A 57052-nucleotide genomic window follows, 5' to 3' on the forward strand; every position below is an offset into this window, starting at 1 on the left:
ACCTCTGCTCGTCCGATCGGCCGCCGCCGCCGCCAGCGCCGCGGCGCTGGCGGCCACCCGGGCCGTCCGGTTGGCAGCAGCCGCCGCGGACACCGCCGTACGGGCCGCCTGCGCCGCCCGGTCCGCCGCCGCGGCGGCGCGCGAAGCCGCTGCCGCCGCCTTCCCGGCGGACGACTTGGCCTCCAGCGCCTCCTGCGCCGCGACCTGGGCCGCCGCCTTGGCGGCCGCGGTGGCCGCCGCCGCCTTGGCCGCCTCCTCCTTGGCCTTGTCGGTCAGCTCCTTGGCCTGCTTCTGCGCGTGGTCCGCCAGGTCGGCCAGCTGGGCGACGGTCAGCGTCTCCTGGTCCCGGGCGGAAGCGACCTGCCACCCGTCGTCCAGGAACGCCTGCACGTCCTCCGGCGTGCCGTCCAGTGCCTGCTGCGCGACCTGCTTGACGTTCGGACCGCCCGCGGACATCAGCCGCAGGACCTGGATCCGGTTGTCGTCCTCACGGGGCCGGAACTGGCCCTTGTCGATGAACGCCTGCCAGTCGTCGGGCGTCCCGTTCAGCGCCGTGTTCGCCGCGGCCTTCACGCCCGGACCGCCGTACGCCATGATCTGCGCGACCTGCACCCGCAGGTCCTCGTCGTACGGGGCCTCGAAACCCTCGTCGAGGAACGCCTTGAGCTGGTCGGTCCCGCCGCTCAGCGCGGTGTCGGCCGCCGCCCGCACGCCGGGACCGCCGATGGCCATGACCTGGGCGACCTGCACCCGCAGGTCCTCTTCCTCCAGTACGGGCAGGTCCTCGCCCATGAACGTCTGGATGTCCTGGTCGGAGCCCACCAGGGCGGCCTCCGCCGCCCGCTTCACGCCCGGGCCCGCGGTCCCCCACACCTCCAGGACGTCCGCTCTGCCGTACGCCGGCGCGGTGTCGGCCGCCGCGGGGCGCAGATCCAGTCCCAGGAGCAGTGCCAGGGCCACGAGCGTCACCACGACGCCACGCCAGCCCGGCACAGCCCGGAATCCGGTTGCCAATGCCTTCTCCTTCTCCCTGACCGTCCACCGCGGTGTGCGGCGGACGGGGAGCGGTTCAGGGGGCTCGTCGGCGCGACGCTTCCTGGAGGGTGCCCTCGCGGCCAGGAATCCGGTCGATCACCGGCAGTCCGTGCGGCACCGTATGTGCTCCCCCGTGTGCGAACCGCCTCGACCCGCACCCCCCTGCCCCGGCGTGCGCGAGCACGCGGAAGCAGGCACAACAAACTTGGAAATCATTACCTGCGCTTGGTCATGCGCACAGCAACTTATCAGCCAGAACCGGCCATGCCATGACTCGATACGACCGGCGACGGCGGCCTCGCGCCGCCTTACGGACGCGAGCGGACCCGGCGGACCGCCCGGCGCGACGCGTTCCAGCGGTCCGCCTTCGACTTGCAGCCCGAGCACCTCGATGCCGGGGCCGGCGTCGAGGATGTCCCGGACCCATCCCCCCAGCTCGGTCAACTCGATTCCCCGGGCGAGCTGGTGGGCGCCGTACGTGGTCCAGGCGGCCGCGTTCCGCGTGTCGGTGTCCGGCACGAAGGGCTCTCCAGCAGCAAGAAGGCGGTGGTCAGGGGCGCAGGGCGGAGGAGCGCGGGACATCGATGTCGGCGGTGCGGACGGTGGACCAGCCGGCCGTGAGCAGCTCCTCGTCGGCCGCGGTGATCCCGAGTCCCAGGAGAGCGGGATCGGCGGTCGTGCGGCGGCCGGCGGCCTCGGTGACGACCCAGAACATGCCGCCGGGCGCCAGGAGGCGGCGGACTCGGTCGACGAACGCGGCCTTGTCGTCCGTCCACCGGTGGACCAGCCGGCAGGTGATGACGCCGTAGGCCGCATCGGGCAGGTCAGCCGGGATCGCCGGTGGTGATGCCCCAGCACCGCCACGTCGGCCCCGGGGCCCCACCGGTGTCCCATGCGGCCGCCGAGGCGAGAGCGCCGGGGGAGCAGTCGATGCCGGTCGTGCGGTAGCCGAGCCCGTGATGCAGGTAGCGGGCCAGGTTGCCGTCTTCCGCTGCCGACGTCGGGAGCGGGGCGAGCACGCCCAGGACCGTCGCCCGCCGGCGTGCCCGGTGCGCGGTCTTGTGGCCGTGCGTCATCAAGCGTTCCGAGCCCGTGAACTGGAGGAACGCCTCGGCATGCCCATCGACGGGGCATCCACGACAGCACCCGCAGCCGCCTCGGACGCCTCACCCGCCAAGGCTTCCTCACCCAACCCGGACGAGGCCGCCACCAGAAGCGGACCTGACGTCCACTGAGAGCTACCGGTCGGGTCAGCACTGCCCCGGTACTGACGTAAGCGAACCGTCGGCCGGATGTCAGTCAGCTGACGGAGGCTGTAGGCACGGTGGCCGCGCCATTCTCGTGGAGACATCGAATCCGCCCGGCACCCGGGCGAGACCACGAGGAGTGGACCATGAACACCATCGCGCAGCACTGGATCAACGGACAGTGGACCGGCTCAGGCCCGGTTCTGGAATCGATCAACCCCGCCGACGGCACAGTGGTCGGCTCGTTCTACGACGGTGGCGAGGCAGAGGCTTCGGTCGCCGTGGACGCCGCCGCCGCCGCTTTCGCGACCGGCGAATGGGCGCGCAGTCCCTCGCTTCGGGCGACCGCGCTCGGTCGGCTGGCCGACGCCCTCGAGGCCCGGGTGCCCGAGGTTGCGGCCATGCTGTCCCGGGAGAACGGCAAGCTGCTGGGTGAGACCATGTGGGAGGTCAGCGGCGCGGTCGGGTGGCTGCGGTACGCGGCGGCGTCCGCCCGCACCCAGACCGCCGGGCGCGCCGCCGAGACGGCACCCGGCCAGTACACCCACTCGGTGCCGGAGCCGCTCGGTGTCGTCGGGATCATTTCTCCCTGGAACTCCCCCATCATGCTGACCGTGCGGGCACTGGGCCCGGCGCTGGCCGCCGGCTGCACCGTCGTGGTCAAACTTCCGGCTCAGACGGCGCTGACCAATGAGCTCTTCGCACAGGCCCTGGCCTCGGTTTCGGAGATTCCGGCGGGCGTGGTCAGCGTGTTCACCGAGTCCGGCAACACCGGAGCCCCGTTCCTGGTGTCCTCGGACAAGGTCGACGTGATCAACTACACCGGCAGCACGCCGGTCGGGCGTCACATCGCGGCCGCGGCCGCCCCCACGCTCAAGCGGCTCGGTCTGGAGCTGGGCGGCAAGGCGCCGATGGTGATCTTCCCCGACGCCGACCTGGACATGGTGATCCCGACGGTGGTGCAGTCGCTGGTGCTGATGAACGGGCAGTTCTGCTGCACCGGCTCCCGCGTACTCGTTCACCGGGACATCGCCGACGAGGTGCGCACTCGCCTTGTCGACGCGCTCGCGCAGGTGCGGCTCGGCTCGGGTGAAGACGAGAAGGCCCAGCTCGGCCCGGTCATCGACCGGGCGTCCGCCCAGCGGGTGGACGCGATCGTCGAGGAAGCCACCTCGTACGGCACGGTACTGCTGCGCGGCGGTGTGGTCACCGACGGCCCGCTGGCCGCTGGTGCGTTCTACCGGCCGAGCCTGATCGAGGTGGACCGCACCGACGTCCGGATCGTGCAGGAAGAAGTCTTCGGTCCGGTCCAGACGTTCGAGATCTTCGACGACGAGGACGACGCCGTGACCAAGGCGAACGCCACCATCTACGGTCTGGCCGCCTCGGTGTTCAGCTCGGACTCCATGAAGGCCCGCCGGATCGCCCGGCGCATCCGCACCGGCACCGTATGGATCAACACCTGGGGAGCCATCAGCGAGGACTTCGAGGAGGGCGGCGTCAAGGGAAGCGGTTACGGCTACCTGTGCGGCCCGCGCGCGATCGAGGAGTTCCAGGCCCTCAAGGTGTACGTGGAGCAGGACCACACCCAGTCCGCTCACTGACCAGATGATGACCTGGCCCGGCGCCCACCTGGGCGCCGGGCCGTCCCCTGCACGGGAAGCTTGCACCAGGCGTCGATTCTGATCGCCGGAGCGACGAACGGTCTTGGTCTCGCGCTGGCCGAGGAGCTTGCAGATGCCGGGCACGACTCGCTTCTGCGCGGTCGTGACCCGCAGCGCTCGGCGCCGATCGCGCAGCGTCCCGGGGCCGAGCAACACATCGCCGGCCTGTCCGCTCTGGCCGAGACCCAGCGACTCGCGGCCGAAGCGGCGGCACGGCACTGCTGCTCACCCGGCAACTGCTGCCGCTGGTGCGCGCGGGCAGCCCATCACGCAGCGTCAACATCGCCCCGGCCGCGCAGGAACCGATGGAATCAAAACGATACGCGGCATTTCGATGTGGAGTGGTCCATGAACGAGAGAGTTGTTTCCCATGCCTACGGTGCCGACGATCCTGGACGGCCCAGCCCACCGGCAGTGACAGACATCCGGCACACGCTCCGGGAGCAGAGCCGGAACGCGTTCGCGAACGCCGAACCCCGGCTCGTCCCCACCGTTCCGGCCGCCGTACGGCGTTGGAAGCTGTGGCTCCTCACCGTGTGCGGTATCTACCCCACCATCGTCCTGCTGGGCCTGGCCACGAACCCTGTTCTGGAGCATCTGTACCTGCCGGTGCGACTCGCTGTACTCGTCCCTGCGGCGGCAGCAGCGATGGTCTGGCAGATCAATCCCCGACTGCAGCGGCATTTCGGAGCTTGGCTCACCAGATGACAAGCAGCCCGGCTCCGCCGCCGGTGTGCTCCGCGGCGCCCGCACACCACAGACCACTGCGCAGGCTCACGGCGCGAGGCCGCGACGAGACCCACCGCGGCGTCTCCTCACTGGAGCTCTTCTTCGACCTGTGCTTCATCGTGGCCATAGCCCAGGCAGGCGCCCAGTTGGTGCACGCCGTAGTCGAGGGACACACGGGCGAGGGGATCCTCAACTACTTGATGATCTTCTTCGCCATCTGGTGGGCGTGGATGAACTTCACGTGGTTCGCCTCGGCTTACGACAACGACGACGTGCTGTACCGGATCGTCACGCTGATCCAGACAGCCGGCGTGCTCGTCCTGACGGCAGGCGTCTCCCAGGCGTTCGAGGAACACGCGTACCTGGCCGTCGTCCTGGGCTATGTGACCATGCGGCTCGCCATGACGGCGCAGTGGCTGCGCGTGGCGCGGTCGAGCCAGGGCCCCGAGCGGACGATGGCGCTGCGGTACGCCATCGGGCTGTGCCAGACCGGCTGGCTGGGGCTACTGGCCCTGCCGGAGGCCGGCCGCCCGTGGGTCTTCCTGGTGATGGCGCTGCTGGAGATGGCTGTACCGCTGTATGCGGAGCGGGCCCACCCCACGCCGTGGCACCCCCACCACATCGCCGAACGGTACGGGCTGCTCACGCTCATCGTGCTCGGCGAGACCATCGCGGCGGCCACCGTCGCCGTGAAGTCGGGGATCGGCGAGCACGAGGCCCTGGGTGAGTTGCTCCCCATCGCCGCCGGCGGACTGCTGATCATCTTCGCCGCCTGGTGGGTGTACTTCGCGGTCCCCATCCACGGGCACCTCCGGTCCAACCGGCAGTCCTTCCTCTGGGGCTATGGCCATTACCTGATCTTCGTCTCGGGTGCCGCGATCGGGGCCGGCCTGGAGGTGGCGGTGGAGCAGGCGGTGGGCAAGACGCACCTTTCGGCGCTGTCGGCGTCGGCGGCGGTGACGCTGCCGACAGCGCTGTTCCTGCTCACGGTGTGGGCGCTGCACTCGCGCTTCTACAAGGTGGGGATCGCCCAGCAGTCGGTGCTGCCGGCCACGGCGCTGCTGGTGGTCGTCTGCACGTTCCTGGGGCACCGGGCGGTGCTCGCGGCGGGGCTGGTGGCGGCGCTGGCGGTGGCAGCCGGGGTGACGCTGACGGCGCTCGGGGCGAGCCCGGAGCGCGGGAGGGGCGAGGAAGGCGTCGCGGTGCCAGTTCTGTGAGGGAACCCTCGCCGCCGCGGGAACCTGGCCGGCACGGCGTACGACGGCGCCCGTGCCGTGCGCCCGGTGCACCTGCTCGACGACGGCGACACGTTGTCCACGCCGACGACGGGGACGCACCCGCTCGGCACCGCGAACCCGCTGGCCCCGGACAACGTCCTCACGGCGGGGCGCGGACGCGGTGACCCACGCGACCGTACGCGCTGTGGGCACCGCCGAGTGGGTGGCGCGCTCATCGACGGAGCCGAGACCACCACGGTCGTCAACGCTGCTCAGCCCGCCAACGTCGACGCCACCCGCATCACCGTCATCAGCCAACTCGAAGGGCTTCCCGGGAAGGCTGACACCGAGGACCTGTGCTCCACCAAGGACCACCTCTGGCTCCACAACAGGGCCACGTCACCATCAACGAGCCAGCCCTGATCGCTGCCGACAAGCCCTTCCCGATCCCCAAGCGCATCGGGATCCCCCGGGAGAAGCGGAACAACCCCCGGGACTTGGACCACGTCGGCCCGAGCTGCGGGTGTCGGCGAAGCAGATGGCTTCAGGCTCCGTTCGCCGGTGGGTGCAATACTTTCCGGTCAGGTGCGTGGCTAGTGTTTCGACTGCTTCGCGAGGCAGGACGAGGGACGCGGCGGATGTGGGCGAAGTCAGGGACAGGCATGGGCGTCGGCCCGACCGGGCTGGTCGGCCGGGAGGGCGAGCTCGCCGAACTCGCGGCGTTCCTGGACATGGCCGGGAGGGACGGAGCTGTCCTGCTGCTCACCGGTGATCCGGGCGTGGGGAAGACGGCACTCCTGGACGCGACCGCCGAGCTGGCGGTGGCGAGGGGAGTGCGGGTCGTCCGCGGGAGCGGTGTCGAGTACGAGACGGACATCAGTTTCGCGGGGCTCCACCAGCTCGTCGGCTCGCTGTCGGACGAACTCGGTCGTCTGCCGCGTTCCATGCGGGAGGCCCTCGAGGTCGCCCTAGGTCTCGGCGCCGGTCCCGCGCCGAGCCGGATCGCCGTCCTGAACGCGGCACTGTCCCTGTTCGACGAGGCCGCGAAGGAGCGGCCGTTGCTCCTCGTGGTCGATGACCTTCATGTCGTCGACCAGGCGAGCCGAGCTGCGGTGGGTTTCGTCGCCAGAAGACTGGGGGGCCGCCGCATCGGGCTGCTCGCAGCGCAGCGGGCGGAGTCCGGCGAATCCTTCCGGTCCACCGGTCTGTCGGAGCTCGAGGTCGCCCCGCTGGGTGACGCGGACGCCCTGCGGCTGCTGTCCCGACGCTTTGCTCACCTTCCCCGCCGGGTTCTTTCGACCGTGGCCCACGAGGCGCAGGGAAATCCCCTGGCGCTGCTCGAGTTCGCCGGGTCCACCGGGGTGTCCGGCGACCAACACGGCCAAGGGGCGGGGTGGGCGAGCGGCCCGGGGCGGGATGTCCGCGCTCTGTACGGCGCCCGCGTCGCAGGACTGCCGCGGGGAACGCGTGAGGTACTGCTGCTCGCGGCTCTTGAGGGCTCCGGCGACATCGGCGTCCTCGAGGCGGCCGGCGGGCCGGGCAGTCTTGGGGAACTCGCTCCCGCGGAGCGTGACCACCTGGTCATGGTCACGGAGAACGGCCGCGCGGTGCGCTTCAGGCATCCGCTGGTCAGGTCCGCGGTAGTCGACGGTTCCACCGGTGAACAGCGGCGCGGCGCCCACCGCCGGCTGGCTGACGCGCTGGCCGACCAGCCCGAGCGGCGCGGTGATCACCTCGCGAGAGCCACTACGGCGCCCGACGAGGCGGTCGCCGCCGTGGTGGAGTCGGCGGCCCGGAGCAGCCTGCGGCGCGGTGACGCTGACGGCGCGATCGCGAGATTGCGGCGCGCGGCCGAGCTGAGCACCGACCGAGCGGACCGCAGGCGCCGCCTGTCGCAGGCCGCCTATGCCGCCGCCTGGGTCACAGGCCGTCTGGAGGTCAGCCACGAGATCATGCGTGAGGTCGAGGGCAATCCGGAGACCCGGTCGCTCTCGGCGGCCGCGACGGCCGGCTTCCTGGTGCTCGTCACGGAAGGCGACGCCGATACGGCCCATGCACTCCTGATGGAGGCGGTCGAGCAGGCCCCGGTGACGCCCGGACCACCGCATGAGGAGCTGGAGACCGCGCTGTTCACCCTCACCCTCGCCAGCCAGTACTCGGGCCGGCCCGAGCACTGGCAACCTCTGGTCAAGGTGCTCGCCCGGGTCCCCGAGGCGGCGCCCGCCGCCGCGGCGTCGCTGGGGCGCGTCCACCACGACCTCGGCTCCGTCACCGACGGCATGCTGCGCCGCCTGGACGAGGCGATCGCGCGGCTGAGGGACCAGAGTGACGCCGACGTGGTCATCCGCACCGCCCTGACCGCCTCGTACCTCGACCGGCTTCCGGGCTGTCGCGAGGCCGTGTCCCGGGTCATACGCGACGGCGGCGCGGTGGGATCGAGCATGCCGGCCCTGATGTTCGTCGCCCTGGACGACCTGTACGCCAGCCGGTGGCAGGCGTCGGCCGGCGCCGCGGACGAGCTCATCACACTGTCCGAGGAGACGGGGTACCACCTGTTCGCCCAGGTGGGGCACTACGTCGCTGCAATGGCCGCGGCCCAGCGCGGCGCCCTCGACACGTGCCGGGAGCACTGCGAGGACATCTGGGGGTGGGCGGGTCCCAGGGGCCTGCGGCGGCTGGAGAACTGCGCCCACCAGGCGGCGGCCCGGGCGGCCCTCGGTGCCGCCGACTTCGAGACGGCGTTCCGGCACGCCACGGCGATCTGCGCCCCGGGCGTGCTGCCGGCGTTCAACCCCGAGGCCGTGTGGTCCGCGCCGGACCTCGTCGAGGCCGCCGTGCGCTCCGGGCGGCACGCGGAGGCGCGACGGCACGCGGACGCGCTGCGCGACGCCGGTGTCGGTCACCTCTCGTCGCGGTTCGCGCTGAGCGCGGCCACGGTCACGGCGATGACATCGGCTGCCGAGGACATGGTCCGGTGCTTCGAGGAGGCGCTCGGGCTGCCGGGCGTCGAGCAGTGGCCCTTCGAGGTCGGCCGTGCTCGTCTGGCGTACGGCGAAAGGCTGCGCCGTCAGGGGCTCAACCGCGAGGCACGGGTGCAGCTCGCCGCCGCCCGCGGCCGCTTCGAGGAGCTCGGGGCCCGTTCGTGGGAGGCCCGGGCCGCGGCGGAGCTCCGCGCCACCGGGATGACGCGGACCGGCCGGGGCAAGGCTGGCGAGGCCCTCACCCCGCAGGAGCTGGAGGTCGCCAGGCTGGCGGCGACGGGGCTGTCGAACCCGCAGATCGCGTCGCGTCTGTTCCTTTCGCCGCGGACCGTGTCGTCGCATCTCTACCGTGTGTTCCCGAAGCTGGGGATCACGTCGCGGGCCGGGCTCCGCGACGCTCTGGAGGCGCTGCCTCCCGAGCCTCCGGCCACCCGGCTGTGAGAGCTACCGGTCGGGTCAGCACTGCCCCGGTACTGACGTAAGCGAGCCGTCGGCCGGATGTCAGTCAGCTGACGGAGGCTGTCGGCACGGTGGCCGAGCCATTCTCGTGGAGACATCGAATCCGCCCGGTACCCGGGCGAGACCACGAGGAGCGGACCATGCCGTTCGTCACCACCGGCGACGGAGTCGAGATCTTCTACAAGGACTGGGGCTCGGGCCGACCGGTCATGTTCCACCACGGCTGGCCGCTGAGTTCGGACGACTGGGACGCCCAGTTGCTGTTCCTCGTCCAGCGGGGCTACCGCGTCGTCGCCCACGACCGCCGCGGGCACGGGCGCTCCGCCCAGGTCGGCCACGGGCACGACATGGACCACTACGCGGCGGACGCCGCCGCCGTGGTGGCGCACCTCGGCCTGCGCGACGTCGTCCACGTCGGCCACAGCGCCGGTGGCGGAGAGGTCGCCCGGTACGTCGCCAGGCACGGTGCCGGCCGGGTTGCCAAGGCCGTCCTCGTCGCAGCGGTCCCGCCGCTCTTGGTCCAAACGACATCCAACCCCGCAGGGCTGCCGGCGGAGGTCTTCGACGGCTTCCGTGAGGGCGTGGCCACCGACCGCTCCCAGTTCTACCTCGACATCGCCTCCGGGCCGTTCTACGGGTTCAACCGTCCGGGCGCGGACGTCTCCCAGGGCATCATCCAGAACTGGTGGCGCCAGGGGATGGCCGGCAGCGCGCAGGCGCACCACGAGGGGATCAGAGCGTTCTCGGAGACGGACTTCACCGACGACCTCCGGGCGATCGACGTGCCCACGCTCCTCCTGCACGGTGACGACGACCAGATCGTCCCGATCGCCAACTCCGCCCGTTCGGCGGTCACGTTGGTCGAGGACGCGGACCTGAAAGTCTACCCGGGCCTGTCGCACGGCATGTGCACGGTCAACGCCGACACCGTCAACGCGGACCTCCTCGACTTCATCAAGAGCTGACCCGGCTCGGTACCGACACACAGCCCGTCAGCACGGAACACAACACGGAACAGAGAAGGAATCACCATGACCGCAACACCCACCGGCTACGTGACCGTCGTCTGGGACGCGAAGGCGAAGGCAGGCAGGGAGGACGACCTCAAGGCGTTCATCACCGCCGCTGTCACCCCCTCGCGCAACGACCCCGGCAACATCGACTACGAATGCCACGAAGTCGAGGGCCGACCCGGCGAGTTCGTCATCTACGAACGCTGGGAGACACGCGCCCACCTCGACGCACACCTCGCCGCGCCCCGGATGCGGGAACTCGTCCCGCAGATGCTCGAACTGATCGACGGATCCATCGAGGACGGCATCCGCCTGCTGCGTCCGTTCCGCCCCGCCCACTAGAGCAGGACGCCCGCCGACGTCGGCGCCGACGCCGACGGAGCACACCGCCGCGGAACCAATCCCTTGGGTGCTCCCGGTGACCGCTTGCCGGGAGCACCCGCTCAGACGACACGCACAGGAGAGACACGACGTGACCACCACATTGATCACCGGCGGCAACAGGGGCCTCGGGCACGAGATCGCGCGCCGACTCGTCCAGGCGGGCCAGACGGTCTGGATCGGAGCCCGGGACGCCGGGAACGGACGCAAGGCCGCCGACCGGCTCGGCGCCGGCTTCGTCCAGCTGGACGTGACCGACGACGCGTCGGTCGGTGCGGCGGTCGAGACGCTGCGCGCACGGGCGGGCCACCTGGACATTCTCGTCAACAACGCCGGAATCCTCGGCGAAGTGACCGCACCCGAGGACATGACGGCCGACCAGATCCGCCACGTCTACGAAACCAACGTCTTCGGTCTGGTGCGCGTCACGCACGCGTTCCTGCCCCTGCTGCGGAAGGCGGCCGCCCCGTCCGTCGTCAACGTCACCAGCGGTCTGGGGTCGTTCACGCTGACCCATGACCCGGAGCGGGTCGAGTCGCAGTATCCGCTCGCCGCCTACGGCTCGTCGAAGAGCGCGGTCACCATGCTGACCATGCAGTACGCCAGGACGATCCCCGACGTCCGCTTCAACGCCGTGGACCCCGGCCAGACCGCGACCGAGTTCACCGGCCACATCGGGCAGAGCGTCGAAGGGGGCGCGGAGGCGGCGGTGCGTATCGCCACCCTGGGACCCGACACGCCCACCGGCACGGTGACCGACCGCGCCGGCGCACTCCCCTGGTGACGGCAGCGGGCCCGACCCCGCGACAGCCCTGGCAACCACACCCACCCGGCGCACCGGTCAGGGCCGACGGGCGCTGACCGAGGGAATCAGGACTCAGTCACTGAGCCCCTGAGTGGACGTTGAGTCCGCTTCTGGTAGCGGCCTCGTCCGGGTTGAGTGAGGAAGCCTTGGCGAGTGGCATCGCGCACACCATTCCCGAGAAGGCCGACCAGCGGCGGCACCGGCTGCAGCGCGGGAGTCGCGGCGGCCGACCGCCAAAATTCGAACGCTGCTTCAACCGGCTCAAGGGCTTCCGCGGCGTCGCGACCAGGTACGACAAGACCGCCACCTCCTACGAAGCAGCGGTCAGCCTGGCGTCGTTCCTGCTCTGGGCAAGATCCGTTCGAAGACGGACCCTAGGTGGTGTTCATCAGACCTCCGGCGCTGTCGGGGTTGAACCCCATCGAGGTCAGCACCTTCGTACGCTGGCCCACCGGCATCAGGTCCAGTACCGGGCGGCGGCGGTCTCGCGGGAGATCACTGATGGCGCCGTCCGCACGCATCCGGGGCCAGCACGTCGGCGATCTCCTCGTCCGTCCGGGCATCCAGCAGCCGGGACGCCCGGTCCTCCTCCAGATCCTCGAAGACATCCGCCTCAAGCTCCGGGTCCTGCCGGACATCGCCGAGGATCTGGCGCTCCTCGGCCCCACCGCGCCTGGCAGGCCGTCGTGGCGCTTGGGCCGGGGCGGCCGCAGTATGGGATTCGGATCAGCGGCCGTAGACGGGCCGGCCCGGGCTCGTGCACGACCGGATCGGGAAGGTGATCGGCGGTGGCTCGCGGGCGTCTGCGTGTGTATCTGGGGGCCGCACCGGGGGTGGGAAAGTCCTACGCCATGCTCGCCGAAGGCCAACGCCGCCGGGGGCGCGGGACGGATGTGGTCATCGGGTTGGTGGAGCCGCATGGGCGGCGCCTGACGGCGCAGATGGCGGAGGGTCTGGAACTGGTGCCGCGTCGGACCATGGTCCACCGGGGGCATGAGTTCACGGAGATGGACCTGGAGGCCGTGCTCGCGCGCCGGCCGCAGGTCGCGCTCGTCGACGAACTGGCCCATACGAACGTACCCGGGTGCCGCAATGAGAAGCGCTGGCAGGACGTGGAGGAACTGCTGGATGCCGGGATCGACGTGGTGAGCACGCTCAACATCCAGCACCTGCTGTCGCTGGCGGACGTGGTGGAGGAGATCACCGGGGTCAGGCAGGAGGAGACGATCCCGGACGAGGTGGTGCGGCGCGCCGAGCAGGTGGAGCTGGTCGACATGACCCCCGAGGCGCTCCGGCGCCGTATGGTCCGCGGCAACGTCTATCCGCCGGATCGTGTCGAGGTGGCCCTCACCCATTACTTCCGGCCCGGCAACCTCACCGCGCTGAGGGAGCTGGCGTTGCTGTGGGTGGCGGACCGGGTCGAGGAGGGGTTGCAGCGTTACCGCGCGGAGCACGGCATTGTCGCGCCCTGGGAGACGAAGGAGCGGATCGTCGTCGCGCTGTCGGGCAAGCGGGACGAGGAGGCGCTGATCCGGCGTGCGGTGCGGATCGCGGGCCGGATTCCGGGCAGTGACCTGCTGGCGGTGCACGTGGCGGGCGACGACGGCCGGGTGGCGGCCGATCCGGTGGTGCTGGCCGGGCACCGGGCCTTGGTGGAGTCGCTGGGCGGCAGCTATCACCAGGTGGTGGACTTGGATGTCGCCGAGGCGTTGTTGGAGTTCGCGCGTGCGGAGAACGCCACGCAGATCGTGCTGGGCGGGTCGTACCGCCTGCTGCATGAACTGCTGGGGGACCGTGTGGTGGCCCGGGTGACCCGGCGGGCGGGTGGCCTCGACGTGCATGTCCTGACGCACGAGCGCAGGGAACGTGCCAGGGTGCCTGCCCTGTCTGCGCTGACGGGTGGTCTGGGCCGGGGCCGGTCCGGGTGGGGGCTGGTCCTGGCAGCGGTACTGCTGCCGGTCCTGACCGTAGTGCTGTCCACCGTACGGGGGTTCGGGCTGGCTGCTGAGCTGCTGCTTTATCTGATGGCTGTGGTGGGTGTGGCAGTAGTGGGCGGGCTGTACCCCGCGCTGGTCGCCGCGGTGGGGGCCGGTGTGCTGGCCGACTATTTCTTCGTACAGCCGGTCCACTCGCTCGCTGTGGCAGGCGTGGGTGACGCGGCTGTCCTGGTGGTGTTCGTCGTCGTGGCCGCCGCGGTCAGTGTTGTCGTAGAACGGTCGGCCCGGCGGGCTCGTCGGCACGCGCGGGCTTCGGCTGAGGCGGGGGTCCTCGCGGATCTGGCGACGTCGGTACTGCGCGACCGGGACGACCTGCCGGCCCTGCTGGAACGCGTCCGCACGACCTTCGGCCTTGAGGCGCTCAGCCTGCTCCAGCGAGACGGCTCGGACAGCCGCCGGTGGTTCGTCACCGCCAGTTCGGGGCCTCGTCCGCCAGAGCGACCAGAGCAGGCGGACACGGAGGTGTCGGTGACGGACGAACTGGTGCTGGCTGCGCGTGGCCGGCCGCTCGACGCGGGCGACCGGCGTGTTCTGCACGGCTGCGCGGCTCAGGCGGCGGCGTCATGGGAGAGCCGACGCAGTCGCCGGCAGGCCGAGGCCCTGAGCGAGCGTGCCGTCTCCGACCGGCGTCGCGCCGAGGCACTGCGAGCTGCCGCGAGCGACCTGGAGGCGGAGGTCGCGGCGGCGCAAGGAGCGCTGGAGCAGCTGCGGGAGCGCCGGACGCCCGCGAGCGCCGCCCAGTGGGCCGCCCTGTGCGACCGGTCCCAGCAAGCCGTTCGCCGGATCGGGGCACTCGTCGGCGACGTGCTGGACCTGAGCCGGGTGCACGCCGGAGCACTGGACGTGCATCTGCGGCCGGTCGACATGGATGAGGTCATGGCCGTCGCGCTCGGCGATCTTGGGCCGGGGGGCCACTCTCTGACGCTGGAGATGACCGAGGATCTCCCGGACGTGATCGCGGACGCCACGGTGGTCACCCGGGTGGTGACCGATCTGGCGGCACATGCGTTGCGCCGCAGCCCCGACGGCGAGCCGCCCGCGGTGGCCGTGGGTACGGCCGACGGCCGTGTCGAGATCCGGCTGGCCGATCACGGTCCCCTCGATGTCGAAGCCAGGGACGCCGTCGGTGTCCCGGTCCCGGTCACCGGTCTGGTGCCGCGCCTGTGCGCGGACCTCACGCAGCTGATCGGTGGCGAACTGCGGTGGGAAGCCACGGCCGGTGGTGGTCTGACCGCCGTGCTGAGCCTGCCTGCGGCGGCCGAGAGCGGAGGAGTGGCGCGTCGAGCGGCGGATTGAGTTCCCGTACGTCTGCACCCTCGCCGGCACCGCCGCCGCCCGTCGGCCCGGCAGACGGCGGTACGAACATCACCGTGCACGTCCCGCCGCACAGCCGCAGCCCTCGGAGCGTGTTCTCGGCGCAAGTCATCAGGATCCACGCCGCAGAGGTTGCATGTGCTCGAAGTGAACGTGCCCGCATGCGGGCTTCCTGGCGGTGACCCATGGCGGATGGGAGGCCGAAGCGGCGGCAGGCCCCTGCCCACCTGCGGCCCCCGAAAACGCTGGCTTCACGGCCGCTCTGGCCGGTGGCCGAAGCCTGGCGTGGGCATCAACGCGGCCAGATCGTGGTTGAGCCGGACGACGTTGACGCCTCCCTGACCCAGGAAGCCCAGCTGGCGCCCCCTGACCTGTGCGGCGACAAGCTTGCGAACCGCGGCCAAGTCCAACCCCCGGGCTTTCGCCACCCGGTTCACCTGCTCGTAGGCGTACGCGGGTGAGATGTCCGGGTCGAGTCCTGAGCCGGAGGCGGTGACCGCGTCAGCGGGAACACTGCCCGGCCGTACGCCGTCGAACGCGGCTACCGCAGCACGGCGCTGGGCGATCGCCCTGATCAGCGTGGTGTTGTTGGGGCCGAGGTTGGAGGCGCCGGAGCTGGTCGGGTCGTAGCCGGTGCTTCCCGCCGCGGACGGGCGGGGCTGGAACCACCGGGGGTCGGGTGCCTGCGTGGTCTGGCCTGGGCGCGGCGGGCGATCGAAGTTCTGGCCGATGAGACCGGAGGCGACCGGACGTCCGCCGTCCTTGATCATGGATCCGTTGGCCTGGTGCGGAAAGAGGCCCTGGGCAATGCCGGTGACGGCCAGCGGATAGGCGATGCCGGTGATCACGGTGAAGACCAGCAGCATGCGCAGCGCCGCCAGGTGGTGGCGGACCACGTGGGTGAGAGAGCCGAACATGAGGATCGCCCTCCTTGTCGCTCAGTGCAGTCCGGGGACGAACTGGATGATCAGGTCGATGGCCTTGATGCCGAGGAACGGCAGCACCAGGCCCCCAAGGCCGTATAGCCGGATGTTGCGGCTGAGCAGCGCGGCCGCCGATGACGGTCGGTAGCGGACGCCTCGCAGGGCCAGCGGGATCAGCACGATGATGATCAGTGCGTTGAAGGTGATCGCGGAGGAGATGGCCGAGGTCGGGCTGTGCAGAGCCATGACATTGAGATGGCGCAGGCCCGGGTAGACGCTCGCGAACATCGCGGGGATGATCGCGAAATACTTCGCGATGTCGTTGGCGATGGAGAAGGTCGTCAACGAGCCCCGGGTGATCAGCAGCTGCTTGCCGATTTCTACGATCTCGATCAGCTTGGTCGGGTTGGAGTCGAGGTCGACCATGTTGCCGGCCTCCTTGGCGGCCGACGTACCGGTGTTCATGGCCACGCCGACGTCCGCCTGGGCGAGCGCGGGCGCGTCGTTGGTGCCGTCACCGGTCATGGCGACGAGCTTGCCGCCGGCCCGTTCCCGCTTGATCAGGGCCATTTTGTCCTCAGGAGTGGCCTCGGCGAGGAAATCGTCAACGCCGGCCTCCTTCGCGATCGCCCTGGCCGTCAGCGGGTTGTCACCCGTGATCATCACCGTGCGGATGCCCATGCGACGCAGCTCTTCGAAGCGCTCGCGCATGCCACGCTTGACCACGTCCTTGAGGTGGATGACGCCGAGGATCCGGGCGCTCTCAGCTCCTGCCCGCCGTATCACCTCGCCGACGACGAGCGGCGTGCCGCCGGTGGCGGAGATGCCGTCGACCAGCGGGCCGACCTCGTCAGTGGGGTGGCCGCCGTGCTCGCGGACCCAGCGCATGACAGCGGTGGCCGCGCCCTTGCGAAGGGAGCGGTTGTCCAGCTCGTCGTCGAGGTCCACCCCCGACATCCGGGTCTGCGCGGTGAACGGGACGAATTCGGCGTGCTCCAGCTCGCCCTCGGTCCGCGCGCGCAGCGCGTGGCGTTCCTTGGCGAGGACCACGATCGAGCGCCCTTCCGGTGTCTCGTCGGCGATCGAGGACAGCTGGGCTGCGTCCGCCAGCGTCTCCAGGTCCACGCCGCTGACCGGCAGGAACTCGGCGGCCTGCCGGTTGCCCAGGGTGATGGTGCCGGTCTTGTCCAGCAGCAGGGTGTTGACATCGCCCGCGGCCTCCACGGCGCGCCCGGACATGGCCAGCACGTTGCGCTGCACCAGCCGGTCCATGCCCGCGATGCCGATCGCGGAGAGCAGCGCGCCGATCGTGGTCGGGATCAGTGCGACGACCAGCGCCACGAGGATGACGATGGGCTGTTCGGCGCCGGCGAAGATAGCGAAGGGCTGCAGGGTCACCACAGCGATCAGGAAGATGATGGTCAGCGAGGCCAGGACGATGTTGAGCGCGATCTCGTTCGGGGTCTTCTGCCGGGCCGCGCCCTCCACCAGTGCGATCATCCGGTCGATGAAGGTCTCCCCGGGTTTCGAGGTGATCCGCACCACGATGCGGTCGGAGAGCACCTTCGTCCCGCCCGTCACGGCCGAGCGGTCGCCGCCCGATTCACGGATCACCGGCGCCGACTCACCCGTGATCGCGGACTCGTCCACGCTCGCGATGCCCTCGACCACATCGCCGTCACCGGGGATGACCTCACCGGCTTCGACCACGACCAGATCGCCGAGCCGCAGTTCGGTCCCCGGCATCTCCTCAGTGACCTCCGGTGCACCGGCTTCCCGGGCACGGATGACACGGCGGGCCATGGTGTCCTTCCTCGCCCGGCGCAGGGTCTCCGCCTGCGCCTTGCCGCGTCCTTCCGCGACCGCCTCCGAGAGGTTGGCGAAGACCACGGTCAGCCAAAGCCAGACGGTGATCACCCAGGCGAAGACGCTCGGGTCCCGAATTGCCGACAGAGTGGTCAGCACGGCACCGACCTCGACCACGAACATCACGGGGTTCTTGACCATGAGGCGTGGGTCGAGCTTGCGCAGCGCGTCGGGTACGGAGCCGATGAGCAGCCTCGGGTCCAGCATTCCCGCGGAGAGTCGCTGGGGTGCAACGCCCGGCGGGTCCTTCGACGTCTTGGCTTCCAAGGTGGTGGGCATCAGTGCAGCCCCTCCGCGAGCGGCCCCAGCGCGAGCGCGGGCAGGTAGGTGAGGCCGACGACAATGAGGATCACGGCGGACAGCAGGCCGACGAACTGCGGCCGATGGGTGGGCAGCGTGCCCGCCGTGATGGGCACCGGCTGCTGCTGGGCGAGCGATCCGGCCAGCGCCAGCACGAACACCATCGGCAGGAAACGGCCCAGGAGCATAGCGAGCCCGAGCGCGGTGTTGTACCAGACGGTGTTCGCGCTCAGCCCCGCGAACGCGGACCCGTTGTTGTTGGCCGCCGAGGTGAAGGCGTACAGCACCTCGGAGAAGCCGTGCGGACCGTGGTTGAGCATCGCCGCCCGCTCGCCTGGCAGGGCCATCGTGACACCGGTGCCGGCCAGCACGATCGCCGGGGTGGTGAGGATGTACAGCGAGGCGTACTTCATCTCCCGGCCGCGCAGCTTCTTGCCCAGGTACTCCGGTGTACGGCCGACCATGAGACCCGCGATGAAGACCGCCACGACGGCAAGGATCAGGATTCCGTAGAGCCCTGACCCCGTGCCGCCCGGCGCGATCTCGCCGAGCATCATGTTGAAGATCGTCAGACCGCCGCCGCCCGGCGTGTACGAGTCATGGGAGGAGTTGACCGCCCCACAGGACGTCAGCGTTGTGGACACGGCGAACAGAGCCGAGGCCCAGATCCCGAAGCGCTGCTCCTTGCCCTCCATCATCCCGCCAGCCACATGTCCGGTCGAACTGCTCACGCTGTGCAGCTCGTTGGCGGTGACGACGGCCACCGAGGCGGCCCAGACCAGCGCCATCACGGCAACGATGGCGTAGCCCTGGCGGATGTCGCCGACCATCTTCCCGAAGGTGCGCGGCAGCGAGAAGCCGATCACCAGGAGCAGGTAGATCTCCAGCCAGTTCGTGAACGCGTTGGGGTTCTCGAAGGGGTGGGCGGAGTTGGCGTTGTAGAAACCGCCACCGTTTGTACCGAGTTCCTTGATGGCCTCCTGGGAGGCGACCGGACCGCCGGGGACGGACTGGTGCTGACCGGCGATGGTGGTGATCGACTGGAAGCCGTGGAAGTTCTCGATCGAGCCCGCGGCGACCAGCACGACCGCCATGACCAGTGAGACCGGCAGCAGTACCCGCAGCACGATCCGGGTGAGGTCCTGCCAGAAGTTGCCGACCCGGTCGGTCTTCTTGCGGGAGAACCCGCGGATCAGCGCGGCGACCACGGCGATCCCGACCGCCGCCGAGACGAAGTTCTGCACCGCCAGGCCCGCCATCTGTACCAGATGCCCCAGGGCTGACTCTCCCGAGTACGCCTGCCAGTTGGTGTTGGTGACGAAGGAAGCGGCGGTGTTGAAGGACAGGTCGGGAGCAACCGGCTTCGTGCCGAGAGAGAGGAACAGATCGCCCTGCATACGCAGGAAGCCATAGAGGAACACCACCGAGACCACCGAGAACGCCAGCACGCTGCGCAGATAGCCGGGCCACGTCTGCTCGGCGTCCGCGTGCACGCCGCCGATCCGGTAGACCAGGCGCTCCACCCGCCAGTGACGGGGGGAGGCGAGGACATGGGCCAAGTAGTCGCCGAGCGGGCGGAAGGTCAGGGCCAGCGCGCCGACCAGGGCGATGATCTGCAGCCAGCCCGCGAGATCGGCGTTCATGGAGCACCTCTCAAGCTACGGACCAAACGGGACGCAGCTAGAACTTCTCGGGGAAGATCAGGCACAGGACCAGGTAGATCACCAGACAGACGGCGACGACCAAGCCGACCACGTTGTCCACGCTCACAGCCGGCTCACTCCCTTGGCGACCAGACCGATCAGGGCGAACACGGCGATGGCGAGAACGATGAATCCAACATCCGGCATGAGAGACACCCCGTAGCGACGACGGGAAGGGAATGATCGACTGCGGCGTAACAATGTGGGAACAGGGAAAAGGTTCATGTCGGCAGAAACAGGCCTATTCAGTACAGTTTCGCACCACGTGCTCGGCGAGCCTCGTTAGCGGTGGCTTAACGCTACCGGGCATCTATTTGACGAGTTCTTGATGGCGCTGCCCAAGCGGCTGTCGCGACGTTCCCATTCCTCTGATTCCGTTGATCCTGAACGTCTGGCTTCGGCGACCTCGCCGACGAGACGCACAGCGCCGACGGGAAGAGGCAGTTTTCCTTCCAGCCGTTCGGCGCTTGTCCCGCGGGTGCGGTGGGCCACAACCAGGCGGCACACAGGCGGTCGAGCGAGGGCGCGGCCGACACCTTCAGAGCGGCGCCGACCGCGCTCGGGGAGCCGTCCAGGAAGTGAGCAGCGGACCATAACGTGTCGACCGGCTCAGCGGCCCGGACCGGTGAACGCCAGCTGAACGGCCGGACACGAGCCTGCCGGACTCCCGCCCCGACGGTCAATGCGGCAAAGGCGACAGCCAGCATGGCAGCCGCCACGTTGGCACGAGCGGCGGCGGGGAGCCTCGTCCAGACCGAGGACAGAAAAGCGACCGTAAGACCGTCGTAGTGCAGGTAGGACAGGCTCATCCGGGCCTCCGTTGCACTGCTGCGCAACTATGGCAGGCGGCGACCGCCATACCGGTGGCCTCAAGTGGAGATTCATCCCTCCAACCAGTCCCACGTCAGCGCGCTCCGCCAACGGGCTGTCGAGTACCGCAGGATGAACGTCCGTCACTGGGGGCCGGATCGTTGAGGTGTGGGCGGTCGGCGACGACCAGGAGTTGGCGAGGCGTGGGGCCACGGATCGTGGATCTGGGATCGCTCTGGGGCGAGTACGAGTACGTGACCAACGTCGGCTACGCGGCCTGGTGGGTGCGCCTGGGGGTGCCCGCTCGTGATGACGGCACGCGATGAGCGGTCCGCCGACGGGGGGACGGCGAACCGCTCATCGCTGCGATCATGCACGGTTGCGCCGCGGGGCTGCTACTTCTTGGTCTTGTGACAGGCCCACTTGCCGTTGACCTTGGTGTAGTGCTCGCCCTTGGGGCACTTCTTGTGCTGCGGGGTCTTGGTGGGGTCGGGCTTGGGCGCCGCGTGATGGCTCGCCGCGACCGTGGAGTGGGTCGGCGCCGCGACGGCGGCGCTGGTGGAGGCTACGGCCGCCCCGCCGGCGAAGACGCCCGCAGCGACGGCAGCGGCCAGAGTGCGGGTGATCGTGCTGCGCATGATCGTCGCCTCTCTGTGGTCGGCGTTTCCTTCCACCCACGAGTCTGGCCAGTCCTCCCCAAGGGTGCATCTCGATCAGCAAGCCGGTCTGCTTGGGCTGCGAAGACGGCCCCGCAGCCGCCGCGTCCTGTGCGGAGCCGACCGCATCGCCTCGCCTGAGGAGATCGGTATGAGGAGCGGACTGGTTGCGGCAGCAGGCCGGCCGCTGACAGCGCCCGGCGGTGGCGGCATCGGCTGGACACGAGGCGCACCGCCGGGCGGCCCAGTCTCCCACCGCCCCGGTCTGGGGCTCCGGGCGGCCCAAGGCGATGATCGCGCGGTGCGCGGACTCGCAGCCCGACCTCACACGCGCCCCAAACGACAGTGCGGGGACCGCCGGGGTCAACCACCGCCTCCCGTACCCTGACGCCACCTCAACCGGTCCACCTGTCAAAGACGCCAGGAGCTCGAGGAGTCGACGCTCCGCCGCCCGGGTCCCGCGGCGAAGATGAAGACGGCGAGCCCGGCAAGCAGCAGCAGGACGGCGACGATGAGTACGGGCCGACGGCCGTACCGGTCGGACAGGGCCCCGGCCCCGCTGTTGAGTTGAGGGGCACAAGGGCGTCCGTGCAGCGGCGGGCTGCGGTGCCGACGACGAGGTCGTCGAGCCGGAGTGGTGCGGCGACGGCGTGGCGGCGCAGGGGCGAGCGAGCAGGGCCGGTCAGACCGAAGGATTCGACGAGGTGATCGTCGGCTCCGGCGTCCAGGCCGGGCGATCACACCAATGCCCTCACTGAGCACTGCTGATCACTAGTGCATGTTCCTGACCGGTCTGATCGGGTGCCTCAGTGTGACACGTATGGACACGCACTGCGCCGCGGCCGTCCGCCCGACACGCAACCTGACCTGCTGAACACCCTCGTTCAGGATGCGTTCAGGCACTCTGTGCCACGGTCGGGTATCACGGCTGCGTCGCGGCCGCTCATCTCACAGGGCGCTCGTCCCGCTTCCCGTGGGCGAGCGCCCTGCCGCCTCGACTGGACAGGAGAAAGCGACGTGGGAAAACCGGAGGTCCTCACCGACCTCGACGTGGCGGGCACGTCGAGTACGACCAAGTCGGTGATGAAGAAGCTGCCCGAGGTCACGCTGGCGTTCTGGATCATGAAGATCGCGGCGACGACCCTGGGTGAGACGGCGGGCGACCTCTTCGCGCAGACACTGAAGCTGGGCTACTTCCTCACCACGGTCGTGCTGTTCCTGGTCTTCCTGGTGACGCTGGTCGTCCAGCTGCGTTCCAGCTACTACAATCCGTTTTTCTACTGGACCGTGATCCTGTCGACTTCCATGGCCGGCACCACGATGTCCGACTTCATGAATCGTGACGCCAGTGCGAAGTACCTATCCGGCGGTGCGACGAAACTGGGGTGGGGCCCGCAGGGTCTTGGTCTCGGCTATCCGGAGGGCGCGGCGATCCTGATCTCGATCCTGCTGCTGATCTTCCTCGGCTGGAAGCTGAGCGGGATGACCTTCCAGATCACCGACATCGTCACCTTCAGGGGCGAGGCTCTGTTCTGGTCGGCGATCCTCGTGTCGAACACCCTCGGCACCTCCATGGGTGACTTCCTCTCCGACAGTTCGGGCCTCGGTTATGCCGGCGGTGCGCTGCTCGTGACCGGGGTGCTCGCTGTGCTGGTGGCGCTGATGAAGGTGCCCGCGGTGCCGAACGTACTGCTGTTCTGGATCGCCTTCGTCCTCACCCGCCCGCTCGGTGCCACCGCGGGCGACTTCCTCACCAAGCCGGTCGCCAAGGGCGGCCTGGACCTGGGCACGGCCGGCTCGTCCGCCGTCCTGCTCGCCGTCCTGTTCGGCTTGATGGCCTATGCCCAGTTGCAGGAGCGCCGGACTGCCGCAGGGGAGGGGCAGGCCCCGGTCACCCGGCGCGCTGACTGACGGAGAACCGAGCCCCGAGCGCGTGCCCGGGGCCGTAGGACTACGTCAGCGCTGACGGCGCGGGTCAGGCGCCGCCCGAGTGACAGCCCAGGCCGGCGCCGTGGTGCCCGTCACCGGCGTCGGCAGCCGGCTCTCCCGTGACCGCCTGTGGCACGCCAGGACCGTCGCCGGTGACGTCGATCCGCCGGGTCCTTGGAGACGTAGCGCGACAGCCGGGCGGGTGGCCTCGGCCACCGCGGGGCGGCATCGCGGGCGTGCTGGTGTGGCGGCGGAGGTGGGCGCGGAGGCGGGCGAGCAGGACGGTGAGGCTGAAGGGTTTGACGAGGTAGTCGTCGGCTCCGCCGTCGAGGCCGGCGATGATGTCGATGTCGTCGGTGCGTGCGGTGAGGATGATGATCAGCAGGTCGGGGAGGCGGGCCCGCAGGGTGCGGGCGGTGTCGATGCCGCCCGCGTCGGACAGGCCGAGGTCAAGGACGAGGGCGTCGTACGGGGTGCGGGCGGTTTCGGCCTCGGCCTGCCCCGTGCCCAGACGCTGGACGTCCTGGAACCCGGCCAGCTCGGCGCTCTCGTGACCCGCAAGCGCCCCTTCCTCTTCGGCGGGTCAGCCGCCGGCACGGCCGAACTCACCATCGGTGCGCTGGCCAAGCACATGGCCTTGCTGGCCGCCGCGTCGGACACGCCGTTGCACAGCGCAACAGGCCTGGCCGACACCCCTGCGGACCCCTGTCCCACCGAGGCCCACGACGCCTCACCGCCTACCGAGCTCGTCAGACAGCGGTCACGGCAGACCAGCTCCCGGGGCTACCGCCCGACCAGGTACACCCCGCCCTCGGTGCAAGTGTCTGTCTCCGCTCCGGGCAGAGCAGGCTGGTGAACTGCTCGGTGCCGGGGAGCGGTTCGGCGGCCGCCGGTGGGGTCAGGCCGGCCGACGGGTTTTGTCGTGGATCCGTAACAGCGCCTGATCGCACAGAACCAGGCAGAAGGGCGGCTCATCTGAATGATCAGCCAGGGCGCCAACCGGGCGCCCTGGCGACAGGGGGCGGGCCTCCCTGCAGGGGCCCGCGGGAGGAGAAGTCCATGACCAGGACGAAGAAGGCCGGGACGAAGGCGCGGGGCGGCCGTGCGATGGTGGTCGGCGCGCTGGGTCTGGCCTCGGTGGCGCTGGCCGCCGTGCCGGCGTTCGCCAAGGGCGACGTGGACGTCACGGCGCCCCGCACGGCGCACGTCGGCAAGACCTTCACGATCACGGCGCACGGCAACGACGACAGCGCCGGTTACCTGCACCAGCTGTGCCTGGAGGAGCGCAGCGGCAAGCAGCCGTGGCACCAGGAGAACTGCAGCACCCCGGCCAGGGGTGAGGCCCGGGTCACCGCGCACGGCTCGGCCGCGCACCGTGGCGACCTTCAGTTCCGTGCCGTGCTGTACGGCCTGACCAGCAAGCATGACCACCACCCCAGGCGCCTGCACGCCTCGGACGTGGTCACGGTCCACGTCCGCTGAGCCACCAGCCCGGCCGCGGACAGCTGGCACAGCCACTGCCCGCGGCCGCGCGGACGGGGCGGTGACGCATGGCGCCGCGCAGCCACGATGCGCAGGCCAGATGTCTCGCTGGTGCCGGGAAGGCCATCGGGTCCGATGCGCTGCGCGGCACAGTGGCGGAGGATGGACGAAGCCGGGCAGGCGGCCGCAAAGCCGGCCCGGCGAGGAGGCGCGGCATGGCGAAACCGGTCGTAGTGGGAGTCGACGGCTCACCGTCCAGCCTGGACGCGGTCGAGACGGCGGCACACGAGGCGGTGTCGAGAGGGGCCGGCCTGCGGCTGGTGCACGCCTTCGGGTGGCCGTCGATCCATCCACCGCCTGGTGGGCCTCCTTGGAGTCCTGCCAGGGCGGGGGTGCGCGAGCTGGTGGACGGCACGCTGGCCGAGGCCGAGCAGCGGGCACAGGCGATCGCGCCGCATCTGGACATCTCACGAGAGGTAACCGTCGGCGAGCCACTGATGGTGCTGGAGATCGAGTCGCGCACCGCCTCGCTCGTAGTGGTGGGCAGCCGCGGACTGGGCGCGTTCGGCGGCCTGCTCCTCGGTTCGACCGCCGTGCATCTGGCCGCGTACGGCCATTGCCCGGTGCTGGTGGTACGGGACAGGCCGAATGCGACCGGACCCGTACTGCTGGCGGTGGACGGCTCCCCGGCAGGCGAGCGAGCTGTCGAGTTCGCCTTTGCCGAAGCGTCGATGCGCGGTGCGGACTTGCTGGCCCTGCACGTGTGGAACACCTGGAGCGAACGGGCCTACGAGGGACCGGGCGACCCGCTGAACATGGTGGTCGACATCGACCGGCTCCGCGAGGAGGAGCAACGGCTGCTGGACGACACCCTGCCTCCGTGGCAGACGCGCTACTCCCAGGTCACGGTGGAGCGACGCCTGGTGCGCTCCCGGATCCGCCCGGCGCTGATCGAAGCGAGTCATGATGCACAGCTGGTCGTGGCGGGCGCGCGTGGACGCGGCGGTTTCACCGGCCTGCTGCTCGGCTCGGTCAGCCAGGCCCTGCTGCATCACGCGCACTGCTCCGTCGCGGTGGTCCGCGGCAAGGAGTGACCGCCGCCACCCGTTCGTCGGGCCTTCGACGTCAGCACCGGTCAGGGGAGTCGGCCGCTGGCGACGGCGGCTGTGTCGGAGCGGGAGAAGCTGACGGCCAAGCCCAGGGGGGAACCGCCTGGTGGCATGTCGTGCTCTGCGAAGGGTTTCCGCACAGCTGGGGACGGCGGAGCCGGATGGGGCGTTGGGTCCTCCGGCCCTGCATCCGGGAACTGTGGCCCAGATCGGCTCAGTTCCACCGATCCATCCTGGTAGCGCTGGAGCAGTCAGCCGAGGGAAGTGATCGGCATGATGTGGTACGACGGCGGATGGGGCTGGGACGGCTGGCTCGTCATGACGGTGTTCATGGTGCTGTTCTGGGCGGTCCTGATCGTCGGGCTCATCGCACTCGTGCGCTATCTCGCCGGTGCCCGTCACCATCAGCAGCCCGGCTCGCCGCCACCGCCCGGCGAGGGCGGGTGGCAGGACCGACGGGCCGAGAGCCTGCTCGCCGAGCGGTTCGCGCGCGGGGAGATCGACGAGGACGAGTACAAACGTCGGCTCGCGGTGCTTCGGGAGCAGCGGTGAACCCGCATCGTCGCCGAAGGGTCTGGTCGGCGGTCGCCGTTGCCGCCGCGGCCTTGGTCCTGGGCGTCACCACGACGGGTCTGATGGCCGCGTCCGGTGCCTCCCATGAACCTGGACGGTGTACGACAGGCCTCGACTGACCCGAACGCCGGACTTCCAAGCGTGTTGGTCCGGGGTAGCCCGGCGGTACCAGGCGGCCGGGTTAGCCTCGACCGGGCATGCCACGCGGGCGTACGGGAGGTGTCGAGGTGCCGACGGTCGGGTCACGCACGGACGCGACGACCCTGCCGATCATCCTCGGTCTTGCCCTGGCTTTCGCGGTCACGGTCGTCGACCCGCTGGTGCTCAGCCTGAACCTGCCGCAGGTGAGCCGGGCTCTTCACGCACCGCCGCAGGCCCTCGGGTTGCTGAGTGGCGCGGCGACTTTGGTGATGGCTGCCGCCGTTCTCGCCGCGGGCAGCCTCGGGGACATCTTCGGCCTCAAGCGGCTGCTGATGGTGGGACTTGTCGTCGTCACGGTCGTCGACCTGCTCTCCCTGCTCTCCCCTGGCTATGGCTTCCTGCTGGTGATGCGCCTCCTGGACGGGCTGGGGATGACAGCGCTGCTGGGAGTGCCGTTGGCCCTGCTGAAGGTGGCGGTGCCGCCGGAGAAGCGGCCGGTGGGCATCGGCATCTTCATGGCTGTCACGATGATCCTTTGCGGGGTGGTACCTGCGTTCACGGGCTGGATGGTGGCGGCCGTCGGCTGGCGGTCCCTGTTCCTGATCGCCCCCCTGCTGTGCCTGGTTTCGCTCTGGTTGACGGCCCGCCGCGTCCCGGAGTCACCCGTCCAGCAGGGCCGTCGCCTGGACATCGTCGGTGTGGCGTTGATCGGGACCGCCCTGCTGGCCCTCGTCGTCGGCCTCGCGGCGGCACAGAACGGCATCTCCCGGCCCGAGACCTGGGTGCCGCTTGTGATCAGCACGGTCGTCGCAGTGCTTTTCGTGCTCCACGAACGTCGCACTGCTGAGCCTGCCCTGGACCTGGCGCTGTTCCGCTGTACACCGTTCAGTGTGGCCTTGGCGGCGACCCTCACGCTGAACTTCCTCGCGGCCGGACTCGGCATCGTCCTGGGACAGTTCGGGAGTATCGTCCTGTCGCTGTCTCCCGAGGCCATTGGCCTGCTGTACCTGCCTGGCACACTGCTGATCGCGGGTGCCGTCATCCTGGCCGGACGCCTGGTGGGGAAGTACACTCCGCGGCCGGTGATGGTCACCGGCCTGCTGGTGATGGCTGCGAGCGGGCTGCTGCTGGCGGGCACCGCCAGCCCGACGATGGCGGTGTGGCTGCTCGTCCTGGCCACATGGTTGTGCAACCTTGGCTCGCTGGTCACCTCAACCTCGGTGTCCGAGACGGTCCTCTCCCAAGCACCGCCCGGGCACTCCGGCACGGTGGCCTCGGTTCAGATGGCCTTCGCCATGACCGGCTCCGCGTTCGGCCCCACGGTCTACCTTCTGCTTTTCGACATCTTCTTCCAGCGACAGTGGCTCGCGGACGCGAAGTCACGCGATCTGTCGGTGAGGAAGGCCGAACAGGCCGTGGATGCCGTACGCAGCGGGATGGCGCAGAATCCGGGTGGCGGCGGATACGACCCGAACCTGCTCCGACAGGCCTCGGGACTCAGACTCGCGCTGGACTTCGCCGGCGGACTGCGGCTCACCATGCTCGCGGTCAGCATCCTGCCGCTCGTTGTGGCGGCGGCGGCCTCCGGGCTGATGCCCCGCTACGAAGAGCCCCGGGCGTAGGGCTCGCTCAGGCCACGGCCCACGCCGGCCTCCGCGCAGCGCCGCCCAGCGGGGGGAAGTGCAGAGCCGAAGCGGCCTCGCACATCGGATGACACCGACCGTGGCCCCGGGGGCAGTCAAGGCGGCGCCACGGTCGTTCGGCAGTGGCGTCAGGCGATACGGCTGATCGGCGGGCACTCCCATCGTGCGTCGACGACTTCGGGACGTGGCAGGTACATGCGCAGTGCGGCGAACCAGATGCCCTGTGCCGGTGTGGGCAGCCAGTTGGACTCCTCGGCAGATCCCGGAGAATCGGACTGCAGACGGATGGTCAGCCTTCCCTCTGCGTCCATGACCAGTCCCCGGGTTCGGTCACCGATGGAGTATCGGCCGATCGGGTTGGGGACCAGGTTCCTGTCCTCGCCATAGACGGTGAGGGACCAGAACGCGTCGACGGGAGGGAGACTTCCCGGCCCGAAGCGCAGTTCGTAGCGGCCCGTGGACAACGTGGCGCCATCAGCGTCGTGGAAGGCGGCCAGGTAGACCGCTTCCTCGGGATCGTTGGCGGCGACACCGGCCAGGGACTGCTCCGCGGCTCGCCGCAGGAAATCGTCTCCGAACCGTCCCATCTGCGGTGGCGGGTATCGCCAGCCGTTGACGACATGCGCCCATTCCCCACTGAGCAGCTGCTTTTCGAGCATGGGTACACCGATGGCCGCGGCCCGCACCAGGCTCTGCTTGACGGCTTCGGGCTGGGCTTCGACGTCGATGCCGGGCCCGATGCCGATCTCCGCGAACTGTTTGAGCAGGACCTCGTGGTGCGGCGGCGGCGGATTCTCGGCCAGCATCGCGTTCAGGGTCTTCCACGGCCCGAGAGGGTCCCTTGCCGCGTCGATCGGTTCCAGCACGTCGCGCCGCGCCGGTACCTGCGCTCCCGTTCTTCCGAACAGGTGGAGCGGGACCAACCGGTACCGATCCTGGAGTGCGTGGACCTTCGGGAGGTCCTGCTCGCCTTCGACCAGGGTCCGGCCGACGATGAGGATCCAGGGGCTGGGTGCGGTCGTCGTGCGACGCACCCCTTCGGGGAGGTCCCCGCTCCATCCCGGCCCGAGGAGGGCGAAATCACCGGCGTTCGGGCCGGTAACGCGCCCGCCCACGTAGTCGTAGTTGTCGGAGGTGATGCCGACCAGTTCGAAGGTGAAGTACCGTTTCCCCATGTCCGGGTGCGAGAGGATGACGGGTTCCTCGCTCAGGTCCACCCAGGCGAACGAGTACAGCGTGTCGTTGTTGGGGCACAAGCCCTGTCGATCGGAGGCGTCGAAGAGCTTCCGGGCGTGCCAGAAGTGGTTGACGGGGGCGTACGGCGTCGCGTCGGTGTCGGGCTCCAGGGTCACCCACCGGTGGCGGAGCCCGGCATTGCAGATGTAAGGGAACCCGTAGACGAAGGCCTGTTCCCCGAGCGTGTAGGCGTATTCCCGGTGCCAGTCGGTCACATGGCCGGTCAGCACCGGCTTGACCGACTCCCACATCAAGGGCAGCGCCTGCGATGTACTGCGGGCACGCCCGGCCGTTGTTCCCGGGTGGCGCACGGCGTCGGCCGTGGCCTTGCCCGTCGCCACCGCGGCCTTGCCGATGGTCGACGCGACTTCGGTGACTTGATGGAGCAGTCGCCGCCCGGGACGGTTGTTCGTGGCTGTAGCGGCCATTGCGGCGTTCCTTTCCAGCGCGGAGCCCCACATCTCCGGCCGCACGGCAGATCGCCGTCGGCGAGCGACCCCGGCTCCTCCTTGTGGGGCCGACGGGCTGCATCGATGACCTCTTCGGCCGGGCGGTCGGTGCTGAAGGACGGCTCGGCTGCCTCGTACGACTCCCCCAGGGAGGCATGGACGAGGTGCAGGGGCAGCCCGTGACGTGCCGCCTCGTCCACGGCCCAGTCGACCGCCGTCAAGCTGGACTCCGATCCGTCGACTCCGGCCACCGGTGGGAGTTCCATCGCCGTCACCGCCTTCGCCGTCCGGCTGCGCGAGCCCCCTGTGAATACCGTCGCACTGCCAAGCCGGCGCCGCGACACGCCACCGGGTCCGGAGCGGCGGGTTTCCGGCTGGTTCGCGGTACGCCCCGTCGCGATGGTTCTCGAGGCAACGGCTGAGCTCACCTCTCCGCCACGCCCTGCAAGGAGGAGATCACCGGAGATCTCCTGCGGCGCACCTTGGGAATCGGTCCCCGGGACATGACAGCAGAGGTCTGCGACGGGCGGGTGACCCCCCACCGGCACCGTCCAGGCCAAGAGTCTGATTCCTGTCATCGAACGGTTGTGCCGTGGTGTCGACGGCGTGGTCTCGGCCACCGCGCGGATCGAGTTCCGGACGGACGGCGCCCGGGATACACCTACCGGGACCCTGTGAACCGGTTCCGGTTCACAGGGTTCGTTCGACGGTCCGGCGAGTGCTGCCCCGGGCAGCCATGCCTTCGATGTCGCGTCCAGCGGCCTCCATCAGCTGGTGAGCGAGGTCGATCATGGCCCTGCCCGCCGCCAGCTCGTCGCCGATCTCCGGCACGTTCGTATCCGACGGATTGCAGTGTGCGGTTCCGTGCCCTGCGAGGGCCGTGGCGCCGGTGTTCAGCACCAGATGTGCTTTCGTCGTTCCGTCGTCTTCCTCGAAGAGGTCGAGATGTACCTTCCACTGACCTGTGTGCGACATCGCTTACTCCTTGGCCTCCGCGTCCTGCTCAGCCCGGCCACAGGCAGCGGCGCCGAGGTGGTGTCAGCGGGACGCATGGGATGTCTCGGAACCTGGTGTCGGCCAGCAGGCCGCCGACCGGTCCCCTGGCCCTTTCACGATCGGACGCCGGCGGTCCTCGGTCACAGGGCCGAAGGTCCCCGTGGGGTCGGCGACCGGTCCCGGAAGCCGACGGCGATCCGTCTCTCCGGTCCTGTGGCGGTCACATCTGTGGGACGACGGCGACGGGACACGGTGCGTGATGCAACAGCGCGTGGTTGATCAGGCCGAGCTGCAGGCCCGGATGTCCAAGTCGCCGCCGGGCACCCACGACCAGCAGATCCGCCGTTGACGCGGCCTCCAACAGTGCTGTGCGTGCCGGTTTCTCGATCAGACGCGGGCACACCTCGGCGTCGCGGTACCTTTCCGCGGGCCGGCACAGAGCGTCGTCGAGCACCTGCGCCGGCGGACGCCGATGGGCTTCCAGGAGCCAGGACGAGGCCTGCGGTGTCGTGCAGGCACCGGACGGTGCGCTCCACGCATGCACCGCCTCGAGTCGGCTGTGCCGCACCTGGGCCTCGCGGAACGCAAAGTCCACGGCCGTGCCGCTGCCCTCCCCGTCCTCGACACCCACGACGACGCTTCCGAACCGGGCAGCGCGATGCTCCGCGGTGCCCCGGACCACCACGACCGGGCAGTCAGCGCGTGCCGCCACGGCGAGGCTGACCGAGCCGAGAAGCATGCCGGGAAGATCTCCGAGTCCCCTGTCCCCGAGCACCAGCGCGAAGGCGTTGCGCCCGTGGCCGACCAGGGCGGAGGCCGCGTCCTCGTGCGACACCTCGCTGGACAGCCGCACCCCCGGAGCCCTCTTGCCGGCACGGGCCGAGGCAGCGCTGATCACGTCGGACGCTTCCTGCTCGCCGGCCGCCGCGTGCAGGAGATGGAGCGGGACCCCGTGCCGAGCCGCCTCGGCGGCGGCCCACTCCACCGCCTCCAGGCTGGCGTTGGATCCGTCGACGCCGACCACCAGCGGAATCGTCACCGTATCCGTCTCCTCTCCCGCCGCGTGCCACGGCTCTGGCCCAGCTCACGCGTCCACATGCGCCATGAAGCGGATCAGGGGATCCTCGAATGGGAGAACCCGTCGCGCATGGTCCGACAGGCGACGTCCGGGCCATCCACACAGCCGGACCCGTGCACCGTTCCCCCAGCTTCGTACGAGACGGAGGCCACCGCCATGCAACCGGTCGTCACCGTGGGCCTCGACGGCTCGCCCGAGAGTCTGGCGGCCGCACGGTGGGCCGCAGACGAGGCCGAGAGGCGCAAACTCTCCCTGCGGCTGCTGCACGCGTGGCCGATGCTCGCACCGGAACCGACCCGCGTTCCCGCGGAAGTCGATCAGAACTACTGGGCGAAGCGACTCGTCCATACCGCGCAGGCGGAGCTGCAAGCACGGCACCCAGGCCTGTCCGTCGCCGGGAACCTGGTGGCCGACGACGCCCAGCACGCGCTGCTTCAAGCCGCCTCGGAGTCGGAGATGACCGTCCTCGGTTCCCAGGGACTGGAACCCGTCGTGAGCTACTTCCTGGGGGACATCGGCATGCCTGTGGTGGCGCGGGCCGAGCGGCCCGTGGTGCTGGTGCGCTGCGAACCCGGCGACCAGGGGAGCCCTGCGAAGCCCGCGAACCGTGTCGTTGTGGCGCTGCACCTGCGCGGATCCTCGGACGATCTGCTGGATTTCGCCTTCCACACCGCTGCGGCCAGAGGCGTCCCGCTCCTCGCCGTCCACGGCCGCCGCGTGCCGCTCCACGCACGAGTGCCCAGGGGAGTGGACCACGGGATCAGCGCGCGGATGACGGGAGAGGCGCACGAGCAGCTGAGCCAAGCGCTGTATCCATGGCGGGCGAAGTATCCGCAGGTGGACGTCGCCGACAGCGTCCGTCTCGAAAGTCCGGCAAGGGCTGTCGTACAGGCGGCGGAGGGCGCCGCACTGTTGGTCGTGGGCCGGCGCCGACATCGTGGGGACCTGGCACCCCACCTTGGCCCGGTGGCGCAGGCCGCCGTCCATCACGGACGCTGCCCAGTCGCTGTCGTTCCCCATGACTGAGCCCCGCCTCCGCGCGTCGCGGGCCGACACGTCCACTTCCACGTCGGATGCCCGGAACGACGGCGTGGCTCCCTCACGCGCCGAGGTGTGCGAGACCCACACCGCGACGCTGTTCTTCGTCGGCGACCGGGCCTACAAGGTGAAGAAACCGGTGGATCTGGGATTTCTGGACTACACCACGGTGACGGCCCGCCAAGCGGCCTGCGAGCGCGAAGTCGTCCTCAACCGCCGCTTCGCCCCCGACGTCTACCTGGGAGTGGGCGAGTTCCGCAGCCCTGACGCGACGGCGCCTGAACCACTCGTGGTGATGCGCCGCATGCCGGAGAACCGCCGTCTCTCCCGGTTGGTCCGAGCAGGGGCCGCCGTCGACGACGTCCTCCGGGCCGTCGCCCGGCACCTCGCCACGTGGCACGCGGACGCGCCCCGCGGCCGCGACGTGGCCGAGCAGGGCACGCGTGACGCGCTGTCAGCGCGGTGGGAGGCCGGCTTCGAGCAGATCCACGCGCTGGCCGCCGACGGCCTCGTGCTCGACGGGGCGACGGAGGTCGAGCGGCTGGTGCGCCGGTACCTCGCCGGTCGCAAGCCGTTGTTCGACGCCCGCATCGAGCAGGGACGGGTGGTCGACGGCCACGGCGACCTGCTCGCCGACGACATCTTCTGCCTCGACGACGGCCCCCGCGTCCTGGACTGCCTGGAGTTCGACGACCGTCTCCGCTACCTCGACGGCCTGGACGACGCCGCCTTCCTCGCCATGGACCTGGAACAGCTCGGCGCCCCGGAGGCTGCGGCGTACTTCCTCGCCCAGTACGGCGAGTATTCCGGTGACCCGGCGCCCCCGTCCCTGTGGCACCACTACATCGCCTACCGCGCGTACGTCCGCGCCAAGGTCTCCCTGATCCAGGCCTGCCAGGGCGCGCCCGGATCCGAGGTGGCGGCGAGGCGGCTTGCTTCCATGGCGCTGCGCCACCTGCGCACCTCCGCGGTCGGCCTCACCCTCGTCGGCGGACTGCCCGGCAGCGGGAAGTCCACACTCTCCGGAGCGCTGGCCGACCGGCTGGGGGTCACCCTGCTCAGCAGCGACCGCCTCCGCAAGGAACTGGCGGGCATTCCCGCGGAGCAGTCCGCGGCGGCCGGCTACGGCGAGGGCCTGTACACACCCGAATGGACGGCCAGAACCTATGGCGCCCTGCTCGAGCGCGCAGCTGCCCTGCTGTCCGCCGGCGAGTCCGTGGTCCTGGATGCCACCTGGTCCGATGCGGGACAGCGTGAGGCGGCCCTGCGCGTGGCCGACCGCACCAGCGCCGACCTGGTGGCCCTGCACTGTCACGTACCGGGCGACGTCTCAGCAGCCCGCCTGAAGACGCGCGCCCCCGGCGCGTCCGACGCGGGCCCTGAGGTCGCCGCCGCCATGGCGGCCAGGGAACCCCCATGGCCCGATGCCGTCGCGGTCGGCACCGGTGGTTCGTTGGAGTCCGCGGTCACCCAGGCGCTGACGGCCGTACGTCCGTGGGGCCCCGGCCAGGCCCCGGTCTTCCGCCGCCCCTACATGGAGCCGGACTGAGGCCCGCGGCGACCAGGAAGCCCCGGCCCGGTGGGAGGTCGCGGACGAGGAGGCTGAAGCCCGCATGTCCTCCTGGACGTAGGACATGTCCATGGCCACTTCGTGAAGGTCGGTGTTAGTGACATCGGACATGGTGATCGCCGCCGAGGGGGTCTTGGTTGCCTGATCCCCAGTCCGACGGGGACGCTCAGGACGAAGGGGACCTCAGGTCCCGAGGCGTGGCCTGTTCGGCCTCAGGGGCGCCGTGCCCGGCGGCCCAGCGTCGTCGAACCGCTTCTTCGTGTTCCGCCTCCTCCAACGTAAGCTCCGCCTCGGCCAGTTCGCCCTGCAGCCGCGGGATCCAGTGCCGGCGCAGGGCACGGACCCGCTGCCGTGTCCGTACCGCCTCGGCGGCAAGAAGCTCGGCGGCTGCCTGGTGGGCGGCGAGTTCCGCCGCGGCACGGGCCGCGGCACGGTAGGCCGTCTCGGCGTGCGCGAGTGCGGTGTTGGACGGGGTCTGTTCCCACGGGGAGCGGACGGGGTCCGTCCAGCCCACCGCTGCCGGGTGACGCACGCCCATCAGCGCGCCCCACTGGACGTCGACGCGCGCCCGCTCCACCGGCGCTGCCTCGGCCAGCGCGCGTTCGCCGCCGATCAGCACACCGCGCACCAGCCACGTTTCCGCCTCGGCCAGCTTCCGTCGCCATATCTGGTCCGCGTCCTCAGCCGCTTGTCGTGCCATGCGCTCCCGGTCCAGCAGGAGCCGGAGCTTGCGTTCCAGGAGGTCCGCTCCGCGAACCGCCGTGGCGAGACTGCGACGCAGCCGAAGGCGCCCGGCGCGTCCGGCCGGGACCCGGCGCGCCCGCGGACTCACCGTGCCTCCTGGTCCTGCGGCGGAGCGTGGGCGTCGAGCAGGTCGGCCGGAAGCATGCCGAGCTGGCTGCGCGGCAGCGTCAGCAGCACCTCCCAGGCCCGGTCCAGGGAGTCGTCCAGCGACCGATTCTCATCGGTGCTCTGCGCCAGGAACCGGTGCCGGAAAGCGTTCTCCAGGTCCAGATGGCGGAGATCCGTCGGGCTGAGCGCCGAGCGTCCGATCAGGTCGGCGAGCTCTCGCACCTGCCGGGACCGGGCCAGCGCGGCGATCAACTGCGCCGCGACGGCGGCATGGTCCGCACGGGTGCGTCCAGCTCCGGTTCCCTTGCGCATCAGCCGCGACAGCGAGGCCAGCGGATCCACGGGCGGATACGTACCTGCCGCCTGCACCTCGGCGGACAGCACGATCTGGCCCTCCGTGATGTAGCCGGTGAGGTCCGGGACGGGGTGGGTGATGTCGCCCGCGGGCATGGTGAGCACTGGCAGGATCGTCACCGACCCCGGCCGCCCTCTGATACGGCCGCAGCGTTCGTAGAGGGACGCGAGGTCGCTGTAGAGGTATCCGGGATAGGCCCGGCGGGCCGGAATCTCGCCACGCGCGGCGGACACCTCGCGCAGCGCCTCCGCATAGGCCGTCATGTCCGTCATGACCACCAGGACGTGACGGCCCTCGCTGAACGCCAGGTGCTCGGACACGGTCAGGGCGAGTCGCGGGGTCAGCAGCCGTTCGATCACCGGGTCGTCGGCGGTGTTGAGAAGCAGGACCAGTTCCCTCGCGGCCGAGCGTGCCGCCAGTCCGTCGCGGACGAACGCCGTGTCGGCATGGGTGAGTCCCATACCGGCGAACACGACGGCGAACGGCTCACCTCCGCACGTCGCCTGGGCCGCGATCTGCACGGCCAGTTCCAGGTGCGGCAGCCCTGCCGCCGAGAACACCGGCAGCTTCTGGCCCCGCACCAGCGTGGTGAGCACGTCCACGGCACCCACGCCGGTGAGTACCGCCTCGTTGGGCGGTTCCCGGCGTACCGGGTTGATCGGCGCGCCGCCGACCAGCGCGTACGACCCGCCCAGCACCGGTGGTCCTCCGTCCGCCGGCTCGCCCCGCCCGTTGCACACCCGTCCCAGCCATCCGGTCCCGACCGGGATCCGCAGTGGCGTGCCGGAGAAGGCGACGCGGGTACCGGTGCGGTTCATGCCGGCCGTATCTTCCAGGACCTGCACCACCGCGATGTCGCGATCCACTTCCAGGACCAGGCCGTGCCGTCGTTCACCGGAGTCGAGGACGATCGTGGCGAACTCGTCCCACCCGACCCCGCTCACCCCCTCGACGAACAGGAGCGGACCGCGCAGATCCCGCACCCCCGCGTACTCGATGCCCACGGCGCCGGTCATGCCGCCTCCTTGAGCCGGGCCAGCACGGTGTCGCGGGCCGCGGCCACCGGAGTGGTCTCGGCGGGGCCCGCCGTTTCACGCGCCCGCAGCAGAGGGGTGAAGTCGACCGCTTCGACGACATCCGCGGGAATGCCGGAGTCCACCAGTTCCAGGCAGCGGTCGACAACCGTCAGCACGGCCCCCACCAGGGCCGCCGTCCTCCCGGGCGCGCTGTACGCGTCCGCCGGGGACAGCGCGTTCTGCTGGATCGCAGCCTCGCGCAGCAACCGTCCGGCGAGCACACTGATCCGTTCCCGGGGCGGCAGCGCCGTGATCCCGACCAGCTCGACGAGGTCGGCCAGCCGGTCCGCCTCCGCCAGCTGCCGCGCCACACGTCCGCGCCGCTCGGCCCATTCGGCGTCACCGGCCCGCGCATGGGCGGCGGCCAGCGTGGCGGCGTCCCGGGAGAAGGACTCCGACCAGGACACGGCCGGGTAGTGGCGTGCGTAGGCGAGATCGCGGTCCAGGCTCCACAGACAGCGCACGAAGCGCTCGGTGTGCGCGGTGACGGGCTCGGTGCGGTCACCGCCCGGTGGAGACACCGCGCCGATCACCGTGACCGAGCCGGTCGCGCCGCCGAGGGTACGCACGGCGGCGGCCCGCTCGTAGAACGCGGCCAGTTGCGAGGCGAGCCCCGCCGGATAGCCCTCCTCGGCGGGGAGTTCGCCCATACGGGAGGCGAACTCGCGCAACGCCTCCGCCCACCGGGAGGTCGAGTCGGCGATCAGAACGACGTCGAGGCCCATGTCGCGGAAGTACTCGGCGACCGTCGCGCCCGTGTGCACGCCGGCCTCGCGAGCCATCATCGGCATGTTGGAGGTGTTCGCGATCGTCACGGTCCGTTCGGCCAGACGGCCCCCGGTACGCGGATCGGTCAGCTCCTCCAACTCCTCGATGACGTCCGCCATCTCATTGCCCCGTTCGCCGCAGCCGACGTAGACGATGACGTCGGCGTCGCACCACTTGGCGATCTGCTGCAGCAGCATGGTCTTGCCGGTGCCGAAGCCGCCGGGCACGGCGACCGTGCTGCCACGTGCCACCGGGAAGAGCAGGTCGACGGCCCGCTGCCCGGTGTTCAGGGGCACGTCCGCCGGCAGCCGCCGCGCGACCGGTCGGGGTCTGCGCACCGGCCAGGACTGCTCCATCCGCACTTCCTGGCCGCCCACCACGGCGAGCACGTCGTTCGAGCGGTGATCGCCCGCCGCCGCGATCCGAGTCACCTCACCCGACAGGTTCGGAGGCACCAGGAGCCGCAGCGGCACGCCTGCGCGGATCTCCCCGAGGACGTCACCGGCCGCGACCGGCGCTCCCTCGGCCACTCTCGGTGTGAAGGACCAGCTGCGTCGGTCCGGTTCGCCGGTCGTCGGTCCGCCCGCCGTGAGAAGGTCGCCGATGTCGGCCAGAGGGCGCAGCAGCCCGTCGAACACGCCGCCGAGCAGATCCGGTGCCAGTCGCACTGACAGGGGGCGGCCCTGGGGCTCCGCAGGGTGCCCGGGCGCAAGTCCGCCGGTGTACTCGTACGCCTCGATGATGGCCGTGTCGCCGTGGATGGCGACCACCTCGCCCGGCAGCCCGGCGGCACCCAGCATGACCAGGTCGTGCATGGCCACCGTGGGCGGGCAGGTGATCTCCACGAGAGGGCCGGCGACACGAAGGATCCGTGGGCGGTCCGCGCCGTCCGGCGTAGAGCCGGACGTGATCTGCGCAAGCGCATGCCTGTCCGACGAGTCCGACGAAGGGTTGCCGGAGCTGGTCATGCCGGCGCCCACAACGTCTCGGCCCGGGCACCGAGCCGGTCCAGGGCACGGTCGGCGAGGGCGTCCGCCGACAGGTCGACCCGGCGGCCGGGCACCTCGGCCGTCACCCCGCCCTGCGGGGCTGCCGTGACCCGCGCCTGCGGACCCAACAGGTTCCGTGCCGCCTGCGCGCAGCGCGACCGCACAGACGCGTCCTCCGCGAATTCCCTTCGCACGCCTGCGCGGACCGCAGCTCTGAGAGCCGCGTAGACCTCAGCCCTGGCCGCCAGTTCAGCCGCCCAGGCATCCTGGACCGCCCGCACCCGTTCCCGAGCCGCCTCGGCGGCACCGTCGGCTCTGCCGAAGTCCCGGGCCCGCGCGAGCACCGCCTCGGCCGTGGCGCGGGCTGAGCGCAGGGTTTCCTCCGCATCGGCCTGAGCGCGGTCCCGTACGGCGTCGGCCGAGGCCCGTGCCGCGCGCAGCAACTCGGCGCGTACGGGGCTCAGCGCGTCGACGGAGGCGGTCATCCGGGCATCACCACCGTCAGTGGCCTGGACGGGTCCGGCGCGGTCGCCGCGCCGCCCAGCGCTTCGGCGGCCTCGGCCGTGAGGATCACGAGGCCGACCGTGCGGGGCAGCGTCCGCCAGGCCTGGCGGACGGCGTCCGGGTCTTCCGCGACGAGCAGGTCGACCCCCGCCAGCGCCAGACCGGACACGCTGGTCCCGGTGCCGATGGCGGCCACGGTGGCCATCGTCATGCCTTTCCGATCAGCAGGATCGCGACCACCAGCCCGTACACCGCGATGCCCTCCGCGAGACCGACGATCACCATGGCCCGGCCGAACATCTCCGGTCGTTCGCTCAACGCCGCCAGTGCCGCGGCGCCCGTGTAGGCGACGGCTATCGCGGCTCCTATCGACGCGCCGGCCACCGCGATGGCCGCCCCGATCAAGGCAGATCCGTTGACCACACCGGACCCGGCGGCCTGTGCCGAGGCCTGTGCCGGCCCCGCCAGCGCGGTGGCGAGGACGATCAGGGCACCGCCCAGAAGGGCGAGGTTCGTGCCCAGGAGCCAGCGGAAGGCGTGTCTGGTCCGGTGCCGCTGGAGCAGCCGGACGGCGCCGAGCACCGCGACCAGGACGGGAAGGACGATCAGCCAGGTGAGCATGGGATCACCTTCGTAGCGGGATCGGCAGGCTCCGCCAGGGGAACGTGCCAGGGACGGAACGGGCGGCCCTCCGTCTCGAAGAGCCGGGAGAAGAGCTCGTAGAACTCCAGCCGCAGCGCCTGCACACCGGCCACCAGGGCTTCCAGACCGAAGGAAACGGCCGTGCCCACGACGAACAGCAGGGCGGCGCCCGCGACTCCGGCGGCCCCACGCCCGGCCAGGCCGGTCGTACCGCGCCACACCAGATCCGCGAGGGCGGCGTGGGTCAGGCCGAAGGCGGCCAACCGGGCGAAGGAGAGTGTGTTGGTGCCGGTCCGCACGACGACGTCGAACAGCTGTACCACCGTCTCGGCGAGACCCGCACCACCGCCCGCAGTGGTCCGGAACAGGCCGGACGCCACCAGCGCCAGCCCGGTCACGGCAAGAGCGGCTCCGGCGACGGCCGTGGCCTGCCGGTGCAGGACCAGGCCTGCCGTGGCCAGAGCGAGCCCCAGGTAGAACAGCAGCCCGGCGCAGCCCGACGCGGCATACAGGGCCGAGACCCAGCCGCCCTCACGCACCCGGTTCACCGCCCCGGCGGCGTGTGCGAGGGCCAGCAGACCTGCACCGAACACCACGGCGGCGGCCAGCAGACGGGCAGGACTCTCCAGTGGGCTCAGCCACAGCACCGGCAGCAGGCCCGTCGGTCCGAAGAACTCGCCGTAGGCGGCCCCGGCCACCATGGAAGCGACGCCCGCACCCGCGAGGAACGGCCACAGCCGGCGCACCCCGGCCAACCGGCGCGGCCACCCGAGGCGCAGCGCGACCGCACCGAGCACCAACAGCGCCCCGTGCCCCACGTCGCCGAACATGATCCCGAACATCGCGACGTAAGTGAGGCCCGCCGGCCACGAGGGATCGACGTCCGCGTAGGCGGGCGTCCCGTACGTGGTCACCAGCGGGGTGAAGGAGGCCGCCCGGCCCGGCCGCAGCAGCGTCGGCGGATCGGTTCCGCGCGGGGACGGCAGCGGCAGCAGCGCGCCTCCCGCAGCGGCCAGCCGTCCCGCGACGCGGGGTACTTCGGAGGCCGGGCACCACCCGGCCAGCGCGGCCACCTCTCCCTGCCGTACCGCGCCCTCCGCACGCTCCTCCAACTGGGCCTCGCCCGCCAGGAGCGCGACATCTTCTTTGCGTTCGAGCAGGTCGAGATCGGGCGCGGCGGCAGCCAAGAGCGCTGTGGCGGCGCTTTCGGGGCCGACTGTTGCGCCCCGTCCCCGCAACCGCTGCAGTCGCACGGCCGCCGCCCCAGAAGCCGCTTCCTCGGCGCGGTCCAGTTCCACGCAGCCCTCCTCGGCGATCCGCACCAGAGCCTCCCGCAGGGCCGCCTGCGGCACGATCACCGCAACACGGCGCATGCGGACCGGCGTCACCGCCTCAGACCAGGGCATCGAACACCTCCCCGGGCCGTCCCCCGCGCGCCGCCGACTCCAGCGCCGCCCGCACCCGCCAGGCGTCCACGGACATCAGCGCCACCGCACCGACGACCACTCGGGGCCCGTACCGGCCCTCACGCACCAGCGCCGCGCCGTCCGCCTGCACCGTCCGCCACCAGCGCACCTCCGCCCGCCACAGCTCACCCGGCTCGTCGATGCCCTCCAGGGCCCAACCCGCGGACGAGGGCAGACGCTCGCGGAACTCCTGGTACGTGGCGGCGGCCGTCACCCGCGCTGCGAGCAGGCGCGCCGCGTCGCGCAGTACGGGCTCCGGAAGAGAGCGGTGATGCACGAACAGCTCACGAGCCGCCAGCAGGACAGCGCGTCCCCGGGCCCAGCGGCGCGCGGGCTGTACGGCGACAGCGGTGCGGCGCGCGGCGGCCATGCGCATGCCGGTGACCAGGGCCCACGGCGTGTCGCCGCCCGGGTCGCCCCAGGGCGAGGCCGTGAGCGCCGCCCGTGTCTCGGCGGGTGTCCCGGCGCTCTCCAGACTGCGCCAGGCGGTCTCCAGCGCGCCGAGCCGGTAGGGCTCCGGGACCTCCGCGCGGCGGCCGTCGATTGAAGGCAGCCGGGAGGCCACGTTGGCGATCTCGAACCCGGCGGCGAGCGGAACCAGCAGGCGGGCACCGCCCCGGGGCAGCCAGCCGGCGAGTACCCGCAGATGCCACAGCAGGGTGGCGGACACCGCCCGCTGCGCCTGACGCAAGTCCGCCGCCGTCCGCGTGTACCTCCCATAGGGCGTCGTCGCCACGCGTTGCAGGGCGTCACCGAGCGTCGGACCACGCGCGATCTCCCGCACCCCGTCAGTGCCCGGATACCGGCCGACGAGGGCCTTCGCGCGCACCGCTCCGGCGACCCACCCGGCAGTCACGGCTCTTCCCACCTCCCGCCTGTGAGGCGCAGGGCGTCGGCCACAGCGAGATCCACCAGGTGGGGCATCCGCTCCAAGGCCCGCTCACGGAGCGCCGAGGCAGTGCGGTCTCCGGCGGCGCGGAGGGCCTTCGCCTCGTGCCGAGCCTCCCGCAGGAGGGGTTCCGCGGCCTGCTGGCGAACCTCGGGAGCACCCTCCCGCGCGGCTTCCACCATGCGTGCCGCCTCTCGCGCGGCGTTCTGACGGAGGGCCTCGGCCTCCTGCTCAGCAGCGGCCCGGATCTGCGCCGCCTCCTGCTGAACATCTGCCAGCCGGGCGAGGGCGGGTTCCAGTTCCGCGGCGCGTTCCGTCGTACGGTCGGTGGGCACGCCGGTGGCGGATCCTCCCGGCGTGCCCACCGCACGGAACCGCTCCAGGAACTCCCGCAGGCTCATGGACGGCCTCCTGCCGGTCGGCTTCTCTTCCAGTCTCACCGTTGCCGTTCCGGCCCGCATCGGACAGGGCCGTCACGCCGTTCCGCCAGGGCCGTTCGGCTCTTGGCACGGGAAGAGGGAACGAAAGACTGGGGGTAGGCAACTCGACGGAGTCTGGAGGTCGCCGTGAACGAGCACGAGAACTTCTCCGCGGGGGCCGAGGTCCGGCGGGATGTGTCCTCCCGTCCCTCGAGCCCCGGCGAAACAGCACGGCAGGACACGTTGCTTCGCTACCTGGGTGCCGTGGCCACGGCCGCGTCCAAGCACGCAGGCACTGAAGCGCAAGCTCTGCCGAGCGCCACGGCCCGCCCCGCACTTCCGTCCACCCCGCTCACGCCGCACTCCGCGTCCGCGCCCGAACCGGGACTGCCGCTGGTACGGGACGTGATGGACGTGCCCGTCGCCTCCCTGCGCGAAGACCTGCCGTACCGCGACATCGCCCGCTCGCTGGCGCGCGAGCACGTGGGCGTGCTCCCGGTCGTGGATGCCGAGGACCATGTGGTCGGCGTCGTCTCGGAGTCCGACCTGCTGGCCAAGGTCGCCTTCGAGGCATCCGGTCACCGGCCCGGCCGTATCGGCAGGCTGCGCGAGCGCCGGATCCATGGCAAGGCGCGTGGCGACCTGGCCGCCGACCTGATGACAAGTCCCGCGATCACGGTGCTGCCGGGCGCGACCGTCGCCGAGGCGGCCTGGCTCGCCGCGCTGTCCCGGTTGAAGCGGATGCCTGTCACCGGCCGCGATGGCCGCCTGGTGGGCGTCGTACGCCGCGATGCGCTGTTGCAGTCGCTCATCAGAGACGACGCCGGTATCCGGACGGAGGTCGAGGCAACGATCGCCGCGTGCTGCCCACCGGGTGACCGGGAAAACGTCGAGGTGGCCGTGCACGACGGCATCGTGGAGCTGACTGGGCGGATGTCCTCGGCGACACTGGCCCGGCTGGTGGCGGAGGTCGAGGGGATCTTCGACGTCGTCGAGGTGAAGAACCTGCTCACTGCAGCCTGACGCCGGCGACTCTCAGCGGGAGGAACGGTCCGTGTCTCTGTGGGAGTCGTGGGGGTCGGATTCGTGCTGGTCCAAGTGGGAGGCGAGGACCGCCGCCTGGACGCGGCGCTGCACGCCCAGTTCGGCCAGCAGCCGTGAGATGTGGTTCTTGACGGTCTTCTCCGACAGGTACAGTTTCCTGCCGATCTCGCGGTTGGTCAGACCGTCGCCGATCAGCGTGAGAATGTCGCGTTCTCGGGGCGACAGGGCGGCCAGTTCCGGAGGCAGCGACGGCGCCTCGGCCGGATCGGCCCTGAGGGAGCGCATGAGGCGGGCGGTCGTCGCCGGGTCCAGCATCGACTGCCCCGAGGCGACGGTACGCACCGCCGACACGAGGTCGGAGCCCTTGATCTGCTTCAGCGCGTATCCGGACGCCCCGGCCATGATGGCGTCCAGCAGGGCCTCCTCGTCGTCGAAGGAGGTCAGCATCAGGCACGCCAGTTCCGGCATCCGGTCGCGCAGCTCGCGGCAGACCGTGATGCCGTCGCCGTCGGGCAGGCGGACGTCGAGCACGGCGACGTGCGGTCGCAGGGCGGGGCCCCGGGTGAGCGCGTGTTCGGCGGTGTCCGCGTCGCCGACCACGGTGATGTCCGGTTCGGCGTCCAGGAGGTCGGTGGCATACCTCGACGTGACCCTCGGGCAGTGCGGTGGTCCGTCCAGTGGCCGAGGTCTGTCCGTCATGACGCCTCCTTCGTGAGGTGCGGCTCGGTGCCCCGTGACATGGCCTGCGCGGGCCCGGCAGGCCACGCCAGGGCCCGGGTGATGTCGGCGACGGTGAGAATGCCGACGAGGCGTCCTTCGTCCAGGACAACCGCGCGGCGTACGGGGCTCACCTCCAGCCGGGGGAGCAGGTCGAGCACCGGTTCATCGGGCGCGGCGATGACGACATCATCCAGAGGACGCATCACCTCCCGGACTGTCGTGCCTGCACGCGCCTGGTCCGGCGTCGTCTCGACACGCCGCACGGTGAGCAGACCGACCACCGAGCCGTTCGCCGCCACCACTGGGAAGGCCGAATGGCGGTAGTGCCCGAAGGGACCCTCGGCCACGAAGTCGGCGAGTGTCGCCGCGTCCGGAACCGTGGCGGGGTGCGGGGTCATGACGCGGCTGACCGGGACACCGCCCAGCACGCTCCGCACCTCGGCCTGACGGGCTTCCGCAGTCGCCGCGGTGACAAGGAACCAGCCGACCAGCGCCGGCCACAGGCCGGACAGGTTGTGTCCGAACAATACGGCGGCGAAGCCGGTCAGCACCATGAACCAGCCCAGTGCCCGGCCCGCCGCCGAGGCTCCGCGGGTGGCCCGCAGTCGGTCGCCGGTGCGGTGCCACAGGTACGCCCGCAGCAGCCGACCTCCGTCGAGCGGGGCGGCGGGCAGCGCGTTGAAGACGGCGAGCAGGATGTTGATCGCGGACAGCCAGGCGACCGCCTCGACCACGAGCCCGGAGGCGTGCAGCGTGTCCAGTCCGGCGGCAACGCCCGCGAGGACACCGCCGGCCAGCAGACTGGTGAGCGGACCCACGGCGGCGATGCGCAGCTCCGCGGCCGGGGTCGCGGCCTCGCTGTGCAGGCGCGCGGCGCCGCCCAGCATCCACAGGGTGATGCCGTCGACCTGCACCCCGTTGCGGCGGGCGACCACGGCGTGCGCCAGCTCGTGCGCCAGCAGCGAGGCGAGGAAGACGACCGCGGCCAGCAGGGCCAGAGCCCAGTACTGCAGGGCAGAGTGGCCCGGATGGGCGGCAGGGAATTCGCCGCGCGCGAGAGCGACCGTCACCAGGGCGACGATGACCAGAACGCTCCAGTTCAGGCCGACCCGCACGCCGGCGATTCGACCGAGGTACAGCGTCTCGTTCATGAGTCTCGCCTCATCCTCCAGCTTGCGTACCGAGGGCCGCTTCGCCCACCAGCGGGTGCGAGAGGGAGTGGCCCCTGAGGGTACGGCTCAGCCCGTCTTCGGGCCCCACTGCGGTCCCACCAGATCCCACTCCTGCTCCCATCGGGCCATGCGACGCCGGTCGAGCCGTGCTCGAGCGCAGGCGCCCGCGCCGAAGACCGGAGCCGCGGAGGCGAGGGCGGCCGCGGCACCGAAGAGGGCGGCCTCGACGTGCCCTTCGGCACGGCTCGTCGGCGGTGAGAGCGTGAGTCGGCCCTGAGCGTCCTGCCAGACGGTCACTGAGGCTCCGGCCTTCAGGCCGCTGTCCACCGGCGTCTGCCCGCTTCGAGGGGTGCCGTCGGGGGCCGTCCAGTGCACGGAGCCCCGGACACGGCCGTCCCCCGACCAGTCAGCGGTGGTGCCGCGCGGCGCGTCGGCAAGGAGGACCGCTCGAGCGGCATGCCTGTGGGCGCGCTGCTCGGCGAACTCATGCTCGGCGGCACGGGCCGTCATCAGTGCGGCGACAGCGCCGGCGACGGCGACTATCACCCAGACCGTCAGGACGATCCAGGCCTCGACGATGTCCTCGTGTCGGCGCAGCGGATTGCTCCGCCACCGCCACAGCCGCTTCGTGGCGCTCATGAGGAACACCTCCTCGTCGTTGTGCCTGCTTCGACGGTGACTCCGGCCGGGGCATGCTCACAGGGGCCGATGGGGCTCGGTGCAGGGCCGCCCGGTCCTGGATCGCGTACTGGGAGGGCCGATGGTCCCCTGTTGGGCTCCGAGCGCAGGCGTCCCAGTCGCCGGGAGCGTGGCAGCGATGGGAGTTCGGCACACCCCGTTGCCGTACCGAGGCCGCCCTGCCACGGGCCGGTCAGCCAGGCACGTCAGCGCACGTCAGCCGGCTGTCTTCGCTGTGCGTCCGTCCTCGTCGCTGTGCGTCCGTCTTCGTGAGGAGGACGCCGTTGACCAGCTCGGGGCGGATGCGCACCGCTTGGTCCAGAGGTTCCGTCGGCGCCCGGGGCTGCAGCAGGCCACGGATGCGTTCCGGTTCGACCGGGTCGGTCACCAGCTGGGCGTACCTCGACGCGCCGATGTGCTCGCGTCTCACCGGCTGCCATGACGTGCCTCTCTTCCGCTGCCGGTCGGGTCCATGCCGGTGAAGGGACCGTGGGCCTCTGTCACCTGCTGTCACTCGTGTCCATGTCCGTCAGTGCCGCCCGGCCCGCCTCGAGACGGGCCACCGGAACCCGGAATGGCGAGCAGGAGACGTAGTCCAGGCCGACATCGTGGAAGAAGTGGATGGACCGCGGGTCGCCGCCGTGCTCGCCGCAGACGCCGGTCTCCAGGTCCGGTCGGGCAGCGCGACCCTCGTCGACGGCGATGTGGACCAGTCGGCCGACCCCCTCCCGGTCGAGCGTCTCGAACGGCGAGGCGGCGAAGACGCCCTTGTCCAAGTAGGCCGAGAAGAACGCGGCCTCCACGTCGTCGCGGGAGAAGCCCCACGTGGTCTGGGTGAGGTCGTTGGTGCCGAAGGAGAAGAACTCGGCCTCCTCGGCGATCCGGCCGGCCGTGAGCGCCGCCCGGGGCAGTTCGATCATCGTGCCGACCGGACAGTGGACGGGGGTGCCGGTCTCCTCACCGACCTGGGCCAGAACGCGGGCCACCTCCTCGCGGGCGAGCCGCAGTTCCTCGACGGCTCCGACGAGCGGCACCATGACCTCCGCATGGGGGGAGCCACCCGCTCGGGTGCGCTCGACGACCGCCTCGGCGATCGCCCGCACCTGCATCGCGACCAGTCCCGGAACCACCAGGCCGAGCCGCACGCCCCGCAGGCCGAGCATCGGGTTCTCCTCATGCATCCGGTTCACCGCTGCCAGCAACTCCACGTCGTATGTGTCCGGTTGCCCGCCCGCGGCCTCGGCGGCGGCGATGCGGACGGCCAGGTCGGTGCGGTCGGGCAGGAACTCGTGCAGCGGCGGATCCAGTAGCCGGATGGTGACCGGGAAGCCGTCCATCGCCTCCAGGATGCCCGCGAAGTCGCGCCGCTGAAGCGGCAGCAGAGCCACCAGCGCGCGGTCCCGGTCGGCATCCGTACGGGCGAGGATCATCTCCTCGACCAGCTTGCGCCGCTCGCCGAGGAACATGTGCTCGGTGCGGCACAGCCCGATCCCCTGGGCCCCGAACTTCCGGGCCCGGGCAGCGTCTTCGGGGGTGTCGGCGTTGGCCCGCACCTCCAACCGCCGAACCGAGTCAGCGTGGACCAGCGCCCCGGCAACCGCGGAGACCACGCTGTCGGCCTGTTCACCGCTTTCCAGGTAGCGCATGGTCGCCGACGCGACCAACGGGACTGCCCCGAGGAACACGTCACCGGTGGAACCGTCGACCGAGACGACGGTTCCCTCCGGGACGACCAGGCCGTCACGGGCGGTGAAACGCCGCGCCTCCGCGTTGACCGTGATGTCCCGCGCCCCGCACACGCAGACCTTGCCCATGCCCCGGGCGACGACCGCCGCGTGGCTGGTCTTGCCGCCCCGGCCGGTCAGCACCGCCTGCGCGGCCACCATCCCGGGCAGGTCGTCGGGCGTCGTCTCCTCGCAGACCAGGACCGCCTTCTCGCCGGCCGCGGCACGTCGTACGGCCTCCGCGGAGTCGAACACGACAGCGCCCACCGCGGCGCCCGGCGAAGCCGGCACACCGCGGGCAAGCGCCTCACCGGTGGCGGCGGAGTCGAAGCGCGGGAACATCAGCCGGGCCAACCCCTCACCGCTCACCCGCGCCAGGCCCTCGTCGGAACCGATGAGACCTTCCTGCACCAGCTGGGCGGCGATCGCGAAGGCGGCGTCGGCCGTGCGCTTGCCCACCCGGGTCTGCAGCATCCACAGCGTTCCGCGCTCGATGGTGAACTCGATGTCGCACAAGTCGCGGTAATGCCGCTCCAACGTCTGTGCGTGATCGCGCAGCTGCCGGTACGAGTGCGGGTCCAGCTGCTCCAGCTCGGCCAGCGGCGCGGCGTCCCGCACACCCGACACGACATCCTCGCCCTGGGCGCTCGGCAGGTAGTCGCCGTACAGGCCGGGGCGCCCGGTCGCCGGGTCACGGGTGAAGGCGACGCCGCTGCCCGAGTCGTGGCCGAGGTTGCCGAACACCATACGCTGCACCGTGACGGCCGTTCCCAGATCGTCCGGGATGTGCTCGCGCCGCCGGTACAGCACGGCGCGTTCGGCGTTCCAGGACCCGAACACGGCGAGGATCGCCCGATGGAGCTGCCGGGCGGGAGACTGAGGGAAGTCATGGCCGGTCTCGTCCCGGATCAGGTTCTTGTACGTTTCCACCAGCCATGCGAGGTCGCTCGCGTCGAGATGGAGGTCGTCGGGGGCTTCGCGGGCGTCCTTCAGCAGGGTCATGGCCTCGTCGAACAGGGCCGCGTCGACTCCCATCACCGTGCTGCCGTACATCTGGACGAGCCGGCGGTAGGAGTCCCAGGCGAAGCGCTCGTTGCCGGACACCTTGGCCAGGCCGAGCACGGAGTCGTCGTTGAGACCGATGTCGAGGATCGTCTCCATCATGCCGGGCATGGAGAAACGAGCCCCGGAGCGGACGGACACCAGCAGCGGATCGTCCCCCTGCCCGAGGAGCCGCCCGGCACCCGTCTCCAGTGCCGAGAGATGCCGGGAGACCTCCGCCGACAGGCCCTCCGGTTCCTCGCCGGTGGCCAGGAACGCGCGGCAGGCTTCGGTGGAGACGATGAACCCCGGCGGGACGGGCAGCCCCAGCCGGGTCATCTCCGCCAGGTTCGCGCCCTTGCCGCCGAGCAGGCCGGCCAGGTCACGGCCACCGTCCTGGAAGTCGTACACGTAGTGGACCATGACGCCGCTCCTCGGCTCTTGGCTCTCGGTACCTCCCAGCCTGAAGGGGAGCGGCGCGCCGGGGCAGGTGTCCTCCGTCCCGCGCGGTGGGCCGACCGGCCCCATGAGTGCCGAGAGCCGGCCGGTTCTGACGTCGGGAGACCGTCTTGGACGGCTGGTCCCGCTCGACGCGTTCCTTGACCTCGTCAGTGCATGGTGCGCGCGGCTTCGACGACCCCCACTCCGGCCGGGCGCGCACCAGCGGTCCTGAGCTCGGCCCAGCGTCCTTGGGCGCCGTGTCCGGTCCGGCCGACGGGGGTCGGGCGGACCGGACTGCCTCGTGTGACGCGGACCGCGGTCTTCCGGGTCGGCCGGGGCGGTCAGTGCAGCCTGTCGAGCGCCTTCTGGAAGGCGGCGGCGTGCCTGGCCTCGTCGGCGGCGGTGTCGCGGAAGTAGCGGGCGGCCGCGGTGTCGCCGACGGCGGTGGCGCGCTCGGCGAATGTCGGGTACACGGTGGTGGCCTCGTTGTGCTCCCCGGCGACGGCCGTGCGCAGGTCCGTCTTTGTCGTGTGGACCAGGCCGGCCAGGACCGCCTCGCCGGCGAGGTGCTCGTGCAGTTCGACTGCGGCGGTGCCCTCCCACAGGCGGGCCAGCGCGGTGTTGCCGGTCTGCCGGGCGTGGGCGGCGAAGAGCATGTACTTGGCGTGGGCGAGCGCCTCGCCGTGCAGGGCGGTGTCCAGGTTGGCCTTGGTGCGGGCTGCCTTCACCTTCGGCAGTCCGGCGGGCACCGACACCACGTCGGCCTTCCAGGGCGCGGGGACGGTGCCGCGGCCGGTGGTCGTGGACGTGAGGGCGGTGCGGAAGGCGTCGCGGTGACGTCCCTCGTCCACGGCGATCTCGCTGAAGAGATTCGCGGCCTGAACGTCCCCGTCCGCGCGGGCCTGTTCGGCGAAGCGGCGGTACATGACCTGGTGCTCGTAGGTCTCACCGCTGATGGCCTGGCGCAGGTTGGCCGCGTTCGATCCGACGGTTCCAGCCATCGCGGCCGCCTCGCGCAGGTGCTCGTTCAGTTCGGTCTGCGCCGTACTGAGGAAGAGCCTCCCGACGGCCGGCAGGCCCTGGCGGTCGGCCTCGGCGGCGAAGAGGCTGTAGGCGGCATAGGCGTACGCCTCACCCTTCATCGCCGCGGCCAGGCCCGTGAGCGTCTGCGTGTGCAGAGCCCGGGTGGCGGTGTGCGGCGCCGGGGGCGGTGCGCCCCCGGCCAGAGCCGGTGCCGCAGGCGCGGCTGCGGCCAGCGCGCACAGACCCGCTATGAACATACGTGTCGAATGGCGGAACACGGTGTCCTCCTTCCGGGGCGCACCCTTTTGGGTGTGAGCGCCCCTCCTCATGCCACCCGCACCTCCATGTCAGCGCCCCTTGACATCACCCGTCCGAGTGGACACAGAGAGTAATCGTGTGCTCGACGATGTCCACGGAGCGGTGCTGACGACGAACGGGCTGCGGTCGGGCGGAGCCCGGGCGTCCACGCTCGGCGAGGCGCACACGGTGGCCAGCCGAGGAAGACCCCCGCCGGACCGCACCCGCCGGTGCGTGCCCGCTGTCTACGCGATGCTTCGTGCATCGCCCGCGACGGACTTACGACCTCTGGAGCGATGTCAGCTCCCGGATCTGCCCGGCGGCCTGTGCGCGTTCAAAACGCCGCTGGGGAGAGGTGACCCCAGTCAGGCGGATCGCGGTCGCCGTAGTCTTGACCGGCGCGTCTTGGTCAGGGAGTGGACCGCAGCGGTGGTGCCTGCCACGTCATCCCGGGCGGCTGAAGCAGGGGCGAGGGCTCGGGTCCGGGGTCATCGGTGTCGACGACTCCGGCGGCCGTGTGGTCGAAGCCGGCGGGCCAGCGGGTGTGCTCGCTGGCCAGGGCGCCGGTAAGGCGTGCTTCGACAAGGTCGGCGGTACTCAAGTCGGTGCCGCGCAAGTCGGCCATGCGGAGGTCGGCGCGGTGGAAGACCGCGCCGTGGGCGTTGGCCTTACGCAGGTTTGCCTCGCGCAGGTCGGTCCCGGTGAAGTCGACGTCACGCAAGTCCGTTTCGACCAGCTTCGCGGCCCGTAGGTCGGCCAGGATGCAGCGAGCCCGCCGGAGAATCGCAGTCGTGAGGTCGGCGTGCCGCAGGTTGACCGAGACCAGTGACGCCCGGGTCAGATTGGCGTGGTACAGGCCCGCCGCCTCCATGCAAGCGCGGTCGAAGTTGACTTCGGGGAACCACAGTCCGTCGCAGTCGGCCCGGCGCAAGTCGGTGATACTGAGATTGACCCAGGACTGCTCCCGGTGCTGGCACAGCACGCCGAGCGCGGTCAGCGCCACCTGGGCGTCGGCGGCGCGGGTCTCCAGGGGCGCGAGGTCATTGATGGGCACGTCTGCCCCCGGTGATTCCGGCCCGGCGGGTGGCCAGGGCAGGTGTGTACGCAGGTACGCGGCCTGGATGGAGATGATGGCCTCGCGGTCGCGGGCGGACTGCTCCGCGATCCGCCACAGCGCGTGCAACCCGCCGATGCGCACATCCAGCTTGTCGCTGCCGAGCTGGTCGACGGCCCGGCTGAATCGGTCGGTGACGTAGCCCTCCTGGGTGGCGCGCAAACCGTCCTGACTCACCCGCAGTTGCCGCCAGGTGGCGTACGCGCCGAAGAGCACGACCAGGCCGCCGACCACCTGCAGAAGCGTCGTGCGGACGTCGTTCACCGCCTTCAGCCGATCCTGCGCGGCGACGCTCGCCCCGGCGAGATCGTGGTCGACCACCACCCCCGGCAGTACGACGAACACCGTGCCCAGAACGACCAGCCCGGTCCCGGCCAGCAGACCTGCGGCTGCAAGACGCCTGACCAGCCCGTCGTGCCATGCCCGCCGCCCGCGGTCTGGTTCCCCCGTCTCCATGGACATGAGAGCCTAGGTGCCATTCAGAAGACGATCAAGAGTGCTGTGCCACCGGCCCGTGACATGAGAACGGCCGTACGGGTTGGGTGAGTCGCGAGGCTTGCCCGGGGCCCGTACGGCCTGTCCCCACCCTGCCCTGTCCGGCAACTCGCGCGCCCGGCGTTCATCTCCGGCAAGAAGAAGCAGAACATCATCAAGACCACCACCTTCAGTGACCCGCAGGGTCGCACCCTGTTCAGCGGTGTGGTCCGGCCGGCCCGCATGCACGACCGAACCGCCGTGGTCGCCGAGGTATCGCCGAGCCGCTCCACCGGAGGAGGACGCCTCCGTCCTACCTCCCCGTCCAGGACGCCTACCGCGACGCCCGCCGCCGGTACACCGACGACGTCCTCTGGAAGGCCTGCCGATGCCGCACTGAACCCCGCGGCGAGGCCTTCCGGGCCGATGCGCCTCAAGGGCCGCCTCGGAGGGCTACCCTGCACCACTCATGCGGGGAGGGGGAGTGAGAGCGTCGAGTGCTGTCGCGCGGAGGACGGCGGCCACACGTGTCACGGCCCGGGTCGGCGGGTCGGGCAAGCGGGCCAAGAGCAGGCGCCGCTGTTCTTGCGGGCCGCCGCGGACGAGGAGGACCCGCACGCCGGGAGGTACCGCGGAGACGAGCGAGGCAGGAAGGGTCGTCAGCCCGCACCCTGCGGCGACCAGGTGGAGCTTGGCCAGCCAGTCGCGGGCGGTGAAAGCGATGTCGGGACGCTCGTCCAGGCCCGGCCACACGCCCATCAAGCGGTCCTCTCCTGATGAGGGCCCGGCGATCCAGCGCTGTCCCCGCAGATCGGTCACGTCTACGTAGGTGCCGCGGGCGAAAGGGTGCGTGGCGGGCACGGCGAGGCGCAGAGGGCGTTCGGTGAGTGTCTGCAGGGACAGTGGAGGCGACTCGGCGTCCGGCGCGCGGAACGGTGGCGCCGAGGCGAGCAGGGCCAGATCCAAGCTGCCCGCCCGGAGCGCGCGGACCAGTGCCGGGGTGCCGCCCTCGCGGCCGACGACCTCGAGTCCCGGATCGCTTTCACGCAGTGCGGCAAGGGCCTGGGGCAGCAGCACGGCGCCGACGCTGGGTACCCATCCCAACCGGACCGTTCCGGTCTGCTCCGGCAGGCCCGACAGTTCCCTGGCGGTCGCGGCGATCTCGTCGAGCACGATCGTCGCGCGGCGCATGACGACGCGACCGGCTGGCGTGAGCCTGGCCCCGTCGCGCCGCCGCTCCAGCAGCTCCGCGCCTGCCGCGCGCTCGATCGCGGCGATCTGCCGGGAGACCGCGGACTGGGTGTAGCCGAGCGACGCCGCGGCCGCGGTGAAGGTTCCCTGTTCGGCTACAGCTCGCAGGACGCGCAACGCAGTGAGTGACACATCAGTGAAGTCCATGACGTTTACGCATGTTAGCTGTTCTGAACTCTCGTTGGACTCATGGAGGGCGGGTTCCTAGCGTGGAGGCATGACCACTTCACGCATCGCCCTCGTCACGGGCGCCAACCAGGGACTCGGCCGGGCCGTCGTCGAGGGGCTCGCGGCCCGCATGGATCCGCAAGACCTGGTCCTGCTCACCGGACGCAGTCAACAGCGCGTGGCGGACGCCGCCCGGGAAGTCGCTCAACTGTCCGCCACCCGCGCCCGGGTCGAGGGCCGGGTCCTGGACGTCACGGACACCGAGGCCATCGCCCGTCTCGTCGAGGACCTGAGGGTCCGCCACGGAGGGGTGGACATCGTCATCTCCAACGCGGTCACCCGGCTGCTCCCCGAGGAGTCGCAGTCGGCGCGGGCCGACGAGTTCATCGACGTCTCCAACACCGCCACCCACGCGATCCTGCGCTCCTTCGGCTCCGTGCTGCGCCCGGGCGGCCGCCTGCTCGTCGTGGCCAGCAGCCTGGGGACCCTCGGTCATCTCGACGGTCGGCTGCACCACTTGTTCGACGGCGCAAGCCTGGACCAGGTCGAGTCCGCCGTCGAGTCGTGGCGCAGCGCCATCCACCACAGGAACGCGCAGGAGGCGGGCTGGCCGCTGTGGCTCAACGTGCCCTCGAAGGTGGCCCAGGTCGCCGCCGTGCGCGCCGTCGCCGCCGAACGCCGCGCCCGGGACCTGGCAGACGGCACGCTCGTCGCCGCCGTCTGCCCCGGCATGGTCGACACGGCAACCTCGCGCCCGTGGTTCAGCGACTACAGCCACGCCCAGCCTCCTGCCCGGGCCGCCGAGGCCGTGCTCGATCTGCTCTTCGCCGAGCACGTCGACCCCGCGCTCTACGGCGAGTTGGTGCGCTTCGGCAAGGTCCTGCCCTGGCACGACGGCACGCCTCCAGTCGAGCAGGACGCGATGCTCATCCCCTGACCGCACCGCCTTCCGCCCGCCCGCAGCGACTCTGTCCGCTTCACCATCCAGCCCTTTCAGCAAGGAGCCCCCTCGTGAGCGCCCTCACCACCCCGTTTGGTTTCGCCAGCACCGCCGGCGAGGTCGTGTCAGGAATCGATCTCACCGGCCGCCGCGCGATCGTCACCGGTGCCTCCTCCGGCATCGGGGCGGAAACGGCCCGCGCCCTTGCGGCCACCGGTGCGGCCGTCACCCTCGCCGTGCGGGACGTGGCGGCGGGCGAACGCGTCACCAAGGACATCACCGGATCGACCGGCAACCAAGACGTGCGCGCCGTGCACCTCGATCTGACCGATCCCGCGTCCATCACGGCCTTCACCGCCGCCTGGCAGGGTCCGCTGCACGTACTGGTGAACAACGCGGGCGTCATGGCCTGCCCCGAGCAGTACACCGAGCAGGGCTGGGAACGGCAGTTCGCCACCAACCACCTCGGCCATTTCGCCCTAGCCACCGGCCTGCACGGCGCGCTGGCCGCGGACGGCGACGCCCGCATCGTCGTGGTGAGTTCCACCGGCCACCAGCAGTCACCGATTGTGTGGGACGACGTCAACTTTGCCTTCCGCCCCTACGGCCCGTGGCTCGCCTACGGACAGTCCAAGACGGCCAACGTCCTGTTCGCGGTGGAGGCGACCCGCCGCTGGGCCGACGACAACATCACCGCCAACGCCCTGATGCCGGGCGCCATCTACACGAACCTGCAGCGGCACACCGGCGGCCGGGGCAGTGGCCGCGTCCCCGCCGAGCTGATCAAGACTGTCGAACAGGGCACCGCCACGTCAGTGCTCCTGGCCACCTCGCCGCTGCTCGAAGGCATCGGCGGCCGCTACTTCGTCGACTGCAACGAGACCGAGATCGTCGACCGCCGCTCCGGCTCGCTGCACGGTGTCGCCCGCTACGCTGTTGACCCGGCGGGCGCGCGGCGCCTGTGGGACCTCTCCCAGGACCTGATCGCCGGCGTCGCCTGACCGGGACAACCATCCCCCGCCAGACGAGCTGCACCTGTCGCTCCAGGACCGCAGAATGGACACCGGTGGGCGCCTCCCGCATGTAGGCCCCGCGCAGCTCGTGGGCCCCCTGGTACTCCCGGGTCGCGAGCGTCTCGCGCATCGCCGACTGCGAGTCGAAGCTGATCCGCGCGATCGCGTCGATGGATTCTTCCGCGCCGTCGCTCACCGTGTCGGTGACGTAGTACTGCACACTCCCTCAGCTGGGGAAGTGCCGCCTGGCAGCCGGCGACCGCTCTTCACCTCGCTGCTGGCCAACCTGGTGATCTTCCACGACACACTCGACATCGCCGACGTGGGACGCGAACTGCAGGCCGAGGGCCGGGTGGTCGACCCGCTCGACCTCGGCCGAATTTCCCCGTGCCTGACCGAGCACATCAAGTGGTGCGGCGAGTACTCCACTCACGAACTCGCCCTCACCCCCGACGCCTATGACGCCCACCCGGACGTCGGCTTCAGCATGCTCGGCGACGACGACGCAGCAACATGACGGTAGTCGGCAGGCAGCAAACCCAACCGACCGTACGCCGTCTCGCTGCCCGAGAAGTGCACCCGCCCTCGCTGTCAGTTCAGCATTGCCCCATGGTGTCTTGCCGGAGGCTGTGCCCGAATCGACGGCAGCGCACAGGGCGTCCTCGAGCCGATCCATCGCCTCGGCGCTGGACTCTCCCACCGTAGGAGAGTCCACCATGATGGCGTGCAAGAGAAGCTTCTCACCATCGGGCGCTTCGCCCGCCTGTGCCGCCTCAGCGTGAAGCAGCTACGGCACTACGACGACTTGGGGCTGCTGGCCCCCATCCGCGTGGACGCGGGCTCTGGCTACCGCTATTACGCCCCCGAGCAGGTGCGTGATGCCCTGACCATCGCCCTGCTGCGCGAGATGGATCTTCCCCTGGCCGTGATCGCCCAGGCACTGGCTGCCGGGCCCGAGCACAGGGCAGTGATCCTGCGCGCCGAGCGAGATCGGCTGGCCGGGCGGATCAGCAGGGACCAGGTCCGGCTGGAGATGCTGGAGCGGCTGGCAGAGGGAGGTCTGCCCGGCTATGAGGTGATCCTGGGCAAGGAGCCGGAGCGGCGGTTGGCGGTGGTGCGAGCGGTCTGCACCCCTGCGGAGATCGGAACCAGGGTTGAGGAGTGTGTAGGCCGGCTGCTGCCCGTGCTCGGCGAGACGGGAATCGCGTGGGAGCCGCCGCTGTGGGGGCTGTACCCGCTGGACCTGGAAGAGCGGATGGAGATCGCCGTCGGAGCACAGACCCTGCAGGGGGAAGGCGTGCCTGGCCTGGAATTCGAAGTGCTGCCCGGCGGACTCGTTGCCGAGACCGTGCACATCGGGCCCTACGGGCAACTTCCCTTGGCCTACCACGCGCTTTTCGCCGTCATCCACGAGCGCGGACTGCGCCCGCAAGCACCCGTACGCGAGGCGTATCTCGTCGGACCGGCGGAAGCACCGCGAGAAGAACTGATGACCCGACTGATCATCCCCGTCCAGGAGAGCACGGCATGACCACGATGACAGACATCGACGCCCGCGGCACCCAGCACTGCGAGACGACAACCCTGGGGGTGCTGCTGCGGCACCAAGGACTTGATCTGTCCGAACCCATGCTGTTCGGCCTCAGCT

At 70.8% G+C, this 57052-nt stretch carries 50 protein-coding genes and 6 pseudogenes (1 of these 56 cut by a window edge); 24 read left to right on the plus strand and 32 right to left on the minus strand.

The annotated features are described in order from the left end of the window. The 4 genes and pseudogenes from AB0N63_RS29355 to AB0N63_RS29370 all read right to left on the minus strand — a co-directional run. Positions 1 to 1014 (minus strand): ALF repeat-containing protein (locus AB0N63_RS29355; RefSeq protein ID WP_365533490.1); only part of this gene is annotated, 1014 nt, incomplete at its 3' end. Between the two features lie 571 nt (positions 1015 to 1585). Continuing rightward, positions 1586 to 1750: a hypothetical protein gene (locus tag AB0N63_RS29360; protein WP_365533700.1), complete on the minus strand. Its 165-nt coding sequence runs from the start codon at positions 1748 to 1750 to the stop codon at positions 1586 to 1588. A 48-nt stretch (positions 1751 to 1798) separates the two neighbouring features. Continuing rightward, positions 1799 to 1918 (minus strand): annotated as a pseudogene (locus AB0N63_RS29365) (hypothetical protein); the annotation flags it as partial. Then, positions 1860 to 2111: a hypothetical protein gene (locus AB0N63_RS29370; protein ID WP_365533493.1), complete on the minus strand. Its 252-nt coding sequence runs from the start codon at positions 2109 to 2111 to the stop codon at positions 1860 to 1862. The pseudogene AB0N63_RS29365 and the gene AB0N63_RS29370, both read right to left, overlap by 59 nt. 317 nt (positions 2112 to 2428) lie before the next feature. Here AB0N63_RS29370 and AB0N63_RS29375 point away from each other — a divergent pair, with 317 nt between their 5' ends. The 10 genes and pseudogenes from AB0N63_RS29375 to AB0N63_RS29420 all read left to right on the plus strand — a co-directional run. Beyond that, on the plus strand, positions 2429 to 3886 hold the full coding sequence (locus AB0N63_RS29375) for an aldehyde dehydrogenase family protein (protein WP_365533496.1): 1458 nt from the start codon (positions 2429 to 2431) through the stop codon (positions 3884 to 3886). 60 nt (positions 3887 to 3946) lie between these two features. Beyond that, complete coding sequence (locus tag AB0N63_RS29380; RefSeq protein ID WP_365533498.1) at positions 3947 to 4654, plus strand: hypothetical protein; 708 nt, start codon at positions 3947 to 3949, stop codon at positions 4652 to 4654. Then, on the plus strand, positions 4651 to 5892 hold the full coding sequence (locus AB0N63_RS29385; protein ID WP_365533500.1) for a low temperature requirement protein A: 1242 nt from the start codon (positions 4651 to 4653) through the stop codon (positions 5890 to 5892). The genes AB0N63_RS29380 and AB0N63_RS29385 overlap by 4 nt, the downstream gene beginning before the upstream one ends. Before the next feature lie 24 nt (positions 5893 to 5916). Next, positions 5917 to 6112 (plus strand): annotated as a pseudogene (locus AB0N63_RS29390) (hypothetical protein); the annotation flags it as partial. After that, positions 6112 to 6315 (plus strand): hypothetical protein, encoded by a 204-nt coding sequence (locus AB0N63_RS29395; protein ID WP_365533502.1) that lies wholly within the window; start codon positions 6112 to 6114, stop codon positions 6313 to 6315. The pseudogene AB0N63_RS29390 and the gene AB0N63_RS29395, both read left to right, overlap by 1 nt. Before the next feature lie 239 nt (positions 6316 to 6554). Further along, positions 6555 to 9314, plus strand: coding sequence for an AAA family ATPase (locus AB0N63_RS29400; RefSeq protein WP_365533504.1), 2760 nt, complete (start codon positions 6555 to 6557; stop codon positions 9312 to 9314). 158 nt (positions 9315 to 9472) lie between these two features. Further along, a complete protein-coding gene (locus AB0N63_RS29405) occupies positions 9473 to 10297 on the plus strand; it encodes an alpha/beta hydrolase (protein ID WP_365533506.1) in 825 nt (274 codons plus the stop codon). Between the two features lie 66 nt (positions 10298 to 10363). Next, positions 10364 to 10687, plus strand: coding sequence for a putative quinol monooxygenase (locus AB0N63_RS29410; protein ID WP_365533508.1), 324 nt, complete (start codon positions 10364 to 10366; stop codon positions 10685 to 10687). A 130-nt stretch (positions 10688 to 10817) separates the two neighbouring features. Beyond that, complete coding sequence (locus tag AB0N63_RS29415) at positions 10818 to 11510, plus strand: SDR family NAD(P)-dependent oxidoreductase (protein ID WP_365533510.1); 693 nt, start codon at positions 10818 to 10820, stop codon at positions 11508 to 11510. A gap of 194 nt (positions 11511 to 11704) precedes the next feature. Beyond that, a pseudogene (locus AB0N63_RS29420) lies at positions 11705 to 11881 on the plus strand (IS5/IS1182 family transposase); the annotation flags it as partial. A gap of 24 nt (positions 11882 to 11905) precedes the next feature. Here AB0N63_RS29420 and AB0N63_RS29425 read toward each other — a convergent pair. Then, complete coding sequence (locus AB0N63_RS29425; RefSeq protein ID WP_365533703.1) at positions 11906 to 12052, minus strand: hypothetical protein; 147 nt, start codon at positions 12050 to 12052, stop codon at positions 11906 to 11908. 267 nt (positions 12053 to 12319) lie between these two features. Between AB0N63_RS29425 and AB0N63_RS29430 the strand changes: the two genes are divergently transcribed. Then, entirely contained in the window at positions 12320 to 14824 is a 2505-nt protein-coding gene (locus tag AB0N63_RS29430) for a DUF4118 domain-containing protein (RefSeq protein WP_365533512.1), read from the plus strand. Between the two features lie 269 nt (positions 14825 to 15093). Here AB0N63_RS29430 and kdpC read toward each other — a convergent pair whose 3' ends face one another. From kdpC to AB0N63_RS29455, 5 genes are all read right to left on the minus strand, one after another. Continuing rightward, on the minus strand, positions 15094 to 15759 hold the full coding sequence (gene kdpC, locus AB0N63_RS29435) for a potassium-transporting ATPase subunit KdpC (RefSeq protein ID WP_365533514.1): 666 nt from the start codon (positions 15757 to 15759) through the stop codon (positions 15094 to 15096). 21 nt (positions 15760 to 15780) lie between these two features. Next, complete coding sequence (gene kdpB, locus AB0N63_RS29440) at positions 15781 to 17910, minus strand: potassium-transporting ATPase subunit KdpB (protein WP_365533516.1); 2130 nt, start codon at positions 17908 to 17910, stop codon at positions 15781 to 15783. Beyond that, entirely contained in the window at positions 17910 to 19574 is a 1665-nt protein-coding gene (gene kdpA, locus AB0N63_RS29445) for a potassium-transporting ATPase subunit KdpA (RefSeq protein WP_365533519.1), read from the minus strand. Before kdpA ends, kdpB begins: the two co-directional genes overlap by 1 nt. A 37-nt stretch (positions 19575 to 19611) precedes the next feature. Then, positions 19612 to 19701 carry a K(+)-transporting ATPase subunit F gene (gene kdpF, locus AB0N63_RS29450; protein ID WP_327245621.1) on the minus strand — a complete coding sequence of 30 codons (90 nt, stop codon included), beginning with the start codon at positions 19699 to 19701 and terminating at the stop codon, positions 19612 to 19614. Positions 19702 to 20839: 1138 nt separating this feature from the next. Next, entirely contained in the window at positions 20840 to 21082 is a 243-nt protein-coding gene (locus tag AB0N63_RS29455; RefSeq protein ID WP_365533521.1) for a hypothetical protein, read from the minus strand. 1035 nt (positions 21083 to 22117) lie between these two features. On the opposite strand from AB0N63_RS29455, the gene AB0N63_RS29460 reads away from it, so the two are divergent. Continuing rightward, a complete protein-coding gene (locus AB0N63_RS29460; RefSeq protein WP_365533523.1) occupies positions 22118 to 23011 on the plus strand; it encodes a hypothetical protein in 894 nt (297 codons plus the stop codon). A gap of 265 nt (positions 23012 to 23276) precedes the next feature. Here AB0N63_RS29460 and AB0N63_RS29465 read toward each other — a convergent pair. Then, positions 23277 to 23543, minus strand: a pseudogene (locus AB0N63_RS29465) (response regulator); the annotation flags it as partial. A gap of 545 nt (positions 23544 to 24088) precedes the next feature. Here AB0N63_RS29465 and AB0N63_RS29470 point away from each other — a divergent pair. The 4 genes from AB0N63_RS29470 to AB0N63_RS29485 all read left to right on the plus strand — a co-directional run bounded on the left by AB0N63_RS29470 (position 24089) and on the right by AB0N63_RS29485 (position 27956). Continuing rightward, positions 24089 to 24511 (plus strand): hypothetical protein, encoded by a 423-nt coding sequence (locus AB0N63_RS29470; RefSeq protein WP_365533525.1) that lies wholly within the window; start codon positions 24089 to 24091, stop codon positions 24509 to 24511. Positions 24512 to 24726: 215 nt separating this feature from the next. Further along, the gene (locus tag AB0N63_RS29475; protein ID WP_365533528.1) at positions 24727 to 25605 is read left to right on the plus strand and encodes a universal stress protein; all 879 of its coding nucleotides are present in this window, start codon (positions 24727 to 24729) and stop codon (positions 25603 to 25605) included. A 288-nt stretch (positions 25606 to 25893) separates the two neighbouring features. Beyond that, positions 25894 to 26172: an SHOCT domain-containing protein gene (locus AB0N63_RS29480; protein WP_365533530.1), complete on the plus strand. Its 279-nt coding sequence runs from the start codon at positions 25894 to 25896 to the stop codon at positions 26170 to 26172. Positions 26173 to 26420: 248 nt separating this feature from the next. Beyond that, on the plus strand, positions 26421 to 27956 hold the full coding sequence (locus AB0N63_RS29485) for an MFS transporter (protein WP_365533533.1): 1536 nt from the start codon (positions 26421 to 26423) through the stop codon (positions 27954 to 27956). 149 nt (positions 27957 to 28105) lie between these two features. On the opposite strand, the gene AB0N63_RS29490 is transcribed toward AB0N63_RS29485, so the two are convergent. The 4 genes and pseudogenes from AB0N63_RS29490 to AB0N63_RS29505 all read right to left on the minus strand — a co-directional run bounded on the left by AB0N63_RS29490 (position 28106) and on the right by AB0N63_RS29505 (position 31697). Beyond that, positions 28106 to 29641: a DUF1254 domain-containing protein gene (locus AB0N63_RS29490; protein WP_365533535.1), complete on the minus strand. Its 1536-nt coding sequence runs from the start codon at positions 29639 to 29641 to the stop codon at positions 28106 to 28108. Positions 29642 to 29745: 104 nt separating this feature from the next. After that, positions 29746 to 29928, minus strand: a pseudogene (locus AB0N63_RS29495) (universal stress protein); the annotation flags it as partial. Positions 29929 to 30352: 424 nt separating this feature from the next. Beyond that, positions 30353 to 30637: a DUF1876 domain-containing protein gene (locus tag AB0N63_RS29500; RefSeq protein ID WP_365533537.1), complete on the minus strand. Its 285-nt coding sequence runs from the start codon at positions 30635 to 30637 to the stop codon at positions 30353 to 30355. A 241-nt stretch (positions 30638 to 30878) separates the two neighbouring features. Further along, complete coding sequence (locus AB0N63_RS29505) at positions 30879 to 31697, minus strand: universal stress protein (protein ID WP_365533539.1); 819 nt, start codon at positions 31695 to 31697, stop codon at positions 30879 to 30881. A 195-nt stretch (positions 31698 to 31892) separates the two neighbouring features. Between AB0N63_RS29505 and AB0N63_RS29510 the strand changes: the two genes are divergently transcribed. Together AB0N63_RS29510 and AB0N63_RS29515 are read left to right on the plus strand one after the other, a co-directional pair. Next, complete coding sequence (locus AB0N63_RS29510) at positions 31893 to 32762, plus strand: universal stress protein (RefSeq protein WP_365533541.1); 870 nt, start codon at positions 31893 to 31895, stop codon at positions 32760 to 32762. An 85-nt stretch (positions 32763 to 32847) separates the two neighbouring features. Then, positions 32848 to 34323: an AAA family ATPase gene (locus AB0N63_RS29515; protein WP_365533679.1), complete on the plus strand. Its 1476-nt coding sequence runs from the start codon at positions 32848 to 32850 to the stop codon at positions 34321 to 34323. Here AB0N63_RS29515 and AB0N63_RS29520 read toward each other — a convergent pair. From AB0N63_RS29520 to AB0N63_RS29565, 10 genes and pseudogenes are all read right to left on the minus strand, one after another. Beyond that, a pseudogene (locus tag AB0N63_RS29520) lies at positions 34313 to 34455 on the minus strand (nicotinate phosphoribosyltransferase); the annotation flags it as partial. The gene AB0N63_RS29515 and the pseudogene AB0N63_RS29520 sit on opposite strands and share 11 nt — an antisense overlap. Before the next feature lie 55 nt (positions 34456 to 34510). Then, the gene (locus AB0N63_RS29525) at positions 34511 to 35176 is read right to left on the minus strand and encodes a V-type ATP synthase subunit D (protein ID WP_365533544.1); all 666 of its coding nucleotides are present in this window, start codon (positions 35174 to 35176) and stop codon (positions 34511 to 34513) included. Further along, positions 35173 to 36567 (minus strand): V-type ATP synthase subunit B, encoded by a 1395-nt coding sequence (locus tag AB0N63_RS29530; RefSeq protein WP_365533546.1) that lies wholly within the window; start codon positions 36565 to 36567, stop codon positions 35173 to 35175. The genes AB0N63_RS29525 and AB0N63_RS29530 overlap by 4 nt, the downstream gene beginning before the upstream one ends. Then, on the minus strand, positions 36564 to 38363 hold the full coding sequence (locus AB0N63_RS29535; protein WP_365533549.1) for a V-type ATP synthase subunit A: 1800 nt from the start codon (positions 38361 to 38363) through the stop codon (positions 36564 to 36566). Before AB0N63_RS29535 ends, AB0N63_RS29530 begins: the two co-directional genes overlap by 4 nt. Then, complete coding sequence (locus AB0N63_RS29540) at positions 38360 to 38869, minus strand: hypothetical protein (protein WP_365533551.1); 510 nt, start codon at positions 38867 to 38869, stop codon at positions 38360 to 38362. Before AB0N63_RS29540 ends, AB0N63_RS29535 begins: the two co-directional genes overlap by 4 nt. After that, the gene (locus AB0N63_RS29545) at positions 38866 to 39099 is read right to left on the minus strand and encodes a V-type ATP synthase subunit F (protein WP_365533553.1); all 234 of its coding nucleotides are present in this window, start codon (positions 39097 to 39099) and stop codon (positions 38866 to 38868) included. Before AB0N63_RS29545 ends, AB0N63_RS29540 begins: the two co-directional genes overlap by 4 nt. Further along, a complete protein-coding gene (locus tag AB0N63_RS29550) occupies positions 39096 to 39509 on the minus strand; it encodes an ATP synthase subunit C (RefSeq protein ID WP_365533554.1) in 414 nt (137 codons plus the stop codon). The genes AB0N63_RS29545 and AB0N63_RS29550 overlap by 4 nt, the downstream gene beginning before the upstream one ends. Beyond that, complete coding sequence (locus tag AB0N63_RS29555) at positions 39494 to 40936, minus strand: V-type ATPase 116kDa subunit family protein (protein WP_365533556.1); 1443 nt, start codon at positions 40934 to 40936, stop codon at positions 39494 to 39496. The genes AB0N63_RS29550 and AB0N63_RS29555 overlap by 16 nt, the downstream gene beginning before the upstream one ends. After that, positions 40923 to 41852 carry a hypothetical protein gene (locus AB0N63_RS29560; RefSeq protein WP_365533558.1) on the minus strand — a complete coding sequence of 310 codons (930 nt, stop codon included), beginning with the start codon at positions 41850 to 41852 and terminating at the stop codon, positions 40923 to 40925. The genes AB0N63_RS29555 and AB0N63_RS29560 overlap by 14 nt, the downstream gene beginning before the upstream one ends. Further along, the gene (locus tag AB0N63_RS29565; protein WP_365533560.1) at positions 41849 to 42286 is read right to left on the minus strand and encodes a hypothetical protein; all 438 of its coding nucleotides are present in this window, start codon (positions 42284 to 42286) and stop codon (positions 41849 to 41851) included. Before AB0N63_RS29565 ends, AB0N63_RS29560 begins: the two co-directional genes overlap by 4 nt. 165 nt (positions 42287 to 42451) lie before the next feature. Between AB0N63_RS29565 and AB0N63_RS29570 the strand changes: the two genes are divergently transcribed. Further along, the gene (locus tag AB0N63_RS29570; RefSeq protein ID WP_365533562.1) at positions 42452 to 43327 is read left to right on the plus strand and encodes a CBS domain-containing protein; all 876 of its coding nucleotides are present in this window, start codon (positions 42452 to 42454) and stop codon (positions 43325 to 43327) included. 12 nt (positions 43328 to 43339) lie between these two features. Here AB0N63_RS29570 and AB0N63_RS29575 read toward each other — a convergent pair whose 3' ends face one another. The 7 genes from AB0N63_RS29575 to AB0N63_RS29605 all read right to left on the minus strand — a co-directional run bounded on the left by AB0N63_RS29575 (position 43340) and on the right by AB0N63_RS29605 (position 53430). After that, the gene (locus AB0N63_RS29575; RefSeq protein WP_365533566.1) at positions 43340 to 44047 is read right to left on the minus strand and encodes a response regulator transcription factor; all 708 of its coding nucleotides are present in this window, start codon (positions 44045 to 44047) and stop codon (positions 43340 to 43342) included. After that, entirely contained in the window at positions 44044 to 45219 is a 1176-nt protein-coding gene (locus AB0N63_RS29580; protein WP_365533569.1) for a site-2 protease family protein, read from the minus strand. Before AB0N63_RS29580 ends, AB0N63_RS29575 begins: the two co-directional genes overlap by 4 nt. An 87-nt stretch (positions 45220 to 45306) precedes the next feature. Further along, entirely contained in the window at positions 45307 to 45879 is a 573-nt protein-coding gene (locus AB0N63_RS29585; protein ID WP_365533572.1) for a hypothetical protein, read from the minus strand. A gap of 539 nt (positions 45880 to 46418) precedes the next feature. After that, a complete protein-coding gene (ppdK, locus tag AB0N63_RS29590) occupies positions 46419 to 49106 on the minus strand; it encodes a pyruvate, phosphate dikinase (RefSeq protein WP_365533575.1) in 2688 nt (895 codons plus the stop codon). Positions 49107 to 49465: 359 nt separating this feature from the next. Further along, the gene (locus tag AB0N63_RS29595; RefSeq protein WP_365533577.1) at positions 49466 to 50425 is read right to left on the minus strand and encodes a ferritin family protein; all 960 of its coding nucleotides are present in this window, start codon (positions 50423 to 50425) and stop codon (positions 49466 to 49468) included. Positions 50426 to 50853: 428 nt separating this feature from the next. Continuing rightward, positions 50854 to 52014 (minus strand): pentapeptide repeat-containing protein, encoded by a 1161-nt coding sequence (locus AB0N63_RS29600; RefSeq protein ID WP_365533682.1) that lies wholly within the window; start codon positions 52012 to 52014, stop codon positions 50854 to 50856. 471 nt (positions 52015 to 52485) lie between these two features. Then, positions 52486 to 53430: a LysR family transcriptional regulator gene (locus AB0N63_RS29605; RefSeq protein ID WP_365533580.1), complete on the minus strand. Its 945-nt coding sequence runs from the start codon at positions 53428 to 53430 to the stop codon at positions 52486 to 52488. Positions 53431 to 53500: 70 nt separating this feature from the next. Here AB0N63_RS29605 and AB0N63_RS29610 point away from each other — a divergent pair, with 70 nt between their 5' ends. From AB0N63_RS29610 to AB0N63_RS29630, 5 genes are all read left to right on the plus strand, one after another. Continuing rightward, positions 53501 to 54388 carry an SDR family NAD(P)-dependent oxidoreductase gene (locus AB0N63_RS29610; RefSeq protein WP_365533583.1) on the plus strand — a complete coding sequence of 296 codons (888 nt, stop codon included), beginning with the start codon at positions 53501 to 53503 and terminating at the stop codon, positions 54386 to 54388. A gap of 74 nt (positions 54389 to 54462) precedes the next feature. Then, positions 54463 to 55392 carry an SDR family NAD(P)-dependent oxidoreductase gene (locus AB0N63_RS29615; protein ID WP_365533586.1) on the plus strand — a complete coding sequence of 310 codons (930 nt, stop codon included), beginning with the start codon at positions 54463 to 54465 and terminating at the stop codon, positions 55390 to 55392. 250 nt (positions 55393 to 55642) lie between these two features. Continuing rightward, a complete protein-coding gene (locus AB0N63_RS29620) occupies positions 55643 to 55921 on the plus strand; it encodes a Tn3 family transposase (RefSeq protein ID WP_365533589.1) in 279 nt (92 codons plus the stop codon). Positions 55922 to 56128: 207 nt separating this feature from the next. Next, positions 56129 to 56935 (plus strand): GyrI-like domain-containing protein, encoded by an 807-nt coding sequence (locus AB0N63_RS29625; protein ID WP_365533592.1) that lies wholly within the window; start codon positions 56129 to 56131, stop codon positions 56933 to 56935. Then, positions 56932 to 57052 carry the 5' end (the start) of a BtrH N-terminal domain-containing protein gene (locus AB0N63_RS29630; RefSeq protein WP_365533595.1) on the plus strand. It continues 881 nt past the right edge of the window, so the window shows 121 of its 1002 coding nt (coding positions 1–121); it begins with the start codon at positions 56932 to 56934; the stop codon falls past the right edge of the window. The genes AB0N63_RS29625 and AB0N63_RS29630 overlap by 4 nt, the downstream gene beginning before the upstream one ends.

Origin of the sequence: Streptomyces sp. NPDC093260 (assembly GCF_040683715.1) — a bacterium.
GTDB lineage: Bacteria > Actinomycetota > Actinomycetes > Streptomycetales > Streptomycetaceae > Streptomyces > Streptomyces sennicomposti.

Excerpts from the sequence above, each read along its gene's own strand:
- AB0N63_RS29540 (WP_365533551.1), bottom strand. The coding sequence starts at position 38,869 with ATGACCGCCTCCGTCGACGCGCTGAGCCCCGTACGCGCCGAGTTGCTG.
- AB0N63_RS29605 (WP_365533580.1), bottom strand. The coding sequence starts at position 53,430 with ATGGACTTCACTGATGTGTCACTCACTGCGTTGCGCGTCCTGCGAGCT.
- AB0N63_RS29405 (WP_365533506.1), top strand. The coding sequence starts at position 9,473 with ATGCCGTTCGTCACCACCGGCGACGGAGTCGAGATCTTCTACAAGGAC.
- AB0N63_RS29535 (WP_365533549.1), bottom strand. The coding sequence starts at position 38,363 with ATGACCAGCTCCGGCAACCCTTCGTCGGACTCGTCGGACAGGCATGCG.
- AB0N63_RS29475 (WP_365533528.1), top strand. The coding sequence starts at position 24,727 with ATGGCGAAACCGGTCGTAGTGGGAGTCGACGGCTCACCGTCCAGCCTG.
- AB0N63_RS29545 (WP_365533553.1), bottom strand. The coding sequence starts at position 39,099 with ATGACGATGGCCACCGTGGCCGCCATCGGCACCGGGACCAGCGTGTCC.
- AB0N63_RS29470 (WP_365533525.1), top strand. The coding sequence starts at position 24,089 with ATGACCAGGACGAAGAAGGCCGGGACGAAGGCGCGGGGCGGCCGTGCG.
- AB0N63_RS29610 (WP_365533583.1), top strand. The coding sequence starts at position 53,501 with ATGACCACTTCACGCATCGCCCTCGTCACGGGCGCCAACCAGGGACTC.
- AB0N63_RS29500 (WP_365533537.1), bottom strand. The coding sequence starts at position 30,637 with ATGTCGCACACAGGTCAGTGGAAGGTACATCTCGACCTCTTCGAGGAA.
- AB0N63_RS29425 (WP_365533703.1), bottom strand. The coding sequence starts at position 12,052 with ATGCGTGCGGACGGCGCCATCAGTGATCTCCCGCGAGACCGCCGCCGC.
- AB0N63_RS29455 (WP_365533521.1), bottom strand. The coding sequence starts at position 21,082 with ATGCGCAGCACGATCACCCGCACTCTGGCCGCTGCCGTCGCTGCGGGC.
- AB0N63_RS29400 (WP_365533504.1), top strand. The coding sequence starts at position 6,555 with ATGGGCGTCGGCCCGACCGGGCTGGTCGGCCGGGAGGGCGAGCTCGCC.
- kdpB (WP_365533516.1), bottom strand. The coding sequence starts at position 17,910 with ATGCCCACCACCTTGGAAGCCAAGACGTCGAAGGACCCGCCGGGCGTT.
- AB0N63_RS29510 (WP_365533541.1), top strand. The coding sequence starts at position 31,893 with ATGCAACCGGTCGTCACCGTGGGCCTCGACGGCTCGCCCGAGAGTCTG.
- AB0N63_RS29370 (WP_365533493.1), bottom strand. The coding sequence starts at position 2,111 with ATGACGCACGGCCACAAGACCGCGCACCGGGCACGCCGGCGGGCGACG.
- AB0N63_RS29575 (WP_365533566.1), bottom strand. The coding sequence starts at position 44,047 with ATGACGGACAGACCTCGGCCACTGGACGGACCACCGCACTGCCCGAGG.
- AB0N63_RS29480 (WP_365533530.1), top strand. The coding sequence starts at position 25,894 with ATGATGTGGTACGACGGCGGATGGGGCTGGGACGGCTGGCTCGTCATG.
- AB0N63_RS29580 (WP_365533569.1), bottom strand. The coding sequence starts at position 45,219 with ATGAACGAGACGCTGTACCTCGGTCGAATCGCCGGCGTGCGGGTCGGC.
- AB0N63_RS29375 (WP_365533496.1), top strand. The coding sequence starts at position 2,429 with ATGAACACCATCGCGCAGCACTGGATCAACGGACAGTGGACCGGCTCA.
- AB0N63_RS29530 (WP_365533546.1), bottom strand. The coding sequence starts at position 36,567 with ATGACCGGCGCCGTGGGCATCGAGTACGCGGGGGTGCGGGATCTGCGC.
- AB0N63_RS29550 (WP_365533554.1), bottom strand. The coding sequence starts at position 39,509 with ATGCTCACCTGGCTGATCGTCCTTCCCGTCCTGGTCGCGGTGCTCGGC.
- AB0N63_RS29410 (WP_365533508.1), top strand. The coding sequence starts at position 10,364 with ATGACCGCAACACCCACCGGCTACGTGACCGTCGTCTGGGACGCGAAG.
- AB0N63_RS29360 (WP_365533700.1), bottom strand. The coding sequence starts at position 1,750 with ATGTTCTGGGTCGTCACCGAGGCCGCCGGCCGCCGCACGACCGCCGAT.
- kdpA (WP_365533519.1), bottom strand. The coding sequence starts at position 19,574 with ATGAACGCCGATCTCGCGGGCTGGCTGCAGATCATCGCCCTGGTCGGC.
- kdpC (WP_365533514.1), bottom strand. The coding sequence starts at position 15,759 with ATGTTCGGCTCTCTCACCCACGTGGTCCGCCACCACCTGGCGGCGCTG.
- ppdK (WP_365533575.1), bottom strand. The coding sequence starts at position 49,106 with ATGGTCCACTACGTGTACGACTTCCAGGACGGTGGCCGTGACCTGGCC.
- AB0N63_RS29385 (WP_365533500.1), top strand. The coding sequence starts at position 4,651 with ATGACAAGCAGCCCGGCTCCGCCGCCGGTGTGCTCCGCGGCGCCCGCA.
- AB0N63_RS29600 (WP_365533682.1), bottom strand. The coding sequence starts at position 52,014 with ATGGAGACGGGGGAACCAGACCGCGGGCGGCGGGCATGGCACGACGGG.
- AB0N63_RS29555 (WP_365533556.1), bottom strand. The coding sequence starts at position 40,936 with ATGCCCTGGTCTGAGGCGGTGACGCCGGTCCGCATGCGCCGTGTTGCG.
- AB0N63_RS29585 (WP_365533572.1), bottom strand. The coding sequence starts at position 45,879 with ATGAGCGCCACGAAGCGGCTGTGGCGGTGGCGGAGCAATCCGCTGCGC.
- AB0N63_RS29565 (WP_365533560.1), bottom strand. The coding sequence starts at position 42,286 with ATGAGCCTGCGGGAGTTCCTGGAGCGGTTCCGTGCGGTGGGCACGCCG.
- AB0N63_RS29490 (WP_365533535.1), bottom strand. The coding sequence starts at position 29,641 with ATGGCCGCTACAGCCACGAACAACCGTCCCGGGCGGCGACTGCTCCAT.